The 56478-nt window shown below is 66.4% G+C and carries 59 protein-coding genes, 3 tRNA genes and 1 pseudogene; 4 read left to right on the top strand and 59 right to left on the bottom strand.

From position 1 onward, the window contains the following. The 38 genes from rpsK to rplJ all read right to left on the bottom strand — a co-directional run. The coding region (rpsK, locus tag D472_RS0107695; RefSeq protein WP_033303352.1) for a 30S ribosomal protein S11 at positions 1-383 on the bottom strand (383 nt) is incomplete at its 3' end. A 69-nt stretch (positions 384-452) separates the two neighbouring features. Further along, the gene (gene rpsM / locus D472_RS0107690) at positions 453-833 is read right to left on the bottom strand and encodes a 30S ribosomal protein S13 (RefSeq protein WP_017603904.1); all 381 of its coding nucleotides are present in this window, start codon (positions 831-833) and stop codon (positions 453-455) included. Positions 834-1053: 220 nt separating this feature from the next. Then, complete coding sequence (gene rpmJ / locus D472_RS0107685; RefSeq protein ID WP_026117481.1) at positions 1054-1167, bottom strand: 50S ribosomal protein L36; 114 nt, start codon at positions 1165-1167, stop codon at positions 1054-1056. A 53-nt stretch (positions 1168-1220) separates the two neighbouring features. Then, entirely contained in the window at positions 1221-1442 is a 222-nt protein-coding gene (infA, locus tag D472_RS0107680; protein WP_013156135.1) for a translation initiation factor IF-1, read from the bottom strand. A gap of 287 nt (positions 1443-1729) precedes the next feature. Beyond that, positions 1730-2188, bottom strand: coding sequence for a DUF1707 SHOCT-like domain-containing protein (locus D472_RS0107675; RefSeq protein ID WP_017603902.1), 459 nt, complete (start codon positions 2186-2188; stop codon positions 1730-1732). Between the two features lie 92 nt (positions 2189-2280). Continuing rightward, entirely contained in the window at positions 2281-3105 is an 825-nt protein-coding gene (map, locus tag D472_RS0107670) for a type I methionyl aminopeptidase (RefSeq protein ID WP_017603901.1), read from the bottom strand. Beyond that, positions 3105-3767 carry an adenylate kinase gene (locus D472_RS0107665; RefSeq protein ID WP_017603900.1) on the bottom strand — a complete coding sequence of 221 codons (663 nt, stop codon included), beginning with the start codon at positions 3765-3767 and terminating at the stop codon, positions 3105-3107. Before D472_RS0107665 ends, map begins: the two co-directional genes overlap by 1 nt. Further along, positions 3768-5081 carry a preprotein translocase subunit SecY gene (gene secY / locus D472_RS0107660; RefSeq protein WP_017603899.1) on the bottom strand — a complete coding sequence of 438 codons (1314 nt, stop codon included), beginning with the start codon at positions 5079-5081 and terminating at the stop codon, positions 3768-3770. It lies immediately after the preceding gene. A gap of 284 nt (positions 5082-5365) precedes the next feature. Beyond that, positions 5366-5830 carry a 50S ribosomal protein L15 gene (rplO, locus tag D472_RS0107655; RefSeq protein WP_017603898.1) on the bottom strand — a complete coding sequence of 155 codons (465 nt, stop codon included), beginning with the start codon at positions 5828-5830 and terminating at the stop codon, positions 5366-5368. Then, positions 5827-6012 (bottom strand): 50S ribosomal protein L30, encoded by a 186-nt coding sequence (gene rpmD / locus D472_RS0107650; RefSeq protein ID WP_017603897.1) that lies wholly within the window; start codon positions 6010-6012, stop codon positions 5827-5829. Before rpmD ends, rplO begins: the two co-directional genes overlap by 4 nt. Before the next feature lie 2 nt (positions 6013-6014). After that, on the bottom strand, positions 6015-6617 hold the full coding sequence (gene rpsE, locus D472_RS0107645; RefSeq protein WP_017603896.1) for a 30S ribosomal protein S5: 603 nt from the start codon (positions 6615-6617) through the stop codon (positions 6015-6017). 46 nt (positions 6618-6663) lie between these two features. Then, complete coding sequence (gene rplR, locus D472_RS0107640) at positions 6664-7044, bottom strand: 50S ribosomal protein L18 (RefSeq protein ID WP_017603895.1); 381 nt, start codon at positions 7042-7044, stop codon at positions 6664-6666. A gap of 2 nt (positions 7045-7046) precedes the next feature. After that, a complete protein-coding gene (gene rplF, locus D472_RS0107635) occupies positions 7047-7583 on the bottom strand; it encodes a 50S ribosomal protein L6 (protein ID WP_017603894.1) in 537 nt (178 codons plus the stop codon). Between the two features lie 18 nt (positions 7584-7601). After that, positions 7602-8000 (bottom strand): 30S ribosomal protein S8, encoded by a 399-nt coding sequence (gene rpsH / locus D472_RS0107630; RefSeq protein WP_017603893.1) that lies wholly within the window; start codon positions 7998-8000, stop codon positions 7602-7604. 267 nt (positions 8001-8267) lie between these two features. Beyond that, the gene (locus D472_RS0107625) at positions 8268-8453 is read right to left on the bottom strand and encodes a type Z 30S ribosomal protein S14 (RefSeq protein WP_014912578.1); all 186 of its coding nucleotides are present in this window, start codon (positions 8451-8453) and stop codon (positions 8268-8270) included. A gap of 11 nt (positions 8454-8464) precedes the next feature. Continuing rightward, positions 8465-9040, bottom strand: coding sequence for a 50S ribosomal protein L5 (gene rplE, locus D472_RS0107620; protein ID WP_017603892.1), 576 nt, complete (start codon positions 9038-9040; stop codon positions 8465-8467). Further along, positions 9040-9345: a 50S ribosomal protein L24 gene (gene rplX, locus D472_RS0107615; RefSeq protein WP_017603891.1), complete on the bottom strand. Its 306-nt coding sequence runs from the start codon at positions 9343-9345 to the stop codon at positions 9040-9042. Before rplX ends, rplE begins: the two co-directional genes overlap by 1 nt. 3 nt (positions 9346-9348) lie before the next feature. Then, positions 9349-9717, bottom strand: a complete 369-nt coding sequence (gene rplN, locus D472_RS0107610; RefSeq protein ID WP_017603890.1) for a 50S ribosomal protein L14 — start codon at positions 9715-9717, stop codon at positions 9349-9351. 77 nt (positions 9718-9794) lie between these two features. Continuing rightward, on the bottom strand, positions 9795-10067 hold the full coding sequence (gene rpsQ / locus D472_RS0107605; RefSeq protein WP_014909496.1) for a 30S ribosomal protein S17: 273 nt from the start codon (positions 10065-10067) through the stop codon (positions 9795-9797). Further along, a complete protein-coding gene (rpmC, locus tag D472_RS0107600; RefSeq protein ID WP_017603889.1) occupies positions 10064-10318 on the bottom strand; it encodes a 50S ribosomal protein L29 in 255 nt (84 codons plus the stop codon). The genes rpsQ and rpmC overlap by 4 nt, the downstream gene beginning before the upstream one ends. Further along, positions 10318-10731 carry a 50S ribosomal protein L16 gene (gene rplP / locus D472_RS0107595; protein WP_017603888.1) on the bottom strand — a complete coding sequence of 138 codons (414 nt, stop codon included), beginning with the start codon at positions 10729-10731 and terminating at the stop codon, positions 10318-10320. The genes rpmC and rplP overlap by 1 nt, the downstream gene beginning before the upstream one ends. Before the next feature lie 3 nt (positions 10732-10734). Beyond that, the gene (rpsC, locus tag D472_RS0107590) at positions 10735-11529 is read right to left on the bottom strand and encodes a 30S ribosomal protein S3 (RefSeq protein WP_017603887.1); all 795 of its coding nucleotides are present in this window, start codon (positions 11527-11529) and stop codon (positions 10735-10737) included. Continuing rightward, entirely contained in the window at positions 11529-11897 is a 369-nt protein-coding gene (gene rplV / locus D472_RS0107585; protein WP_017603886.1) for a 50S ribosomal protein L22, read from the bottom strand. The genes rpsC and rplV overlap by 1 nt, the downstream gene beginning before the upstream one ends. Positions 11898-11973: 76 nt before the next feature. Further along, positions 11974-12252: a 30S ribosomal protein S19 gene (rpsS, locus tag D472_RS0107580; protein WP_013156115.1), complete on the bottom strand. Its 279-nt coding sequence runs from the start codon at positions 12250-12252 to the stop codon at positions 11974-11976. 12 nt (positions 12253-12264) lie between these two features. After that, entirely contained in the window at positions 12265-13104 is an 840-nt protein-coding gene (rplB, locus tag D472_RS0107575; RefSeq protein WP_017603885.1) for a 50S ribosomal protein L2, read from the bottom strand. A gap of 56 nt (positions 13105-13160) precedes the next feature. Then, positions 13161-13451: a 50S ribosomal protein L23 gene (gene rplW, locus D472_RS0107570; protein ID WP_017603884.1), complete on the bottom strand. Its 291-nt coding sequence runs from the start codon at positions 13449-13451 to the stop codon at positions 13161-13163. Continuing rightward, positions 13448-14119, bottom strand: a complete 672-nt coding sequence (rplD, locus tag D472_RS0107565; protein WP_017603883.1) for a 50S ribosomal protein L4 — start codon at positions 14117-14119, stop codon at positions 13448-13450. Before rplD ends, rplW begins: the two co-directional genes overlap by 4 nt. Positions 14120-14122: 3 nt before the next feature. Next, positions 14123-14773 (bottom strand): 50S ribosomal protein L3, encoded by a 651-nt coding sequence (rplC, locus tag D472_RS0107560; protein WP_017603882.1) that lies wholly within the window; start codon positions 14771-14773, stop codon positions 14123-14125. A 12-nt stretch (positions 14774-14785) separates the two neighbouring features. After that, positions 14786-15094, bottom strand: coding sequence for a 30S ribosomal protein S10 (gene rpsJ, locus D472_RS0107555; protein ID WP_014908366.1), 309 nt, complete (start codon positions 15092-15094; stop codon positions 14786-14788). A 258-nt stretch (positions 15095-15352) separates the two neighbouring features. Beyond that, the gene (gene tuf, locus D472_RS0107550) at positions 15353-16546 is read right to left on the bottom strand and encodes an elongation factor Tu (protein ID WP_017603881.1); all 1194 of its coding nucleotides are present in this window, start codon (positions 16544-16546) and stop codon (positions 15353-15355) included. An 83-nt stretch (positions 16547-16629) separates the two neighbouring features. Further along, entirely contained in the window at positions 16630-18744 is a 2115-nt protein-coding gene (gene fusA, locus D472_RS0107545; protein WP_033303342.1) for an elongation factor G, read from the bottom strand. A 38-nt stretch (positions 18745-18782) separates the two neighbouring features. Further along, the gene (rpsG, locus tag D472_RS0107540; RefSeq protein ID WP_017603879.1) at positions 18783-19253 is read right to left on the bottom strand and encodes a 30S ribosomal protein S7; all 471 of its coding nucleotides are present in this window, start codon (positions 19251-19253) and stop codon (positions 18783-18785) included. A gap of 2 nt (positions 19254-19255) precedes the next feature. Next, positions 19256-19627 carry a 30S ribosomal protein S12 gene (gene rpsL / locus D472_RS0107535; RefSeq protein WP_014912437.1) on the bottom strand — a complete coding sequence of 124 codons (372 nt, stop codon included), beginning with the start codon at positions 19625-19627 and terminating at the stop codon, positions 19256-19258. 473 nt (positions 19628-20100) lie between these two features. Next, the gene (locus tag D472_RS0107530; protein ID WP_020380403.1) at positions 20101-22425 is read right to left on the bottom strand and encodes a hypothetical protein; all 2325 of its coding nucleotides are present in this window, start codon (positions 22423-22425) and stop codon (positions 20101-20103) included. A 152-nt stretch (positions 22426-22577) separates the two neighbouring features. After that, positions 22578-26456 (bottom strand): DNA-directed RNA polymerase subunit beta', encoded by a 3879-nt coding sequence (locus tag D472_RS0107525; RefSeq protein WP_017603878.1) that lies wholly within the window; start codon positions 26454-26456, stop codon positions 22578-22580. 34 nt (positions 26457-26490) lie between these two features. Then, on the bottom strand, positions 26491-29958 hold the full coding sequence (rpoB, locus tag D472_RS0107520) for a DNA-directed RNA polymerase subunit beta (protein WP_017603877.1): 3468 nt from the start codon (positions 29956-29958) through the stop codon (positions 26491-26493). Positions 29959-30668: 710 nt separating this feature from the next. Then, a complete protein-coding gene (gene rplL, locus D472_RS0107515; protein WP_017603876.1) occupies positions 30669-31058 on the bottom strand; it encodes a 50S ribosomal protein L7/L12 in 390 nt (129 codons plus the stop codon). Between the two features lie 96 nt (positions 31059-31154). Further along, positions 31155-31682 (bottom strand): 50S ribosomal protein L10, encoded by a 528-nt coding sequence (rplJ, locus tag D472_RS0107510; protein WP_017603875.1) that lies wholly within the window; start codon positions 31680-31682, stop codon positions 31155-31157. A 439-nt stretch (positions 31683-32121) separates the two neighbouring features. On the opposite strand from rplJ, the gene D472_RS0107505 reads away from it, so the two are divergent. Beyond that, positions 32122-32961, top strand: coding sequence for a LolA-like protein (locus D472_RS0107505; protein WP_017603874.1), 840 nt, complete (start codon positions 32122-32124; stop codon positions 32959-32961). Between the two features lie 74 nt (positions 32962-33035). Here D472_RS0107505 and D472_RS0107500 read toward each other — a convergent pair whose 3' ends face one another. The 6 genes from D472_RS0107500 to D472_RS0107475 all read right to left on the bottom strand — a co-directional run bounded on the left by D472_RS0107500 (position 33036) and on the right by D472_RS0107475 (position 37378). After that, entirely contained in the window at positions 33036-34211 is a 1176-nt protein-coding gene (locus D472_RS0107500; RefSeq protein WP_152447915.1) for an IS30 family transposase, read from the bottom strand. 303 nt (positions 34212-34514) lie between these two features. Next, positions 34515-35192, bottom strand: a complete 678-nt coding sequence (gene rplA, locus D472_RS0107495; RefSeq protein WP_017603872.1) for a 50S ribosomal protein L1 — start codon at positions 35190-35192, stop codon at positions 34515-34517. A gap of 88 nt (positions 35193-35280) precedes the next feature. Then, a complete protein-coding gene (rplK, locus tag D472_RS0107490; RefSeq protein WP_017603871.1) occupies positions 35281-35709 on the bottom strand; it encodes a 50S ribosomal protein L11 in 429 nt (142 codons plus the stop codon). A 278-nt stretch (positions 35710-35987) separates the two neighbouring features. Continuing rightward, positions 35988-36779 carry a transcription termination/antitermination protein NusG gene (nusG, locus tag D472_RS0107485; protein WP_017603870.1) on the bottom strand — a complete coding sequence of 264 codons (792 nt, stop codon included), beginning with the start codon at positions 36777-36779 and terminating at the stop codon, positions 35988-35990. 176 nt (positions 36780-36955) lie between these two features. Next, a complete protein-coding gene (gene secE / locus D472_RS0107480) occupies positions 36956-37207 on the bottom strand; it encodes a preprotein translocase subunit SecE (protein WP_017603869.1) in 252 nt (83 codons plus the stop codon). Between the two features lie 98 nt (positions 37208-37305). Beyond that, positions 37306-37378: transfer RNA gene (locus D472_RS0107475), tRNA-Trp, on the bottom strand. Positions 37379-37602: 224 nt separating this feature from the next. Between D472_RS0107475 and D472_RS0107470 the strand changes: the two genes are divergently transcribed. Then, the gene (locus tag D472_RS0107470; RefSeq protein ID WP_026117480.1) at positions 37603-38811 is read left to right on the top strand and encodes a pyridoxal phosphate-dependent aminotransferase; all 1209 of its coding nucleotides are present in this window, start codon (positions 37603-37605) and stop codon (positions 38809-38811) included. Between the two features lie 112 nt (positions 38812-38923). Then, the gene (locus D472_RS0107465) at positions 38924-39961 is read left to right on the top strand and encodes an adenosine deaminase (RefSeq protein ID WP_017603867.1); all 1038 of its coding nucleotides are present in this window, start codon (positions 38924-38926) and stop codon (positions 39959-39961) included. Between the two features lie 308 nt (positions 39962-40269). Here D472_RS0107465 and D472_RS0107460 read toward each other — a convergent pair whose 3' ends face one another. After that, entirely contained in the window at positions 40270-41016 is a 747-nt protein-coding gene (locus D472_RS0107460; protein ID WP_017603866.1) for an SDR family NAD(P)-dependent oxidoreductase, read from the bottom strand. A gap of 93 nt (positions 41017-41109) precedes the next feature. On the opposite strand from D472_RS0107460, the gene D472_RS0107455 reads away from it, so the two are divergent. After that, positions 41110-41718 carry a TetR/AcrR family transcriptional regulator gene (locus tag D472_RS0107455; protein ID WP_017603865.1) on the top strand — a complete coding sequence of 203 codons (609 nt, stop codon included), beginning with the start codon at positions 41110-41112 and terminating at the stop codon, positions 41716-41718. 174 nt (positions 41719-41892) lie between these two features. On the opposite strand, the gene D472_RS0107450 is transcribed toward D472_RS0107455, so the two are convergent. From D472_RS0107450 to D472_RS0107385, 14 genes and pseudogenes are all read right to left on the bottom strand, one after another. Next, the gene (locus D472_RS0107450; protein WP_017603864.1) at positions 41893-42459 is read right to left on the bottom strand and encodes a DUF3060 domain-containing protein; all 567 of its coding nucleotides are present in this window, start codon (positions 42457-42459) and stop codon (positions 41893-41895) included. 75 nt (positions 42460-42534) lie between these two features. Next, on the bottom strand, positions 42535-43128 hold the full coding sequence (locus D472_RS0107445) for a TMEM165/GDT1 family protein (protein ID WP_026117479.1): 594 nt from the start codon (positions 43126-43128) through the stop codon (positions 42535-42537). 295 nt (positions 43129-43423) lie between these two features. Next, positions 43424-44494: a UDP-N-acetylmuramate dehydrogenase gene (locus D472_RS0107440; RefSeq protein ID WP_017603862.1), complete on the bottom strand. Its 1071-nt coding sequence runs from the start codon at positions 44492-44494 to the stop codon at positions 43424-43426. A 45-nt stretch (positions 44495-44539) separates the two neighbouring features. Beyond that, entirely contained in the window at positions 44540-44965 is a 426-nt protein-coding gene (locus D472_RS0107435; protein WP_017603861.1) for a MaoC family dehydratase, read from the bottom strand. Positions 44966-44981: 16 nt separating this feature from the next. After that, on the bottom strand, positions 44982-45425 hold the full coding sequence (locus D472_RS0107430) for a MaoC family dehydratase N-terminal domain-containing protein (protein WP_026117478.1): 444 nt from the start codon (positions 45423-45425) through the stop codon (positions 44982-44984). Positions 45426-45582: 157 nt separating this feature from the next. Further along, positions 45583-45747, bottom strand: coding sequence for a 50S ribosomal protein L33 (gene rpmG, locus D472_RS0107425; RefSeq protein ID WP_026117477.1), 165 nt, complete (start codon positions 45745-45747; stop codon positions 45583-45585). 104 nt (positions 45748-45851) lie between these two features. Then, positions 45852-45927, bottom strand: a tRNA-Met gene (locus D472_RS0107420). Between the two features lie 102 nt (positions 45928-46029). After that, positions 46030-46105 (bottom strand) — tRNA-Thr (locus D472_RS0107415). A gap of 250 nt (positions 46106-46355) precedes the next feature. Continuing rightward, a complete protein-coding gene (locus tag D472_RS0107410; RefSeq protein WP_017603859.1) occupies positions 46356-48464 on the bottom strand; it encodes an AAA family ATPase in 2109 nt (702 codons plus the stop codon). 102 nt (positions 48465-48566) lie between these two features. After that, positions 48567-53222: a TIGR02680 family protein gene (locus D472_RS0107405; RefSeq protein ID WP_017603858.1), complete on the bottom strand. Its 4656-nt coding sequence runs from the start codon at positions 53220-53222 to the stop codon at positions 48567-48569. Continuing rightward, positions 53176-54482, bottom strand: a pseudogene (locus D472_RS26640) (TIGR02678 family protein). The gene D472_RS0107405 and the pseudogene D472_RS26640 overlap by 47 nt, the downstream one beginning before the upstream one ends. Positions 54483-54550: 68 nt before the next feature. Then, positions 54551-55327 carry a DUF2397 family protein gene (locus D472_RS0107395; protein ID WP_017603856.1) on the bottom strand — a complete coding sequence of 259 codons (777 nt, stop codon included), beginning with the start codon at positions 55325-55327 and terminating at the stop codon, positions 54551-54553. 163 nt (positions 55328-55490) lie between these two features. Then, positions 55491-56057 (bottom strand): hypothetical protein, encoded by a 567-nt coding sequence (locus D472_RS0107390; RefSeq protein WP_017603855.1) that lies wholly within the window; start codon positions 56055-56057, stop codon positions 55491-55493. A gap of 120 nt (positions 56058-56177) precedes the next feature. Then, a partial coding sequence (locus tag D472_RS0107385; RefSeq protein ID WP_017603854.1) for a hypothetical protein occupies positions 56178-56478 on the bottom strand: 301 nt, incomplete at its 5' end.

Here is a 56478-nt window from a genome sequence, read left to right as displayed (position 1 = left end):
GGGCGCCAGCCGTTGTGCGGAACCGGCGTGACGTCCTGGATGGAGCCCACCTCGAGGCCGGTCGCCTGCAGCGAACGGATGGCGGTCTCGCGACCCGAGCCCGGGCCCTTCACGAAGACGTCGACCTTGCGGACACCGTGCTCCTGGGCACGACGGGCGGCGGCCTCGGCGGCCATCTGAGCGGCGTAGGGGGTGGACTTACGCGACCCCTTGAAACCGACCTGGCCCGAACTGGCCCACGAGACCACCGCACCGGTGGGGTCGGTAATGCTCACGATCGTGTTGTTGAACGTGCTCTTGATGTGAGCATGTCCGTGAACAATGTTCTTCTTTTCCTTGCGGCGCACCTTGCGCGCTGCACCCTGACGGCCCTTAGGCGGCATGAGTGAAACTCCCAGAGATCATCGGTCCGTGTATGTCTTCTCGGACGCGGTTGACAGGTCCGAGGCGGACTACTTCTTGCCGGCCTTCTTCTTGCCGGCCACGGTCTTCTTCTTGCCCTTACGGGTACGGGCGTTGGTCTGCGTGCGCTGACCACGCACCGGGAGACCACGACGGTGCCGGATGCCCTGGTAGCTACCGATCTCCATCTTGCGACGGATGTCGGCCTGGACCTCGCGTCGCAGGTCACCCTCGACCTGGTAGTTGGCGTCGATCCACTCGCGCAGCTTGACCAGGTCCTCTTCGGACAGCTGGTGAACGCGAGTGTTCCCGTCGACACCGGTGTTCTTCAGTGTTTCGAGGGCGCGGGTACGGCCAACCCCGAAAACGTACGTGAGAGCGATCTCCACCCGCTTGTCGCGAGGGAGGTCGACGCCGGCAATACGTGCCATGTGGGCGAAACTCCATCCATGTATTCGCGGAGGTCTGACCCGTTCCATCCTCCCGTCGCCCAATCGACGAGGCCTCGGCCTCCGACCGAGGGTTCTCTCCCACCCCCAACGGGCGGAAGATCGGAACAGGTTTTCGTGGTTTCACAAGCCCGGTCGGAGAGGAAATCCCCTTGTCCGGGCGTTCACGACGCGGAAGTCGCGGCAGGCGGACCTGAGCTGACTAGCCCTGGCGCTGCTTGTGCCGCGGGTCCGAGCAAATGACCATGATCCGGCTGTTACGACGAATCACGCGGCACTTCGCGCAGATCTTCTTCACGCTCGGCTTGACCTTCATGGTGACTCCGAACTCATCCATCACCAGTCTCGGGCCATGCGGCCCCGGACGGGCTACTTGTAGCGGTAAACGATGCGCCCGCGCGTGAGGTCGTACGGGCTCAGCTCCACGACGACACGGTCGTCGGGAAGAATACGGATGTAGTTCATCCGCATCTTGCCGCTGATATGGGCAAGAACCTGGTGCCCGTTGTCGAGCTCTACCTTGAACATAGCGTTGGGTAGGGACTCGACAACGGAACCCTCGATCTCGATGGCGCCGTCTTTCTTTGCCATGTCCTCCACGCCTCGCTCATCGATTTGGTTGATCAGGACAACCCGACGCGACCTGAGTGGTCCCTCGCATGACGCGACGGCCCCGGCGACCACGGACACACCGTGTCGCCGGCGCCGGGACACACTGGAAGTTCAGGCCAACTGCAAGGCTTACGTCGATGTGAAGACGTGCCACAAAGAAGGCAGACTGACCCAACAGCCCGCGTATGGGCAGTGTCAGTCTATCCCCTCTCGGCAAGTACTCCTGACCGCGGGGCTGTATGACATCGTGCGTCTCGCGCGCCCGCCTATCGTTCGCCCTGGTTCTCGACACCACGTTGGGCCACCAAGATCCCGAAGGTCACCACGGCCATCACGACACCCCAGGGACCCAGCACCCACAGGAACCACGGATAAGCGGCACCAGTGGTCAGATAGACGATGAGCCAAATGGCGAAGCACAAGACGTTGACGCCACCATAAAGCCACCACGGCACCATCAGCGCGGGGTCGCGCAAGCGCAGCGGGGGCACCGCCACGCCGGCCTCGACCCGGGCCGCCCGGCCGACATCGGCCAGATCCCGTTCGGGAAGGTCCGAAGTGACCTGAGCGAGCTCGTCCATGGTTTTGGACTTGTACACCCGACCGAGGCGTTCGGTGAACTCCTCGTGATCCAATCGTCCCTGCGCGAAGTGCTCCTGGAGCAACCGCGCGACACGGTCGCGTTCGGAATCGGACGAACGCATCGAGGGCACCGGGTCGGACATCGCGCGTACCTCGCCTCTCCACCCGTGTGTGGTCACCACCCCACCAGCGCCGGCCTGCTCCACCATCGCCGACGGGCGGGGCGGGCCCGCCGTCACCAGGTCGGTTGGACGAACCCCATCTGTGTGATTTTATCGCGATTATCCTCGCGCGCGGTCAGTACCATCGGCCCCTGCGCGGTGATCGCGACGGTGTGTTCGAAATGGGCGGCCCGCCCACCGTCCCGAGTGACCACGGTCCAGCCGTCGTCGAGCTCCACCACGTGGTGTTCACCGATCGTGGTCATCGGTTCGATGGCCAGGCACATACCCTCACGGAGCCGCATACCCTTGCCCCGCTTGCCGTAGTTGAGCACGTGCGGGTCCATGTGCATCTGGGTACCGATGCCGTGGCCGCCGTACTCGCGCACGTTGCCGTAACCACCGTTCTCGGCGATGTGACCGGCGATCGCGTAACCGATGTCGCCCAGACGTCCACCCGGAACCATCGCGGCGATCCCCTGCCACATGGACTCCTCGCAGACCTCCATCATCGCCAGGTCCTCGGTACGGGCCTGGCCCACCGCGAGCGTGACCGCGGAGTCGCCGTGCCAGCCGTCGAGGATGGCCCCGCAGTCGATGGAGATGATGTCCCCGTCGGACAGGACACGGTCGGCGCTCGGAATCCCGTGCACGACCTCTTCGTTCACCGAGGCGCAGATCGAACCGGGAAAACCGTGGTACCCCTTGAACGAAGGGATGGCCCCGGCGTCGCGGATCACCTTCTCGGCGACCGAGTCCAACTCCAGGGTGGACACCCCGGGCCGCACAGCGGCCCGGAGGGCGTCCAGAGCACGGGCCACGACCTGACCCGCCGCCCTCATCTTGGCGATCTGTTCCGGCGTCTTGATCTGCACGTCCGGATCCGCCTTACGAAACATCAGGCCGCCGACCGCTTCTTCTCGTCGATGGCCGCCTTGGCCCGTGCCGTCACCTCGGCCACGGGGCCCGTGGCCGAGATGGTGGCCAGCAGGCCCTCACCGGTGTAGAACTCGACCAGCGGGGCGGTCTGCTCGCGATAGACCTCGAGGCGGTGCCGAATGGTCTCCTCACGGTCATCCTCGCGCTGGTACAGCTCAGCGCCCTCGTTGTCGCACTTGCCCGGCTCCTTGGGAGCGTCGTACTCGACGTGGTAGACCCGGCCGCACTCGGGGCAGGACCGACGACCGGAGAGTCGTCTGACGACCTCCTCCTCGTCGACCTTCAGCTCCAGCACGACGTCCAGGCTCGTGTCCAGGTCGGCGAGTATGGTCCTGAGCGTCTCGGCCTGGGGGACGTTGCGGGGAAACCCGTCGAGCAGGAAACCCTCCACCGCGTCACTCTGGGCCAGACGATCTTTGACCATGGCGTTGGTCACCTCGTCGGGGACGAGGTCACCACGGTCCATGAACTCCTTGGCCTTCTTGCCGAGTTCGGTACCGCCACTGACGTTGGCCCGGAAGATGTCACCGGTGGACACCTTCGGGATCGACAACTCTTCCGCGAGGATCTGGGCCTGGGTGCCTTTGCCGGCCCCAGGCGGCCCCACCAATACTGCGCGCATTTATCGAAGAAAACCTTCGTAGTTCCTCTGCTGGAGGTGACTCTCGATCTGCTTCACCGTGTCCAGCCCGACACCGACCATGATCAGGATGCTCGTCCCGCCGAAGGGGAAGTTCATGTCGGCACCAGTGGCGCCGAGAGCGACCATCGGCAGGAGAGCGATCACACCCAGGTACAGAGAGCCGGGTGTCGTCAGTCGAGTGAGCACGTGATCGAGGTACTCGGCGGTCGGACGCCCTGGTCGGATACCCGGGATGAACCCACCGTACTTCTTCATGTTGTCGGCGACTTCAGTGGGGTTGAAGGTAATCGCCACGTAGAAGAACGCGAAGCCGACGATCATGACGAAGAAGGTCAGCATGTACACGGGGTGAGTGCCGGTGAGGAAGTAGGTCTGGAAGAACTGCGCCACCGGATGGGTGGAGTCCTGACCCAACAGGCCGACGATCAGCTGCGGAAGGTACAGCAGGGAGGAGGCGAAGATCACGGGGATGATGCCCGCCTGGTTGACCTTCAAAGGGATGTAGGTGGAGCTGCCACCGTACATTCGACGGCCCACCATCCGCTTGGCGTACTGCACCGGGATACGGCGCTGAGCCTGCTCCATGAACACCACGGCGGTGATCAGGGCCAGACCGGCGATGCAGATGATGGTGAAGATCCAAACGGAACGCTCCTCGTACAGACCCATGATCGAGGACGGGAAGACCGCGATGACCTGGGTGAAGATGAGCAGCGACATGCCGTTGCCCACACCGCGTTCGGTGATGAGCTCGCCCATCCACATGATGATGGCGGTACCCGCCGTCATCGTGAAGACGATGGTCACCAAGGTGAGGATGTCCTGGTTGGGCATGTAGGAGGAGACCGGAATGGCGTTCTGGAAGAGCGCACCGGTCCGGGCCATGGCCACGATGCTGGTCGCCTGTAGGACCGCCAGCATGAGGGTGAGATAGCGGGTGTACTGAGTGATCTTGCTCTGCCCGGCCTGGCCCTCCTTCTTGAGGGCTTCGAGGCGGGGAATGACCACCGTCAGCAGGTTGATGATGATGCTCGCGGTGATGTACGGCATGACCCCGAGCGCGAACACCGCCAGTTGCAGGAGCGCGCCACCGCTGAAGAGGTTGACCAGCGCGTAGACACCGCTCTGGTCGCTCGCGGTGATGGTCTCCATCTGCTCCCTGATCGCCGCCGAGTCGATACCCGGTGCCGGGATCACGGACCCCAGGCGAAAGAGGGTCAGGATGAACAATGTGAACAGCAGCTTATTGCGCAGGTCGGGCGTGCGGAATGCACGAACGAACGCACCTAGCACGTCTCCTCCTGCGCGGCTTCGGCGGCGGAACGGGTTCCAGACATCGCGGCCGATCCTGAATCGTCGTAGAACGTCAGCAGCGGGCACGTCGCCCGTTGCTCGGAAGTACTCACATTACGTCAAGCTGGGAGCTCAAACAGATGGCACTGTAACAGTCATCACCCAACAACAGGGTTCGTGAGGCATAACGATCAACACTCACAACGCGTGAGGGCGTCCGACCAGCGGATCTTCACGAATCCTGCCGGACGGACGCCCTCTGTGCGCATCTGGGAGTGCGGTCCCTACAGCTCGGTGATGGTGCCACCGGCCGCGGTGATCTTCTCCTTGGCCGATGCGGAGAACGCGTTCACGCTCACCTGCACGGCGACGGAGATCTCACCCGAGCCCAACACCTTGACCGGCTGGTTCTTGCGAACCGCGCCCTTGGCGGCCAAGTCCTCGACGGTGACCTCGCCACCCTCGGGGTAGAGCTCGCTCAGCCTGTCCAGGTTGACGACCTGGTAGGTCGTCTTGAACAGGGCGTTGCTGAAGCCCTTGAGCTTGGGGATCCGGCGGATGAGGGGCATCTGCCCACCCTCGAAGCCGGGACGAACGGTGTTACGAGCCTTGGTGCCCTTGGTACCGCGACCAGCGGTCTTACCCTTGGACGCCTCACCACGGCCCTTACGGACCTTGGCCTTGTTGGCGCCCGGGGCGGGACGCAGGTGGTGGAGCTTGAGCGGCTCGTCGGGGCTGTAGTCGCTCATTCTGCGACCTCCTCGACAGTGACGAGGTGCGAGACGATCGTGATCTGCCCGCGAACCTCAGGGCGGTCCTCACGGACGGTGGACTTACCGATCCGACCCAGGCCCAGCGACTGGAGGGCAGCGCGCTGCTTCTCCTTGCCACCGATCTTGGAGCCGGTCTGCGTGATCTTGATCTTGGCCATGATCAGGCTCCTGCCTTCGCCTCAGCGCGAGCGCGCAGCATGGCGGCCGGGGCGACGTCCTCGATCGGCAGACCACGACGGGCGGCGATCTCCTCGGGCTGGTTGAGGCCCTTCAGAGCCGCCACCGTGGCGTGCACGATGTTCAGCGGGTTGGACGAACCGAGCGACTTGCTCAGGACGTCGTGGATACCGGCGCACTCCAGGACGGCGCGGACCGGACCACCGGCGATCACACCGGTACCCGGGGCCGCCGGACGCAGCAGGACGACACCCGCGGCGTCCTCACCCTGGATCTGGTGCGTGATCGTGCCCTGGATACGGGGGACGCGGAAGAAGTTCTTCTTCGCCTCCTCCACACCCTTGGCGATGGCGGCCGGAACTTCCTTGGCCTTGCCGTAACCGACACCCACCATGCCGTTGCCGTCACCGACGATGACGAGCGCGGTGAAGGAGAAGCGACGGCCGCCCTTGACGACCTTCGCGACCCGGTTGATGGTCACGACCTTCTCGATGTAGGAGACACCCTTGTCTGCGGCGCCGCCGCGGCGATCGTCACGGCGATCACGCCGCTCGCCACCGGCGCCGCGCCGCGGTGCTGCAGCCATCAGTGGTTCCTCTTCTCGTGGTTGTTCTTGGCCAGTACAGAGGTCATCAGAAGTCCAGCCCACCCTCGCGTGCCGCCTCGGCGAGCTTCGCGATGCGGCCGGCGTAGCGGTTACCACCACGGTCGAAGACGACCTTGCTGATACCGGCCTCCTTCGCGCGCTGCGCGACGAGCTCCCCGACCTTGACGGACTTGTCGGACTTGCTGCCCTCGCTGCCACGCAGGTCCGGCTCGACGCTGGAGGCCGCGACCAGGGTGTGACCCTTGGTGTCGTCGATGACCTGCGCGACGATGTGCTTGGAGGAGCGGAAAACGGCCAAGCGGGGACGCTCGGCGGTGCCCACGACCCTCTTGCGCACACGGAAGTGGCGACGCTTGCGAGCGGTGGTGGCCTTCGCGGTGCGCTTGCGGCTCACGGTGATGCCCATGCCTACTTACCAGCCTTTCCGGCCTTGCGGCGGATGTGCTCACCCTGGTACCGCACGCCCTTGGCCTTGTACGGGTCAGGCTTGCGCAGACCGCGGATGTTCGCGGCGACCTGGCCCACCAGCTGCTTGTCGATGCCCTCCACGTGGAGGACGGTCGGCTTCTCGACCCGGAAGGAGATGCCTGCCGGCGGCTCCATCACGACGGGGTGGCTGAAGCCCAGCGAGAACTCCAGATTGGAGCCGCGGGCCTGAACGCGGTAACCCACACCGTGGATTTCCAGGGTCTTGGAGAAGCCCTTGGATACGCCCTCGACCAGGTTGGCGATCAGCGAACGGGTCAGCCCGTGCAGTGATCGGTTCTCCGGTTCGTCGTCGGGGCGAGACACCGTGACGACCCCGTCCTCCACGGAGGCGGTGATCGGCTCGGTGATCGTGTGCTTCAGTTCGCCCTTCGGCCCCTTGACAGTGACGTCTTGCCCGTTGATTGTGACCTCGACGCCCTTGGGGACCGAGAGCGGCAGTCGACCGATACGCGACATGCTTTTCGTCTCTCCCTATTACCAGACGTAAGCGAGGACTTCGCCGCCCACGCCACGCTTCTTGGCCTGCTTGTCAGTCATCAGGCCGCCGGACGTCGAAATGATGGCCACACCGAGGCCACCCAGCACGCGAGGCAGGTTGTCCTTCTTCGCGTACACCCGCAGACCGGGCTTGGAGACACGGCGGATGCCGGCGATGGAACGCTCACGCGTGGGACCGTACTTCAGGTCCAGGACGAGGTTCCGGCCGACGGTGGCCTCCTCGGTCCGCCACCCCTGGATGAAGCCCTCGTGCTGGAGGACCTCGGCGATGTGCGCCTTGATCTTGGAATACGGCATCGTCACGGTGTCGTGGTAAGCCGAATTCGCGTTACGCAGACGCGTCAGCATGTCTGCGATCGGGTCGGTCATCGTCATGGCCGACTGGCCCTTCCTCACCGCGGTTTCCGAGTGCGGGCCTTCCCAGAGCCTGCCTTGAGCGGGGTCTCCCCCACCAAGTACGCAAACGGACCTTCGGCGTGGTCGTGGGCACCGCGGTCCGCTGGGGACTGCCGTGCCCTGGTGAATGAATGTTGCTTTTCGCCACCGCCCCGGAGGGCGGTGGTTCCTACGTCGAGCCACCGAGAGGGTGACGCGCGGCGGGAGCCGACCACGCTGGGAGCGTCTGGTCGGCCCCGCCGGAAACTACCAGCTCGACTTGGTGATACCGGGCAGCTCGCCCCGGTGCGCCATCTCGCGGAAGCAGATACGGCACAGGCCGAACTTCCGGAAGACGGCACGCGGGCGGCCGCACCGCGAGCATCGAGTATACGCCCGAACGCCGAACTTCGGCTTCCGGTTCGCCTTCGCGATCAGGGACTTCTTAGCCATTGTTGAACCCCTCAGGCTTCCTTGAACGGGAAACCGAGCCGCTTGAGCAGGCTGCGGCCCTGGTCGTCGGTCGTGGCGGTGGTGACGACGGTGATGTCCATCCCACGCTGCCGGTCAACCTTGTCTGGGTTCACCTCGTGGAACATGACCTGCTCGGTCAGACCAAAGGTGTAGTTGCCGTTCCCGTCGAACTGCTTCGGGGACAGGCCACGGAAGTCCCGGATCCGGGGCAGGGCCAGCGAGAGCATCCGGTCGAGGAACTCCCACATCCGGTCGCCGCGCAGCGTCACGCTGGCGCCGATCGGCTGTCCTTCACGCAGCTTGAACTGCGCGATGGAGTTCTTGGCCCGGTTGATCTTGGGCTTTTGCCCGGTGATCGCCGACAGGTCGGCGATCGCGCCCTGGATCAGCTTCGCGTCACGAGCCGCCTCGCCCACACCCATGTTCACCACGATCTTGGTCAGACCGGGGACCTGCATGATGTTCTCGATGCCGAACTCGTCCTTGAGGCCCGCGACGATCTCGTTGCGGTACTTCTCCTTGAGCCGCGGCATCGGAGGGGCGGTGATGTCGTTGGTAACCGTCATCAGATGTCCTTACCGGTGCGACGGGAGACGCGAACCTTGGTTCCGTCTTCCTCGAAGCGGTAGCCGACCCGGGTGGCCTTGCCGTCCACGGCGAGCGCAACGTTGCTCACGTGGATCGGGGCCTCCTTGGTGACGACCTCGCCTTGCTCGCCGCCGGCCGGGTTGGCCTTCCTGTGCTTCTTGACCAGGTTGACGCCCTCGACGATGACACGGTCGTCCTTGGGCAGGGTCTTGACGACCTTGCCTGTGGCACCCTTGTCCTTGCCGGCGAGAACGATGACCTCGTCGCCAGATTTGATCTTCATCGCTTAGAGCACCTCCGGCGCCAGCGAAATGATGCGCATGTACTTCTTGTCACGCAGCTCACGGCCGACCGGGCCGAAGATGCGGGTGCCTCGCGGGTCCCCACCGTCCTTGATGAGCACGGCAGCGTTCTCATCGAAGCGGATGTAGGAGCCGTCGGGCCGGCGGCGCTCCTTGGCGGTGCGCACGATAACGGCCTTGACGACGTCGCCCTTCTTGACCCCAGCGCCAGGCAGGGCGTCCTTCACCGTGGCAACGATGGTGTCACCGATCCCGGCGTAGCGCCGACCCGAGCCACCGAGAACACGGATGGTAAGGATCTCCTTGGCACCCGTGTTGTCGGCGACCTTGAGTCGCGACTCCTGCTGAATCACGTCTGCTCCTGATGTGATGCGTGCGGTCCACTGCCGCACNNGGCCGACGAACGTCGTCGGCCGCCGACAGGCCGGGGTTACTTAGCCTTCTCCAGGATCTCCACGACGCGCCAACGCTTCGTCGCGGAGAGCGGCCGGGTCTCCATCATGCGGACCCGGTCACCGACGCCACAGGAGTTCGCCTCGTCGTGCGCCTTGTACTTGGTCGTCCGGCGGATGACCTTGCCGTACAGGGCGTGCTTGACTCGGTCCTCGACCTCGACAACGACGGTCTTGTCCATCTTGTCGCTGACGACGTAGCCCTCGCGCACCTTGCGGTAGTTGCGGGTCGCGGTCTGGTTCTCACTCATTCGGCTGCTTCCTTCGACTCCTGCGCCGACTCACCAGACAGCGGGACGATGCCCAGCTCATGCTCGCGCAGGACCGTGTAGATCCGCGCGATCTCGCGCTTGACCGTCCGAAGACGGCTGTGGTTGTCGAGCTGGCCGGTGGCGGCCTGGAAGCGGAGGTTGAAGAGCTCTTCCTTGGCTTCCTTGAGCTTGGTGACCAGGTCCTCGACGGACTGGTCACGCAGCTCGTGGGCAGTCACGGACTTCGCCATCACTCACCCTCCCGCTTAACGAACTTGCACTTCATCGGGAGCTTGTGCATCGCACGACGCATGGCCTCCTTGGCCACGGCCTCGGGCACGCCCGACAGCTCGAACATCACGCGACCGGGCTTGACCGGCGCGACCCACCACTCGGGTGAACCCTTACCGGAACCCATGCGGACCTCGGCGGGCTTCTTCGTCAGCGGACGGTCCGGGAAGATGTTGATCCACACCTTGCCGCCACGCTTGATGTGACGCGTCATGGCGATACGAGCGGACTCGATCTGCCGGTTCGTCACGTAGGCCGATTCCAGGGCCTGGATGCCGAACTCACCGAAACTGACGGTGGTTCCGCCCTTGGCCTTGCCACGAAGGTCCGGGTGGTGCTGCTTGCGGTACTTGACCTTACGAGGAATAAGCACGGGTCAGCTCCCCTCGGTCTTCGGAGCCTCGGCCGAAGCGCCGGCCTTGGCCTCGGTGTTCTGCTGGCCGCCACCGGCACCGCCACCACGACGGCGACGCTGCGGGCGCTCACGACGCTGGCCGCCACCGGCGGTGCGCTGCGCGGCCTGGGCGGCCTCACGCTCGGCGCGGGTCACAGGGGCGTCGCCCTTGTAGATCCACACCTTGACACCGATGCGACCGAACGTCGTACGGGCCTCGAAGAAGCCGTAGTCGATGTCGGCGCGCAGGGTGTGCAGCGGGACGCGACCCTCACGGTAGAACTCGGAGCGGGACATCTCGGCCCCACCCAAGCGTCCACCGCACTGGATACGGATGCCCTTGGCACCGCTCTTCATCGCGCTCTGCATGGCCTTGCGCATCGCGCGACGGAAGGCCACGCGGCTGCTCAACTGCTCAGCGACGCCCTGGGCGACGAGCTGCGCGTCGATCTCGGGGTTCTTCACCTCGAAGACGTTCAGCTGCACCTGCTTGCCGGTCAGCTTCTCCAGGTCCGTACGGATCCGGTCGGCCTCCACACCGCGGCGGCCGATGACGATGCCCGGCCGGGCGGTGTAGACGTCCACGCGAACACGGTCACGGGTGCGCTCGATCTCGACCTTGGAGATGCCCGCGCGCTCCATGCCACGGGTCAGCATCCGACGGATCGCGACGTCTTCCTTGACATAGTCCTTGTAGGACTTGTCGGCGTACCAGCGACTCTTGAAGTCGGTGGTGATGCCGAGGCGGAACCCGTGCGGGTTGATCTTCTGCCCCACTATCGGGTCCTTTCCTTGCTCTTGGACGAGACGCCCGCGTCCTCAGCGACGACCACGGTGATGTGGCTCGTGCGCTTGGTGACTCGGAAAGCCCGGCCGAAGCCGCGGGGACGAATACGCTTCAGGGTCGGACCTTCGTCCACCCACACGCGTTCGACCACCAGGGTCTCGCGGTCCAGCTTGTCATTGTGCTCAGCGTTGGCGATGGCGCTAGCCAGCACCTTGCCAACGGGCTCACTCGCCGACTGGGGAGCGAACCGGAGCACCGCCTGCGCCTCGTCAGCGGGCAACCCGCGAATAAGGTCCGCCACCCGGCGAGCCTTGCGGGGCGTAACGCGGACGAACCGCGCCTGTGCCCTCGTTCCCATCGCTTTTTCCCTCGCTCACGGAAAATTTCTTCCCCACTCACCGTGGAGAAAATGATTCTTACAACTGCTGCAACCGCTAACGGCGGCTACGGCGGTCTTCCTTGACGTGGCTACGGAAAGTACGCGTGGGAGCGAACTCACCGAGCTTGTGGCCGACCATCGACTCCGACACGAACACCGGAACGTGCTTGCGGCCGTCGTGGACGGCGATCGTGTGACCGATCATCTCCGGGACGATCATGGACCGCCGGGACCACGTCTTGATGACGTTCTTGGTCCCCTTCTCGTTCTGCGATTCCACCTTCTTGATGAGGTGGTCGTCGACGAAGGGACCCTTCTTAAGGCTACGTGGCATCAGACGTGCTCCTTACCGCTTCTTCTTACCGCTACGCCGACGCCGCACGATGAGCTTGTCGCTGGCCTTGTTCTTGGCCCGGGTCCGGCCTTCCTTCTTGCCCCAGGGGCTGACCGGGTGACGACCACCGGAGGTCTTGCCCTCACCACCACCGTGCGGGTGGTCGACCGGGTTCATGACCACACCACGGACGGACGGGCGCTTGCCCTTCCACCGCGAGCGGCCGGCCTTGCCCCAACTGATGTTGGACTGCTCGGCGTTGCCGACCTGGCCGATCGTGGCACGGCAGGAGATCTCCACCATGCGCATCTCGCCGGAGGGCATACGCAGCGTGGCGTAGTTGCCCTCCTTGGCCAGGAGCTGGATCTGGGATCCGGCGGAACGGCCCAGCTTGGCGCCACCACCAGGCTTCAGCTCGACCGCGTGCACGAACGTACCCGTGGGGATGTTGCGCAGCGGGAGGCAGTTGCCCGGCTTGATGTCGGACTGGGGGCCGTTCTCGACCTTGTCGCCCTGCTTGAGGCCGGCGGGCGCCAGGATGTAGCGCTTCTCCCCGTCCACGTAGTGGAGCAGAGCGATACGAGCGGTGCGGTTGGGGTCGTACTCGATGTGAGCGACCTTGGCCGGCACGCCGTCCTTGTCGTGACGACGGAAGTCGATCACGCGGTAGGCACGCTTGTGACCGCCACCCTGGTGACGAGCGGTGATCCGGCCGTGGCCGTTGCGACCGCCCTTGGAGTGGAGTGGACGAACCAGGGACTTCTCCGGCTCCGAGCGCGTGATCTCGACGAAGTCGCTCACGCTGGAGCCGCGACGACCCGGCGTCGTCGGCTTGTACTTACGAATGCCCATCTTCTTCGCGCATTCCTTTACGTGTTACTTGGTGTGTAGCGGTCAGACCCGGAAGATCACTGACCGAAGATGTCGATACGGTCACCCTCTGCGAGGCTGACGATCGCGCGCTTGGTGTCAGGACGCTTCCCGTAACCGAAGCGGGTGCGCTTGCGCTTGCCCTTCCGGTTGATCGTGTTCACGCCGGTGACCTTCACTTCGAAGATCTTCTCGATCGCGATCTTGATCTGGGTCTTGTTGGCGTCCGGGCGAACGATGAACGTGTACTTGTTCTCGTCCATGAGCCCGTAGCTCTTCTCGGAGATCACCGGCTCGATGATGATGTCCCGGTGGTCGGCGATCCTCACTGGTCGTCCTCCTCGGACTCAGCGGTCTTCGAGGCACCGGTCGCGTGGGCCAGGAACTCGGCGTAACCCGCCTCGGTGAAGACCACGTCGTCCGAGTACAGGACGTCGTAGGTGTTCACCTGGTCCGCGTCGAGGATGTGGACCTCTTCGAGGTTGCGCAGGGCGCGCCGGTTGTGCTCGTCCTCACGAGCCAGGACGACGAGAACCTTGTCGGACTCGGTGACCTGGCGCAGCGCCTTCAGAGCGGTCTGGGTGAGCTTACTGCCGGTGTCCTCGGCCACGAAGTGGCTGATGACGTGGATACGGCCGTGGTTGGCTCGGTCGGAGAGGGCGCCACGCAGAGCGGCGGCCTTCATCTTCTTCGGGGTCCGCTGCGAGTAGTCACGCGGCTGGGGGCCGTGAACGACGCCACCACCGGTGTACTGCGGAGCGCGGATCGAGCCCTGACGGGCGCGACCGGTGCCCTTCTGGCGGTAGGGCTTGCGACCACCACCGCGGACCTCGCCGCGGGTCTTGGTGGCGTGGGTGCCCTGGCGGCCGGCGGCCAGCTGACCGTTCACGACCTGGTGGATCAGCGGAATGCTGACCTGCTGGGCGAAGACGCTCTCGGGAAGCTCGACGCTGCCCTTGGAGCCGCCCTCGGGGTTCTTGACCTCGATCTGGGCCATGACTTACTTGTCCCCCTTCACAGCGGTGCGGACGAGCACCAGACCGCCGTTGGGACCGGGCACGGCACCCTTCACGAGGATGAGGCCCTTCTCCGCGTCCACGGAGTGAACGGTCAGGTTCTGGACGGTCTTGCGCACGTTGCCCATGCGTCCGGCCATCCGCATGCCCTTGAAAACGCGGCCGGGCGTGGCGCAGCCGCCGATGGCGCCGGGCGCGCGGTGGGTGCGGTGCGTACCGTGTGAGGCGGAGAGACCGGCGAAACCGTGCCTCTTCATCACACCGGCGAAGCCCTTACCCTTGCTCTTGCCCGTGACGTCGACCTTCTGGCCGATCTCGAACGTGGCCGCGTCGACCTCCTGGCCGAGCGTGTACTCGGAGGCGTCGGAGGTGCGAACCTCCACGTAGTGACGGCGCGGGGTCAGCTCGTGCTTGCGCAGGTAGTCGCCCAGGGGCTTGTTGACCTTGCGCGGGTTGATCTGACCGTAGCCGAGCTGGATGGCGGAGTAACCATCGGTGTCCGGAGTCCGGATGCGACTCACGACACACGGACCGGCCTTCAGGACGGTAACGGGCACCATCTGGCCCGACTCGTCGAAGACCTGGGTCATGCCGAGCTTTTCGCCCAGAACTCCCTTGATCTGCTTGGTAGCCATGTCTGTGCGTCCTTACAGCTTGATCTCGATGTCAACGCCGGCCGGAAGATCGAGTCGCATGAGCGAGTCGACCGTCTTCGGGGTCGGGTCGATGATGTCGATCAGCCGCTTGTGAGTGCGCATCTCGAAGTGCTCGCGCGAGTCCTTGTACTTGTGCGGCGATCGGATGACGCAGTAAACGTTCTTCTCCGTCGGCAGCGGCACCGGGCCCGCGACCTGTGCGCCAGTTCGCGTCACGGTCTCAACGATCTTCTTCGCCGAGCTGTCGATGACCTCGTGGTCATAGGCCTTTAGCCGAATGCGGATCTTTTGTCCCGCCATGTGGCCTGTTCGTCCTTCGCTTCAGTGTCCGTAACGGTGAGCAGTTCCGGTCACAGACGCCCAGGCCCGTCGGCGAATCCGCCGGCGTCTTGGCCTTGAGCCCCTATTCCCTTGAGAAACCGCAACAGGGCTTGCCCCTGCGGTGCGTCACCGTCACAGAGCCCGATGACGTCTTGTCAGTGTGGTGGGTGGGCCGCGCGAGGGCGGCCCACCCACCACGCTGGGACGGCTCCGTGAGGAACCACCCCAGCGTGTGTACTACTTGAGGATCTTGGTGACGCGACCCGCGCCCACGGTCCGGCCACCCTCACGGATGGCGAACTTCAGGCCCTCTTCCATGGCGACCGGCTGGATGAGCTGGACGGTCATCTCGGTGTTGTCACCGGGCATGACCATCTCGGTGCCCTCCGGCAGCGTCACGACGCCGGTGACGTCGGTGGTGCGGAAGTAGAACTGCGGACGGTAGTTGTTGAAGAACGGCGTGTGGCGGCCACCCTCGTCCTTGGACAGGATGACGACCTGGCCTTCGAACTCGGTGTGCGGGGTGGTGGTGCCGGGCTTGATCACGACCTGGCCGCGCTCGACGTCCTCGCGCTTGGTGCCGCGCAGGAGCAGACCGACGTTGTCACCGGCCTGGCCCTGGTCGAGCAGCTTGCGGAACATCTCCACACCGGTGACGGTGGTGGTCTGCTTCTCTTCCTTGATGCCGACGATGTCGACGGTCTCGTTCACGTTGACGATACCGCGCTCGATGCGGCCGGTGACGACGGTGCCGCGACCGGTGATCGAGAAGACGTCCTCGATCGGCATCAGGAACGGCTTGTCGGTGTCACGCTCGGGCTCCGGAACGAAGGAGTCCACGGTGGACATGAGCTCCAGGACGGACTTGCCCCAGGTCTCGTCGCCCTCCAGGGCCTTCAGAGCCGAAACCTTGGTGACGGGAGTGTCGTCACCGGGGAACTCGTACTCGCTGAGCAGCTCGCGGACCTCGAGCTCGACGAGCTCGAAGATCTCGTCGTCGTCGACCATGTCGGCCTTGTTCAGGGCGACGACGATGGCCGGAACGCCGACCTGGCGGGCCAGGAGGACGTGCTCCTTGGTCTGCGGCATCGGGCCGTCGGTGGCGGCCACGACCAGGATCGCACCGTCCATCTGGGCCGCACCCGTGATCATGTTCTTCACGTAGTCGGCGTGACCGGGGCAGTCGACGTGAGCGTAGTGACGCTGCTCGGTCTCGTACTCCACGTGGGAGGCCGCGATGGTGATACCGCGCTCGCGCTCCTCAGGAGCGTTGTCGATCTCGTCGAACGGGGTGAACGGGTTCAGCTCCGGGTACGCGTCGTGCAGCACCTTGCTGATGGCAGCGGTCAGCGTGGTCTTGCCGTGGTCAATGTGACCGATGGTGCCGATGTTGACGTGCGGCTTGGTCCGCTCGAACTTTTCCTTCGCCACTGGAAATCTCCTAGACGTACAGATCTATCTGACTGTGGTCCAACCCCGCGGGTACGGGGAACAGCCGGGTTACGTGTTCGCGACTATTCGCCGCGAACCTTCGCCACAATTTCTTGGGCGACAGCGGACGGAACCTCCGCGTAGGAGTCGAACACCATCGAGTAGTTGGCTCGACCCTGCGTACGGCTGCGCAGATCACCCACGTAGCCGAACATTTCCGAGAGGGGTACCAGGGCCCTGACGAGGCGGACACCGGAACGCTCGTCCATGGACTGGATCTGTCCACGGCGGGAGTTCAGGTCACCGACCACGTCGCCCATGTAGTCCTCGGGCGTGGTGACCTCCACGGCCATGACCGGCTCCAGCAGAGTCGGCTTCGCCAGCCTGACGGCCTCCTTGAAGGCCATCGAACCGGCGGTCTTGAAGGCCATCTCCGAAGAGTCGACCTCGTGGTACTGACCGTCCGTCAGCGTCACCTTGATGCCGACGAGCGGGTAGTGCGCGAGCACACCCAGCTCCGCGGCCTCCTGGCAACCGGCGTCGACCGAGGGGATGTACTCCCGCGGGATGCGGCCACCGGTGACGGCGTTGACGAACTCGTAGCCCGAAGCGGTCCCGTCCTCGGACTCCAGCGGCTCCAGGTCGATCTTGACCTTGGCGAACTGACCCGAACCACCGGTCTGCTTCTTGTGGGTGTAGACGTGCCCGTCGACCTTCTTGCGAATGGTCTCACGGTAGGCCACCTGGGGCTTACCGATGTTGGCCTCGACCTTGAACTCGTCACGCATGCGGTGGACCAGCACCTCCAGGTGCAGCTCACCCATACCGGAGATCACGGTCTGACCGGTCTGCTCGTCCGTGGCCACCTGGAAGGAGGGGTCCTCGTCGGCCAGGCGCTGGATCGCGATGCCCAGCTTCTCCTGGTCGCTCTTGGTCTTGGGCTCGATGGCCACCTCGATGACCGGAGCCGGGAAGGTCATGGACTCCAGGATGATGGGCGACGAGGGGTCGCACAGCGTCTCACCGGTGGTGGTGTCCTTCAGACCCATGACGGCGACGATGTCACCGGCACCCGCCTCGGCGATCTCCTCACGCTTGTTGGAGTGCATGCGGTAGACCTTGCCGATGCGCTCCTTGCGGCCCTTGACGCTGTTCTGCACCTGGCTACCGCTGACGAGGACACCGGAGTAGACACGCACGTAGGAAAGCTTGCCCAGGTGCGGGTCGCTGGCGATCTTGAAGACCAGGGCGGAGAAGGGCTCGTCCACGCTCGGCTTGCGCTCGAGTTTGGTCTCCTCGGTCTCGTCCTTGGGGTCGTGGCCCTCGATGGCCTCGACGTCCAACGGGGAGGGGAGGTAAGCGGTGACCGCGTCGAGCAGGGGCTGGACGCCCTTGTTCTTGAAGGCGGTGCCGCAGACGACGGGCACGGCGGTGCCGGCGATGGTGGCGCGACGAATCGCGGCCACCAGCTGCTCCTCGGTGGGCTCTTGGCCCTCGAGGTACATCTCCATGATCTCGTCGTCGGCCTCGGCCAGCGTCTCGATGAAGGTCTCACGGGCCTCGCGAGCGGCCTCGACGTGGGTGTCGGGGATGTCGACGGTGTCGTACATCTCACCCAGCGGAGTGTCGTCGCTCCAGACGTAGGCCTTCATCTTGACGAGGTCGATGACGCCCTTGAACTCGCTCTCGGCGCCGATGTTCAACTGGATCGGCATGGCGTTCGCGCCGAGGCGCTCCCGGAACATGTCGACGCAGCGCTGGAACTCGGCACCGATCTTGTCCATCTTGTTGACGAAGCAGATACGGGGCACGCCGTACCGGTCGGCCTGACGCCAGACCTGCTCCGACTGGGGCTCGACACCTTCCTTGGCGTCGAAGACGGCGACAGCACCGTCCAGGACACGCAGGGACCGTTCGACCTCGACCGTGAAGTCGACGTGGCCGGGTGTGTCGATGATGTTGATGGTGTTGTCGTTCCACTGGGCGGTGATCGCAGCCGAGGTAATGGTGATACCCCGCTCCTGCTCTTCCTTCATCCAGTCCATCGTCGAGGCGCCGTCGTGCGTCTCGCCGAGTTTGTGGTTGACACCCGTGTAGTAGAGGATCCGCTCGGTCGTCGTGGTCTTGCCCGCGTCGATGTGGGCCATGATGCCGATGTTGCGGACCTTGGCCAGGTCAAGCAAAGTCGTCTTAGCCATGAGGCTCGTCGTCCTTCGGTCTGTTCGATCCAGCCGCTTTACCAGCGGTAATGGGCGAAGGCCTTGTTCGACTCGGCCATCTTGTGCGTGTCCTCACGCTTCTTGACAGCCGCTCCGAGGCCATTGCTGGCATCGACCAACTCGTTCATGAGTCGCTCGGTCATCGTCTTCTCACGGCGCTGACGCGAGTAGGAGACCAGCCAGCGCAGGGCCAGCGTGGTGGACCGGGAGGCGCGAACCTCGACCGGCACCTGGTAGGTCGCGCCACCGACGCGGCGGCTGCGGACCTCGAGCGCGGGCTTGACGTTGTCCAGGGCGCGCTTCAGGATGACGAGCGGGTCCTGGCCGGTCTTCTCGCGAGCACCCTCGAGGGCGTCGTAGACGACGCTCTGGGCGATGGAGCGCTTGCCGTCCAGCAGCACCTTGTTGATCAGTGCGGTGACGAGCGGCGAGGCGTAAACCGGGTCGTTGATGAGCGGGCGCTTCGGCGCCGGGCCCTTGCGCGGCATGCTTACTTCTCCTTCTTGGCACCGTAGTGGCTACGGGCCTGCTTGCGGCCCCGGACACCCTGGGTGTCGAGCGAACCGCGGACAATTCGGTAGCGGACACCCGGCAGGTCCTTCACACGACCGCCACGGACCAGCACGATGCTGTGCTCCTGGAGGTTGTGACCAATGCCGGGGATGTAGGCCGTGACCTCGATGCCGCTGCTCAGCTTGACGCGAGCGACCTTACGCAGAGCGGAGTTCGGCTTCTTGGGCGTAGTGGTGTAAACACGAGTGCACACACCACGACGCTGCGGACTCCCCTTCAGCGCCGGGGTCTTGTTCTTTGCGACCTTGTCCTGTCGGCCCTTACGGACCAGCTGCTGGATGGTGGGCACCGCGTCTCCGTCTTCCTCGTGACCTACGCCGGTTCTCGTAGCCGATATCGCTATTGACCTGCTGAATTTCCCGAACCTCCCCGACCCACGCAGTCGGGCGTGTCGGCATCGTTCCCAAGCACGGCGAACGGATACACACCCGACCTTCAAGGCCGATTCACAGGAGGGAGTTCACATGCGCCGCGCGCCTTGCATCCGTCCTGTTCAGGACTGGGGCGCCGCACACACACGTGCGACCCGTCGACTCACGGGCACAATCACACAGGCTACCGCTACCAGACCAGACGGTCAAAACGATGTGCGCTATGGCGAGAACGAACGGAACCGGTTCTCACGTAGCCGTGGGTCACCCTCAGTCTACGCGCTCTCCGACTCGTTTCGTCCCAGGTTTCCCCTGAAATTCGGCTGAAGCGACGCCGCATGCGGACGGCCGCTCCCAGAGCACCCATTATTCCCTGGAAGCGGCCGTGTGACTACAGAACGAGCCAGACCGCGATTGAGATCACCGTCACCACGATGCCGATCACGGCGAACACCGTGCCCGTGGTGATGAGTCCGAGCCCGTCGAGCGTGCCTCGCGACTCCCGGATCGCCTTCTTGGCCTTGGGTCCGGTGACGAACAACGCGACGAGCGCGGTGATCACGCCAAGGAGCGGAATCAACGAGGCCACACCCAGCCAGAGGGTCCGAACGGCCCCGGGCTCGGTGTCGGCCAGGAAGTCGATGCTGTCGTAACCGGGGTAGGCGTCCCCGGCCTCGCCGCCCAAAGGACGGTCGTCGAAACCCGGAAAGTCCTCGGAGATCCGGTCCCGACGGCGCTTGACCGGTCGGGGCCCTTCACTCATCCCGTAGTCGGCCGGTGTGAACCCGTCGTCGTACTCCGATTCGTCGGTGTCTTCCGCGGGCCCGACCTCCTCGGAGTCCCGCAGGTCCTCGGACCAGGCTTGAGAGGGCCGCCGCTCGTGCCGACCGTAGGTGGGTTCCGACCCCAGGTCGGAGGGGAGCCCCGCAGCGACCGCACCGGCCGCGGAACGGTCGTCATGGTCTTCGGGCTCCAGACCACGGTCGCCATGTCCCGGCTCCTCGTAACCCTGATCGGCGTAGCCCGGTTCGTCGTAGTCCTGGCCGGCGTGGCCCTGACCGACATAGCCTCGTTCGCCGTAGCCCTGACCGGTTCGGACCGGATCGTCGTAGTCCCGTTCGTCGTACGCCGGTTCGTCGTAGCCCTGGTCGGCCCGATCCCGAAATTGTGGATCACGCTCGTCGGCGTGCCGCCCATCGTGGCCGTAGTCGTCCAGTCCGCGCCCGTCGTAACCGAGTTCGTCACGCGGAGCGGCAGCGTACTCCTCACCCCCGTACCCCGCGGTCCGGTCTCGGAAGGTGGAAGCGTCGAACATCTGGGTGGCACCATCGGCGCCCCGGCTCCAGGAGGGTTCCTCAGGCGCGTGGGGCCCGTCCGACCGGAGCGGATCCGAACCCGAATGGAAGGTCTCCTCCCGTTCCTCGGTCTCCTTCGCCTTGGCCCGGGACTGCATGTTCGCGATCGCGGCCAGCGGGTCGTCCGAGGTCGCCACGGCGGCGGAGAGCTCCCCGGTGTCGGGCCCACTGTCCCGTTCCGCCTCCGGCGAGGTCGATTCCCGACGACGGAGTTCGGCGTCCCGAACCACCTCGGGCAGGCGCGGGTCGTTCCGGTCGAAGGCCCAGGTGTTACCGCTTTCGCCTCCCAAGGTCCCGTCCTCCATGGGCCGGTCGGACAAGGGAGAGGGCTGAGCGGAAGAAACCGGTGACGGAGCGGAGAGCTCGTCAGGGGACTCGGTGGACCACTCCCTCGACCGCGGGGAGAGTTCGTCGTCGTACCGGTCATCGAGGTAGGAGGGGGACGGATCCGTCCACCGGGTGCCATCGGGTTCGGCCCAGGGCTCGGAATCCTTGGCGTCGAAACCGCCGCCGGTGGGCACGGAGCCGGCGTCCCACGCCTGCGGATCGGTCCAGGAGTCGGACTTCGGTGTTCTGGGAACCTCCTGATCGGGAGGTTCGGCCGCCCAGGAGTCGTGGCCCCTGTTCGTCCAGGAATCGTGGGCGGGCACGGAGTCGGTTCCCTCCGAGCCTTCTGGAGGCAGGGGAACCTGCGCGCTCGCCGCGATGCCCGGATAACCACCTGTCGAGGCCGATGCGTCCTCGCTCGTTTCGGGCTCCCTGGACGAAGGCCCATCGCTCTCCCACCCGAGCCCGGTCTCGGGTACGGACGCTGATACCGGCTCGGACCTTTGCTCGGGTTCCGGCTCGGCTCGCCGATCCCACAACGGCTCGGCCGTCTCACGAGGTTCCTCGGGCTTCTCCCACGCCGGAGCGGCCTGGTGCGAAGCCCCCCACTCGGGGGCCACCGGAGGCGCCTGGGCAGGCTTTTCCCAGGAGGAGGGCTCGCTCCCTGGGATACGACTGATCGGACGGTAGGCGTCCTCGCTCGCACCCGGGTAGGAAAGACCGAGCGGTCCCTGGGGGTCCGCGGCCGGGGTCGGCGGCGCGGGAGGGGTCACAGGTGTGGGCGGTACACCCAACGCATCCGGATAGGGCTCGACCAGGGCCGGGCGTGACGCGCTCAGCCCCGCGTATCCACCACTGTCCGGAAAAACGGCGGCGGTCTCCTCCGACGCCTCGTCTTCGGACTCCTCCCGATCCTCCATGGGGTCCTGGTACTCGGACTGTGTGCGGAAACGGTTCTCACTCGGCTTGAACCAGGAATCCGCGTCCCCTCCGGACGACCGGCGCCCCGGTTGTTCGCCCCCGTTATCAGTCACTTGCCTGTTCTCCCGCCGGCGCGCCGTGGCGCCCTCTCCCCGTCAACACAACGGTGTGTCGACCGACAACGACAAAACGGCGGCGGAGCCACCCCCTGATACCGGGGGTGGCGGACCGCCGCCGTCAACTCAGCCAACGTTCAGGTCGGCGCTCATCGGTTGTAGGGACCGAAGTCGTACTCCTCCAGCGGCACGGCCTCGCCCGAGCCCTGACCGAAGGTGTACTCGCTCGGCTCCTCGTAGCCGGAGACCGAGTACATCGAGGCCTTGGCCTCCTCGGTCGGCTCGACCCGAACATTGCGGTACTGCGGAATACCCGTACCGGCCGGGATGAGCTTACCGATGATGACGTTCTCCTTGAGGCCGAGCAACGGGTCGCTCTTGCCATGGATCGCGTTCTCGGTGAGCACCCGGGTGGTCTCCTGGAAGGAGGCCGCGGACAGCCAGGACTCCGTGGCCAGCGAGGCCTTGGTGATTCCCAGCAGGACCGGACGTCCGGCCGCGGGCTGGCCGCCTTCGGACACCACACGCCGGTTGATGCGCTCGAACTTGGGACGCTCGACCATTTCACCGGGCAGCAGCTCGGTGTCACCGGACTCCAGGATGTTCACTCGCTTGAGCATCTGGCGAACGATGATCTCGATGTGCTTGTCGTGAATGGACACACCCTGCGACTTGTACACCTCCTGGACTTCCGACACCAGGTGCTGCTGCACCGCGCGCGGGCCCTGGATGCGAAGCACCTCGTGCGGGTTGATCGCGCCCTGGATGAGCTGCTGACCGACCTTGACGTGGTCGTCGTCGTTCACCAGGAGCTGGGCACGCATCGGGACCGGGTAGGCGATCTCGTCGGTGCCGTCGTCCGGGATGACGACGATCTTGCGGCTCTTCTCGGTGTCGTCGATCCGGATCCGCCCCTCCATCTCGGAGATCGGAGCCACACCCTTGGGGATGCGGGCCTCGAAGAGCTCCTGGACACGGGGCAGACCGTGGGTGATGTCCTGACCGGCCGAACCACCCATGTGGAAGGTACGCATGGTCAGCTGGGTACCGGGCTCACCGATGGACTGGGCCGCGATGATACCGATCGCCTCACCGACGTCCACCGGCTTACCGGTCGCCATGGAGCGGCCGTAGCAGGTGCTGCAGACACCGATCTTCGCCTCGCAGGTCAGCGACGAGCGGATGCGCACACGGAGGATGCCGGCGGCGACCAACTTGTCGATGTTCTGCTCGGAGGTGTCGGACAGGGCGGGAAGCACGACGTTGCCGTCGGCGTCCACCACGTCCTCGGCGATGGTCCGGCCGAAACCGGTGTTCTCGACGTTGTGCTTGCGCACCACGACGCCATCGATGTTCTTTTCGCCGATCTCGTGCCAGAGCGCACGGTCGGTGCCGCAGTCGACCTCGCGAACGATGACGTCCTGGGCCACGTCCACCAGACGACGGGTCAGGTAACCCGAGTCGGCGGTACGCAGGGCGGTGTCCGCCAGACCCTTGCGCTGACCGTGCGTGGAGATGAAGTATTCCAGCACGGACAGGCCCTCGCGGTAGGAGGACTTGATCGGACGCGGGATGGTCTCACCCTTGGTGTTGGAGACTAGACCACGGATACCGGCGATCTGGCGCACCTGCATCGGGTTACCACGCGCACCGGACTGGACCATCATCCACACCGGGTTGTCGGCGGGGAAGTTGTCCTCCATGTTCTTGGCGACCTCGGCGGTGGCCTGGGTCCACACCTCGGTGAGCTCCTGACGGCGCTCGTCGTCGGTGATCAGACCACGGTCGTACTCGCGCTGGATCTTGTCGGCCTTGCGGTCGTAGCGGCCGAGGATCTCCTCCTTTTGCGGAGGCGCGACGACGTCCTCGATGCCGATGGTCAGACCGGACCGGGTGGCCCAGCGGTAACCGGCGTCCTTGAGGGCGTCCAGGGTCGTGGCGACCTGGATCTTCGGGTAGTTCTCGGCCAGGTCGTTGACCAGGGCCGAGACCTGCTTCTTGCCCACCTGGAAGTTGACGTACGGGTAGTCGACCGGAGTGGCCTCGTTGAAGAGGTACCGACCCAGGGTGGTCTCCAGCACGTACGGCTCGCCGGGCTGCCAATCCTCCGGCGGTGTCCAGTCCTTGGGCGCGGGAGCCCCGTCCTCGATCCGCAGGCGGATCTTGGCCCGCAGGTCCAGGTGACCCAGGTCGTAGGCCATGATGGCCTCCGCCGGGGAACGGAACGCGCGCCCCTCGCCCGTGGCTCCGGCCCGCTCCGTCGTCAGGTAGTACAGGCCGATGATCATGTCCTGGGTGGGCATGGTCACGGGCTTGCCGTCGGACGGCTTGAGGATGTTGTTGGTGGCCAGCATCAGCAACCGCGCCTCGGCCTGGGCCTCGGCGGACAGCGGCAGGTGCACGGCCATCTGGTCACCGTCGAAGTCCGCGTTGAACGCGGTGCACACGAGCGGGTGGATCTGGATGGCCTTGCCCTCGACCAGCTGCGGCTCGAAGGCCTGGATGCCCAGGCGGTGCAGCGTCGGGGCCCGGTTGAGCAGAACTGGGTGCTCGGTGATGACCTCTTCGAGGACGTCCCACACGACCGGACGGGACCGCTCGACCATCCGCTTGGCGCTCTTGATGTTCTGCGCGTGGTTCAGGTCGACCAGGCGCTTCATCACGAACGGCTTGAACAGCTCCAGGGCCATCTGCTTGGGCAGACCACACTGGTGCAACTTCAACTGCGGACCGACGACGATGACCGAACGGCCGGAGTAGTCGACACGCTTACCGAGCAGGTTCTGCCGGAAACGACCCTGCTTGCCCTTGAGCATGTCCGACAGCGACTTGAGCGGACGGTTACCGGGACCGGTGACCGGGCGTCCACGACGGCCGTTGTCGAACAGCGCGTCGACGGCCTCCTGGAGCATCCGCTTCTCGTTGTTGACGATGATCTCGGGCGCGCCCAGGTCCAGAAGCCGCTTGAGGCGGTTGTTCCGGTTGATGACACGGCGGTACAGGTCGTTCAGGTCGGAGGTCGCGAAGCGGCCACCGTCCAGCTGCACCATCGGACGCAGGTCCGGCGGGATGACCGGGATGCAGTCCAGCACCATGCCCATGGGGCTGTTGGTGGTGTTGAGGAACGCCGAGACGACCTTGAGCCGCTTCAGGGCACGAGCCTTCTTCTGGCCCTTGCCGGTACGGATGGTCTCGCGGAGCTTCTCGGCCTCCTCGTCCAGCTCGAAGTTGGAGAGGCGGTCCTGGATGGCCTGAGCGCCCATGCCACCACGGAAGTACTTCCCGAAGCGGTCCCGCATCTCGCGGTAGAGCATCTCGTCGCCCTCGAGGTCCTGGACCTTGAGGTTCTTGAATCGGTTCCAGACCTCGTCGAGACGGTCGATCTCGCGCTGGGCACGGTCGCGCAGCTGGCGCATCTCGCGCTCGGCGCCCTCGCGCACCTTGCGACGCGCGTCGCCCTTGGCACCCTGCTCCTCGAGCTCGGCCAGGTCGGTCTCGAGCTTGCGGTGACGCTCCTCCAGGGTGGAGTCGCGACGCTGCTCCAGGTGCTGCTTCTCGACCGAGATCCGGGCTTCGAGCGACTGTAGGTCCCGCTCGCGAGCCTCGGTGTCCACCCACGTGACCATGTAGGCGGCGAAGTAGATGATCTTCTCGAGATCCTTCGGTGCCAGGTCCAGCAGGTAGCCCAGGCGGGAGGGCACGCCCTTGAAGTACCAGATGTGCGTAACGGGTGCGGCCAGCTCGATGTGGCCCATCCGCTCACGACGCACCTTGGCACGGGTCACCTCGACGCCGCAGCGCTCACAGATGATGCCCTTGAAACGGACACGCTTGTACTTACCGCAGTAGCACTCCCAGTCCCGGGTCGGGCCGAAGATCTTCTCGCAGAAGAGTCCGTCCTTTTCCGGCTTGAGGGTCCGGTAGTTGATGGTTTCGGGCTTCTTGACCTCGCCGTGCGACCACTGGCGGATGTCGTCGGCCGTAGCGAGACCGATGCGCAGCTCGTCGAAGAAGTTGACGTCGAGCACTTAATTCGTCCCCTGCTCTCGAAGAATGCGGAAGTTAGACCTCTTCGACACTGCTCGGCTCACGCCGACCCAGGTCGATTCCCAGTTCTTCCGCCGCGCGGAAGACGTCCTCGTCACTGTCCCGCATCTCGATGGACATACCGTCACTGGACAGCACCTCCACGTTCAGACAGAGCGACTGCATCTCCTTGATGAGCACCTTGAAGGACTCAGGGATGCCCGGCTCGGGGATGTTCTCGCCCTTGACGATGGCCTCGTAGACCTTGACACGGCCCACCACGTCGTCGGACTTGATGGTGAGCAGTTCCTGAAGCGCGTAGGCGGCGCCGTAGGCCTCCAGCGCCCAGACCTCCATCTCACCGAAACGCTGACCACCGAACTGTGCCTTACCACCCAGCGGCTGCTGCGTGATCATGGAGTACGGGCCGGTGGAGCGCGCGTGGATCTTGTCGTCCACGAGGTGGTGAAGCTTCAGGATGTACTTGTAACCGACGGCGATCGGCTCGGCGAAGGGTTCACCGGTGCGACCGTCGAACAGACGCGCCTTGCCGTCGGCGTCGATGAGACGGTTACCGTCCTGGTTGGGACGGACCGATCGGATCAGACCGCTGAGCTCGGGGCCCTCCAGGCCGTCGAAGACCGGCGTGGCCACCTTCGAGTTCGGCTCGGCCTCGGCCGCTCCGATGGCGTGGAGCGACTTCTCCCATTCCTCCTCCATCCCCTCGACCACCCAGCCGTTCTTGGCCAGCCAGCCCAGGTGGACTTCGAGCACCTGACCGACGTTCATGCGGCCGGGCACACCGAGCGGGTTGAGGATGATGTCGACCGGGGTGCCGTCCTCCAGGAAGGGCATGTCCTCCTGGGGCAGGATCTTGGCGATGACACCCTTGTTGCCGTGACGACCGGCGAGCTTGTCACCGTCGGTGATCTTACGCTTCTGGGCCACGTAGACGCGGACCATCTCGTTGACACCGGGGGCGAGCTCGTCGCCGTCCTCGCGGCTGAAGACGCGGACGCCGATGACCTTACCGGTCTCACCGTGCGGAACCTTCAGGGAGGTGTCGCGGACCTCGCGCGCCTTCTCACCGAAGATGGCGCGCAACAGGCGCTCCTCCGGAGTCAGCTCGGTCTCACCCTTGGGCGTGACCTTACCGACGAGGATGTCGCCGTCGACCACCTCGGCGCCGATCCGGATGATGCCCCGGTCGTCGAGGTCGGCCAGGACCTCTTCACTGACGTTGGGGATCTCGCGGGTGATCTCCTCCGGGCCCAGCTTGGTGTCGCGGGCGTCGACCTCGTGCTCCTCGATGTGGATCGAGGAGAGGACGTCGTCCTGCACCAGACGCTGGGAGAGGATGATCGCGTCCTCGTAGTTGTGACCTTCCCAGGACATGTACGCCACGAGGAGGTTCTTGCCCAGCGACATCTCACCCTGGTCCGTGGAGGGACCGTCGGCCAGGACCTGCTTGGCCTCCACTCGCTGGCCCTCGTGGACGATGGGGCGCTGGTTGAAGCAGGTGCCCTGGTTGGAGCGCTGGAACTTGCCCATCCGGTACGTCTTGCGCGTGCCGTCGTCGGCCATCACGGTGACGTAGTCGGCGGTGATGTCCTCGACCACACCGGCCTTCTCCGCGAGGATGACCTCACCGGCGTCGGTGGCGGCGCGGTACTCCATGCCGGTACCCACGAAGGGCGCCTCGGCCCGCAGCAGCGGCACGGCCTGGCGCTGCATGTTGGAACCCATGAGCGCGCGGTTGGCGTCGTCGTGCTCCAGGAACGGGATCATGGCGGTGGCCACCGACACCATCTGGCGCGGCGACACGTCCATGTAGTCGACTTCCTCGGTGCCGACCTGCTCGAACTCCCCGCCCTTACGACGGACGAGCACACCGGATTCGGCGAAGGAACCGTCCGCGTTCAAAGGCGTGTTCGCCTGCGCGATGACGTAACGGTCCTCCTCGTCCGCGGTGAGGTAGTCGACCTGCTCGCTGATCTTGCCGTCGATGACCTTGCGGTACGGGGTCTCCACGAATCCGAAGGAGTTCACCCGACCGTAGGCGGCCAGCGAACCGATCAGACCGATGTTGGGACCTTCGGGGGTCTCGATCGGGCACATGCGGCCGTAGTGGGACGGGTGGACGTCTCGGACCTCGAAGCCCGCACGCTCACGGGACAGACCACCCGGTCCCAGCGCCGAGAGGCGACGCTTGTGGGTCAGGCCCGCGAGCGGGTTCGTCTGGTCCATGAACTGGGACAGCTGCGAGGTGCCGAAGAACTCCTTGATGGAGGCCACGACGGGGCGGATGTTGATCAGGGTCTGCGGCGTGATCGCCTCGACGTCCTGGGTCGTCATCCGCTCGCGGACCACGCGCTCCATGCGGGCCAGCCCCAGGCGAACCTGGTTCTGGATGAGTTCGCCGACGGTGCGCAGGCGGCGGTTGCCGAAGTGGTCGATGTCGTCGGTCTCGATCGGACGGAGACCGAGCACGGTCTCCTTCTCGACCTCACCCGCGTGCAGGCGAACGAGGTAGTCGATCGTGGCGACGATGTCCTCTTCGGTGAGGGTGCCCTGGGTGTAGTCGGTGTCCAGACCCAACTTCTTGTTGATCTTGTACCGACCGACCTTGGCCAGGTCGTAACGCTTGGGGTTGAAGTACAGGTTCTCCAGCAGCGCCTGGGCCGACTCCTTCGTGGGCGGCTCTCCCGGACGCAGCTTGCGGTAGATGTCCAGCAGCGCGTCGTCGGTACCCGCGGTCGGGTCCTTCTCCAGGGTGTTGCGGATCGACTCGTACTGGCCGAAACGCTCCAGGATCTGGTCGGTGGTCCATCCCAGCGCCTTGAGCAGGACGGTGACGCCCTGCTTGCGCTTACGGTCGATACGGACACCGACGAAGTCGCGCTTGTCGACCTCGAACTCGAGCCAGGCACCGCGGGACGGGATGACCTTGCAGCCGAACAGGTCCTTGTCAGAGGTCTTGTCCACGGACGTGTCGAAGTAGACACCCGGAGACCGGACCAGCTGGGACACGACGACGCGCTCGGTACCGTTGATGATGAAGGTGCCCTTGGCGGTCATGAGCGGGAAGTCGCCCATGAAAACCGTCTGGCTCTTGATCTCACCGGTGTCGTTGTTGATGAACTCCGCCGTGACGAACATCGGGGCGGAGAAGGTCATGTCCTTGTCCTTGCACTCCTCTTCGGAGTACTTGGGCGGCTCGAACCGGTGGTCGCGGAACGAAAGGGACATCGTGCCCGAGAAGTCCTCGATCGGGCTGATCTCCTCGAAGATCTCTTCGAGACCGGACTGCTCCGGAACGTCCTTGCGGCCGGCGTTGCGGGCCGTCTCGACCCGCGTCTTCCACGCGTCGTTGCCCAGCAGCCAGTCGAACGACTCGGTCTGCAGGGCCAGAAGGTTGGGAACCTCGAGAGGCTCCTGAATACGGGCGAAGGAAACGCGGTGCGGACCAAGGGCGTCAGCGGAGGCGTTGCGCGAGGCTGCCAACAGGGGTCCTTCCGAAGGCTTGTGGCGGTTGAAGCGCGCACGCCAGACGATCCGTCACGAGAAGGACCGCCGCAACATGGTTGAGACGGTCACATCGAGCGGGAGCGGGCTTTGTCAGGATCCGGATTAACAAACGGAAAATGACGAAAAGCCGTTCACCGACACAGGGATCACCAAAGGGCAGCGCAAAAGAGCAGTGTAGCCGAACACCACACCGCTGTCCACTCACGGTCCACAGCGCCTCTCACGACACCGGCAGGATCACCTGTACAGGGCGATCCGTCAAGCCCGGCCACCGACGAACGACACCACGCACATCCCCGGGGGAAGGCCCTGGGCCTCAGGGTGAAACAGCGCGCCTGCCCTGGCCCCATGGGGGATGTGAGCCAACGGACATCCGAAGGATTCCCCCACCCAAGAGGGGTAAACACTCTTCAACGGACCCGTCAGGTTTCCCGGGACGGGAGATTATCGCGTTCGAGGGACGGTTCGCACACGCGGCCCCCTCCAGCGGCTCGGATCCGCCCCGAAACCCGCAACAGCTTCGCACATCCCACACCGGGGGCCAGGAGGGACACGGCGTTTCTCCGATACGGGGGGCATCGGCTCACGTAGTGGTCCGCCCTGGACACGGAAAAGCGGCCACTCCCCCGAACCGGGAGGAGTGGCCGCTTCGCGCAGACCAGCGGGCCGCTGAGGCCCGCGCGGGACTACTTGAGGGTGACGGTGGCGCCGGCGCCCTCGAGGGCGGCCTTGGCCTTGTCAGCGGCTTCCTTGTCGACGCCCTCGAGCACGGGCTTGGGAGCGTTGTCGACCAGGTCCTTGGCTTCCTTCAGGCCCAGGCTCGTGAGGCCACGGACCTCCTTGATGACCTGGATCTTCTTGTCACCGGCGGACTCGAGGACGACGTCGAACTCGGACTGCTCCTCGGCGTCACCGGCGTCCCCGCCGGCGGCACCCGGAGCGGCGACGGCCACGGCGGCCGGAGCGGCGGCGGTGACGTCGAACTTGTCCTCGAACAGCTTCACGAACTCGGACAGCTCAAGGAGGGTCATCTCCTCGAACGCGGCAAGCAGGTCCTCGTTGCTGAGCTTCGCCATGATGCGATCTCTCTTTCTCTGATGACACGCGCGCCAACGGCACAGCGTGCGAGCCAATGGCCGGGCGCGATCGGCACCCGCCGTGGTTCAAAGGGTTTAAGCGGCTTCCTCGTTGCGCTTGTCCGCCAGAGCCTGTGCCAGTCGCACAGTCTTGGAGGGCAGCGCCTGGAAGACGGCGGCGGCCTGGCCCTGCTTGGCCTTGAGCGCACCGGCCAGCTTCGAGAGGAGAACCTCTCGGGACTCCAGATCGGCCAGCTTGGTGACGTCCTCGGCGCTCATCGACTTACCGTCGATGATGCCGCCCTTGATCACCAGGGGCGAGTTCGCCTTCGCGAAGTCACGCAGACCCTTGGCGGCCTCGACAACGTCCCCATGGACGAAGGCGATGGCGGAGGGGCCTTCGAGCAGATCGGTGATCTGCTCGTCGACGCCGGCCTCCTTGACCGCGATCTTGGTCAGCGTGTTCTTGACGATGCGAAAACGCGCTGTCTGACCGAGGCTGCGGCGCAGTTCAGTGACCTGCGCGACAGTGAGCCCCCGGTATTCGGTCAGCACGGCGCCGTTCGACTCGCGAAGCTCGTTCGCGAGTTCGGCGACCGCGGCTGCCTTGTCCGGCCTCGCCATGGGACTCCTTCCAACAGTGAACGCTGGTTGACTCCCAAGGATTTCCACGATCGGCGTCAGCACGAGAAAAAGCCCCGAGCGCAAGGCGCACGGGGCACGTCCGCGTTCTCGGTAGGCGTGCACGGCACACGGTTCCGGAACGGGAAAGCTCTGGTGACACCTGCGCGGGCGCCCATCGTGAACGGGTCCTTAGGTCACCCGAGCGGGTGACGACCAGCGGTCTTCGGCAAGTACCAATCCTAACGGATGAAGAGAGTGCTCGCGCATCGATCCGATACGGGCGAACGTGACCGCCGCCACTCTCGTCACCTTTGGGTGAGAATCTCGCACCCATCGGGAAACCCACACCCGAAATGTCCGGCGTGACTGCCAATATGAGGTTCACCGGGCGCCCCCGCTCCCTGCCGCCCCCTTCCCCCATAACGAAAGTGATTTCCTCATGACCCGAACCCCGGCCATGCTCGCCGCCGGAGCCTTCTCCCTCGCCCTGATGCTCACGGCCTGTGGCGACGACACCCCCGATGAGGAGACCACCGTCTCCGCCGAAGAGCAGGAGGAGGAAGGCACCAGCACCCTCCAGGACCTTTTGGCCGGACTGGTGGACAACACCACCGAGATCACCAACTACACCCTCGACATCGAGATGACGATGCCCGACCCCGAGATGGGCGACATCGAGATGGGTCTTCTCTACGAGGTGATGGACGCCCCGGAGGCCATGCAGGCCACCATGTCCATGCCCTTCCTGGGTGAAATGATGTTCGAGTTGATGTCCATGGGCGGCGAGTTGCCGGAGGGCGTGACCGCCGAGGACCTGGGGACCCATGTCGTCATCATCCAGGAAGGCTCGGATCCGCTGGTCGCCGACCAGCACGGCCTCCAGGGAGACGCCCCCTGGATTCGCGGGGACGCATCCGACATGGAACAGAACCCGACCGACACCTTCGACCTCGAGTCCCTGCCCGACCTCGTCGCCGCCTTCGCCGAGATCGACCAGATCGAGGAGAGCGGCACCGAAGAGGTCAACGGAGTCGAGACCACGGTCATCCAGGGCAGCATGAGCGAAGAGGACATCGACGCCCTCGACGCCGAACACAAGCTCGCGGTCCTCGAACTCATCGGATCGGTCAGCGGCACCCTGGACGTCTCCCTGTGGGTCGCCGATGACGGTTTCCCCATGCGTATCGACTTCTCTGACGACGAGGCCGCCATCACGATGGAGTTCTCCGAGATCGGCACGACCTCCTTCGAGATGCCGTCCGATGACCAGATCGGCTGATCCGGTCCCCTAAGGACACGAAACGGCCCCCGCCCGAGGGGCGGATTCAACTGGTCGTCGCAACACCTCGTTGATCAGACGATCCTAGCCAGACGCTCGGCTGGGGTTTCCCAGCCGAGCGTCTGGCGTGGCCGACCGTTGAGTTTGTGCGCGACATGCTCCAGATCCAGCGGACCATGAGCGGACAAGTCCGTGCCCTTGGGGAAGTACTGGCGCAGCAGACCGTTCGTGTTCTCGTTCGATCCGCGCTGCCAGGGGGAGGCCGGATCGCAGAAGAACACCGGCACCCCCGTAGCGACGCTGAACGCCTTGTGCGAGGCCATCTCGCTGCCCTGGTCCCAGGTCAACGATCCGCGCAGATGCTCGGGCAGCGACCCGATCAGCTCGCTCAGCACACCCCCGACGGCTTCGGTGGTGTGCTCCCCGGGCAGGTGTCCCAGCAGCACGTACCGGGTGGAGCGCTCGACCAGGGTGATGATCGCGGACTTGTTGTACGCACCCGTGATCAAATCGCCTTCCCAGTGCCCCGGGACGGCACGGTCTTCGATCTCGGCGGGGCGCTCGCTGATCATCACCATCGGATCGGTGAACCGGCTCTGCCGTCGTTCAGGTGAGCGGCGGGGCTTGCGTCGGATGCGGCCGGTGCGCAGCGCGGCGGCGACCTCGCGCTTGAGTCCGCCGCGGGCTTGGACGTAGAGCGCCTGGTAGATCGTCTCGTGGCTCACGCGCATGTCCTCGTCGTCGGGGTGGTCGGTGCGAATCCGTTGACTGATCTGCTCCGGTGACCACTGCTCCCGCAAGCCCATGGCGACGTAGTCGCGCAACCGGCCTGGAGCGGCGAGCTTGGCGGGCTTGGGACGCGCCCTGCGGGCGGTTGCCTCGCGTTGGGCCGCATAAGCGCCGTAGGAGCCGTCCGTGTTCCGGTGGTGATCGAGCTCGCGCTTGATCGTCGAGGCGGGGCGCCCCAGTTCGCGGCCGATCGCCCGCAAGCTCCACCCTGCCCGGTCCAGGTCAGCGATCTTCTCCCGGTCCGCGAGGGTCAAAAAACGCGGATCGATCTGCTTTTCGAGCACGGCTACGGTGGGTGCGGGACTGGCCATGGACTCCATGGTGGTCTGTCCGGTGGAGTAGTCCACACGGCGGCCGTCGGGGTAGAGCCTGGAGTTGCCGGACTTGCAGACCCCGTGGTCCCAGTCCCGGGCGGTGCGCTCGTTCACCCCTACCTGCTGCGCGGCCTCTCGCCGGGACAGTCCCTGTGAGCGCAGCCGGTGGAACTGTGCCTTCCCTGGGTGCGGGAGCCGTTTGGAGCCCAGCCCGGCCTTCCTGGCCCAGGAGAACGCGGTGTTCCTGTTCACTCCGAGACGGCGTGCGGCCTCTGTGACGTTACCGACCTCTGCCATCAGTTCCAGGAACCTCGCCCGCAGGCGGGCCAGTTCCTGCTTCGAAAACGACACGGTGGTCGCAACCTCCTGAAAGTCAGGGTGTTGCGACCACCGCTAGAACCCAAGAGGTTCCGGGGGCCGTTTCGTCTTCACGCAAGGGCCTTGAAGGTCTTAGGCGTCGAGCGGGATGCTCGGGCCCATCGTGGTGGAGACCACGGCCTTCTTGATGTAGCGGCCCTTGGCGGCGGACGGCTTGAGGCGGTTCACCTCGTCGATCGCGGCCTGGTAGTTCTCCATCAGCTTGGACTCGTCGAACGAGGCCTTGCCGATGATGAAGTGCAGGTTCCCGTGGCGGTCCACCCGGAACTCGATCTTGCCGCCCTTGATGTCGGTCACGGCCTTGGCCACGTCCGGGGTGACGGTACCCGTCTTCGGGTTGGGCATGAGGCCACGGGGGCCGAGCACGCGGCCCAGACGACCGACCTTGCCCATGAGGTCCGGGGTGGCCACCACCGAGTCGAAGTCGAGGAAGCCGTTCTGGACCTTTTCCACCAGGTCGTCGTCACCGACGATGTCGGCGCCGGCGGCCCGCGCCTGCTCGGCACGCTCACCGGTCGCGAAGACCAGGACCCGAGCGGTCTTGCCGGTGCCGTTCGGCAGGTTCACGGTGCCGCGGACCATCTGGTCGGCCTTGCGCGGGTCGACGCCCAGACGCAGGGCGACCTCGACGGTCGCGTCGAACTTGACGTTGGTGGTCTCCTTGGCCAGCTTCAAAGCCTCGGCGGGGCTGTAGAGCCGGTCACGGTCCACCAGGTTGCTGGCTTTGCGGTGGTTCTTGCTGCGCTTCACGCTGTTCTCCTACGGGAACGTGTGGTCCTTGGGCCAGCGCCTGGCCCTGCCACTGTGGTTCTTGCCGTCGAGCGACCCCTCGCGGGAGCTACTTGACCTCGATGCCCATGGAGCGGGCGGTACCGGTGACGATCTTGGTGGCGGCCTCGATGTCGTCGGTGTTGAGGTCGGGCAGCTTGGTCTGCGCGATCTCACGGACCTGGTCGGCGGTGATGGAGCCGATGTTGCTGCGACCGGGCTCACCGGCGGCCTTGTCCACGCCGGCGGCCTTCAGGATCAGCTTGGGCGCCGGAGGCGTCTTGGTGACGAAGCTGAAGGATCGGTCCTCGTAGATGGAGATCTCTACGGGGATGACGTTGCCGCGCTGGCCTTCCGTAGCAGCGTTGTACTGCTTGCAGAAGTCCATGATGTTGACGCCGTGCGGACCGAGAGCGGTACCGACGGGCGGCGCCGGGGTCGCCTGACCGGCGGGCAGCTGCACCTTGACGAGTGCGGCGAGTTTCTTCTTCGGAGGCATATCGGGTCCTTTGCCTGATCTGCGTTGTGTGCGGGCCCCTGCCTCCCTGACGACACGTCCGGGTCACGATGGACCACGAACGCACCGCTGCCGAAGGAGGCTTGTTCCCCACGCCGAGGGCGTGGGGCCCGTCGGGACCGGACGGGCCGGGCGCGTGTCGCCGGGGTGGGCCCCGGGGATGACACACGACGGTGGGTCCATCCCGATCGGGATGGACCCACCAAGTCTACGTCGCCTGGACAGTGATCCGGGCGGGATGTGGGGTGAACCCCACGACGTCAGATCTTGGCGACCTGGTTGAAGGAGAGTTCCACCGGCGTTTCCCGACCGAAGATCGACACGAGCACCTTGAGCTTTTGGGTGTCGCCGTTGATCTCGCTGACCGTGGCGGGCAGCGTCGCGAACGGGCCCTCCATGACGGTGACGGACTCGCCGATCTCATAGGCGACGTCGGAGCGGGGTTCGGCACCGCCCGCGGCCGCGGCCTGCGGGCTCTGCTCCGGCTCCTCCTCCGGCTCGGGGGCCAGCAGCTTGGCGACCTCGGTGAGGCTGAGCGGGGCCGGCTTGTTGGACAGACCCACGAAACCGGTGACGCCCGGGGTGTTGCGGATCGCCGACCAGGACTCGTCGGTCAGGTCCATGCGGACGAGCACGTAGCCGGGCAGGACCTTCTCGGTGACCTGCTGGCGCTTGCCGCTCTTGACCTCGGTGACCTCGTGCTCGGGCACCTCGACCTGGAAGATGTACTCCTCCATGTTGAGGGACTGGGTACGGCTCTCGACGTTGGCCTTGACGCGCTTCTCGTAGCCCGCGTAGGTGTGCACGACGTACCATTCGCCGGGCAAGAGGACCAGCTCGTTCTTGAACTCCTCGACGGGGTCCAGACGGGGTTCCTCGGGAGCGGCCTCTTCAGCGCTGTCGTCGGCCGATCCGGCCTCCTCGGCGAGGTCGGCACCATCGGCGTCGACCGCCGACTCCGCCGGCTCGCCCGCCAGGCCGGTCTCTTCCGCCGACGACTGATCCGGCTCCTCTTCGGGGAAGTCGTCAGAGGTCAGTGGGGACTCGGACACGGCTGCTCTTTCTCTCGTCGGATTCGCTATGCGTGCGACGCACACCGAACAAGGCCGTGCGTCGAACCCAGTTCTGCCAGCTTACGGTCTCTTCGGGCGAGACGGGACCAACGCGCGGATGAGAAAGGGCCTTGCGCGACGGATCCGCGGGGCCGCCGACCAACGCCCGGACGGCGTCAGACGCTGGGGCGACCGAAGGTGCTGTAGAGCCAGGTGACGGCCTCACCGAAGGCGAAGTCCAGAAGGGAGACGTAGGCCAGGACGATCAGCACGAACACCAAGACGACGATGGTGTAGGTGACCAGTTCCTTGCGCGTGGGCCAGCGAACCTTGCGCAGCTCGCCGACGACCTGCTTGGTGAACGTCACCGGACCGGTACGACGCGTGGGCTCCTTGCCTGGCTTGGCGTCGGCGTCAGTCTGAGTCACCTGGGGTCCTTAGGGTCGCGGGCTGCTTGATTCCCCGTAGTTCCGTTGCCCTCGCGGTGGGGTGGCGATTCATCGCCACCCCACCGCGTGTGGACTTGCAGGGCAGGAGGGACTCGAACCCCCAACCGCCGGTTTTGGAGACCGGTGCTCTGCCAATTGAGCCACTGCCCTTTAGCGGAAACTGCGTTCCCCACCATAGCCGGTCCTGAGAGCCGTCGCACACCCACACAGGGTGACGCCTCGGTAACGAACCGGCCGGCACGATTCATTCTACGCCCACCCTCGGGCCTCGTCCAAACCGTTTTCGGCTGATCGAGGCCGGAGGTGACCTTCCTCGCTCAGGGAAGTGACCTTCCCTCCGACGCCGGGAAGGCGCACATGACACCATGGGATCCATGACTGACCGACCCCGTGTCTCTGCACGTATCAGCGCCATCTCCGAATCCGCCACCCTCGCGGTGGACGCCAAGGCCAAGGCCATGAAGGCGGAGGGCCGACCCGTCATCGGATTCGGCGCGGGGGAACCGGACTTCCCGACCCCCGACTACATCGTGGAGGCGGCGGTGGCCGCCGCCCGCGAACCTCGTTTCCACCGTTACACCCCGGCCGGCGGCCTTCCCGAGCTGAAGAAGGCCATCGCCGAAAAGACCAGGCGTGACTCCGGTTACGAGGTCGACGCCTCGCAGATCCTGGTGACCAACGGGGGCAAGCAGGCCATCTACGAGGCCTTCGCCGCCATGCTGGACCCGGGTGACGAGGTCATCGTCATCGCCCCTTACTGGACCACCTACCCCGAGTCCATCAAGCTCGCGGGGGGCGTCCCCGTGTTCGTGGTCACCGACGAGAGCACGGGCTACCTCGCCTCCGTCGAGCAGTTGGAGGCCGCGCGCACCGAGCGCACCAAGGTCCTGGTCTTCGTCTCCCCATCGAACCCGACCGGCGCCGTGTATCCGCGTGAGCAGGTGCGCGCCATCGGGCGGTGGGCGAACGAGCACGGCCTCTGGGTGCTGACCGACGAGATCTACGAACACCTGGTCTACGGTGACGCGGAGTTCGCCTCCCTGCCCGTCGAGGTGCCCGAGATCGCCGACCGCACGGTGATCGTCAACGGTGTGGCCAAGACCTACGCCATGACCGGTTGGCGTGTGGGATGGATCATCGGTCCCAAGGACATCGTCAAGGCCGCGAGCAACCTGCAATCGCACGCCACCTCCAACGTCGCGAACGTGTCGCAGGCCGCCGCCGTGGCCGCCGTCTCCGGTGACCTGGCCGCGGTCGACGAGATGAAGAAGGCCTTCGACCGCCGCCGGCAGACCATCGTGCGCATGCTCAACGAGATCGACGGCGTGGTCTGCCCCGAGCCCGAGGGCGCGTTCTACGCCTATCCGTCGGTCAAGGGCGTACTCGGCAAGAAGATTCGCGGCAAGACCCCGCAGACCTCCACCGAGCTGGCCGAACTCATCCTGGAGGAGGCCGAGGTCGCCGTGGTCCCGGGCGAGGCCTTCGGCACCCCTGGCTACCTGCGCCTGTCCTACGCCCTCAGCGATGAGGACCTCACCGAGGGCGTGACCCGCGTTCAGAACCTGCTGGCCGAGGCCGAATAGACCTCCCGGCACACGTGGGAGCGCCCCGGTCCAGGGCGCTCCCACGTGTGTGATGGGCCTCGGTCCCTCGTTCTCGATGCGAAGGACGTGGTTCATACGGCAGGCTTACGTCATGGAGACACCGACCAGCGCCCGCCGGTTGGACCGGCTGCCCAAGGCCCACTTGCACCTGCACTTCACGGGGTCGATGCGCCACGAGACCCTCGTGGAGTTGGCCCGGACGCGGGGAGTACACCTGCCTCAGGCCCTGGCCGCGGAGTGGCCGCCCAAGCTGCGCGCCACGGACGAACGTGGCTGGTTCCGCTTCCAGCGCCTGTACGACATCGCCCGCTCGGTCCTGAAGGAACCCGAGGACATGTACCGGCTACTGCTGGAAGCGGCCGAGGACGAGGGAGCCGCCGGGTCGGGCTGGTTGGAGATCCAGGTCGATCCGAGCGGCTACGCGTCCCGTTTCGATGGGCTGACCGCGACCCTGGAACTGATCCTGGACGCCGCACGCGCCGCCGAACGGGCCACCGGTGTGGGCGTCGGGATCATGGTGGCGGCCAACCGAATCCGGCACCCCTTGGACGCACGGGCCCTGGCTCGCCTGGCCCGTCAATACGTCGACAGGGGCGTGGTGTCGTTCGGGCTCAACAACGACGAACGGCGGGGCCGGGCACGAGAGTTCGAGGCGGCCTTTCGCATCGCCAAGCGCGCGGGCCTGCTCTCGGCTCCGCACGGCGGTGAGTTGGACGGGCCGCGCAGTGTGCGTGAGTGCCTGGACGAACTGGGCGCCGATCGGATCGGGCACGGGGTGCGGGCGATCGAGGATCCGTACCTGGTGGAGCGGATCGCCACCCAAGGAGTGACCTTGGAGGTGTGTCCGACCTCCAACGTGGGTCTGGGCGTGGTGGAGAAGGTGGACCACCTGCCGCTGCGCAAATTGTTCGACGCGGGTGCACCCATCGCTCTGGGCACGGACGACCCGTTGCTGTTCGGGCCGCGCCTGGTGGAGCAGTACCGGATCGCCCGCGAGGTCTTCGGCTTCACCGACGCCGAACTCGCCGAACTCGCCCGCATGTCCATCCGCGCTTCGGGCGCTCCGGAGGCGCTCAAGAAGGAGTTGCTCGCGGGGGTGGACACCTGGCTGTCCACCCCTCCCGATTAGAAGGCGCCAGGGCCGGGTCCGCCGCCCCGCCCCACGGACACACGTGGGGTGGGGCGGCGGAGGGATCTGGCCCATGATCATGGGCGAGTGCGGAGCAGCGAAGGTTCGAAACGCTTCTCTCCACCGAGGAACAGGAATCCTTCTCCGCGCTTAGTCGGGTGGGACGCCGCAACGACCGTTGCCGGGACCACCGTCTCGGCTCCGCCGAGATCGTGACCGGTCACGATCGCCATACGTGCGTCCCGACCACCGAGCTCACCCGCACCGATGGTGCCCGGGCCCCTTGGTGTCCTTCCCCCGAACATGGGTCAGATCTGATTCAGCCCCCCGTCGACGTACAGGCTCGAACCGGTGACGAAGCTGCTCTGCTCGGAGGCGAGGAAGGCCACGGCCGCCGCGATCTCCTCCGGACGCCCGAGTCGGCCCAGCGGTACGTGGGCGGCCAGGTGCCGTTTGAGGCCGCCGGCCTGCTCGGGGTCGGGAGCCAGGCCTGACAGGCCAGGGGTGTCGGTCGGACCGGGCGTGATGGTGTTGACCCGGATGCCGCGTTCCTTGAGTTCGTTGGCCCAAGTCCGGGAGAAGGATCGGGTGGCGGCCTTGGTCGCCGCGTACACACCGAACGCCTCGGCACCGCCGTCCACGTTGGTGGAGCCATTGAGGATGATGGAGGCGCCTTCGTTGAGCAGTGGCAACGCCTTTTGAACGGTGAACACCGTGCCCCGGACGTTGATGCCGAAGAGGGTGTCGAAGTGTTCTTCCGTGATCTGCGTGAGGGGCGCGAACTCGGCGACGGAGGCGTTCGCGAACAGCACGTCCAGGCCTTGTCCCCGGTCACGGACCGTCTCGTAGAGGCGGTCCAGGTCGGCCGGATTCGCGATGTCACCGGCCACCGCCGTGGCCGACCCGATCACTTCGACGGCCTCATCGAGGTCGGCCTTGCGCCGGCCCGTGATGAACACGTGCGCGCCCTCGGCCGCCAGCCGCACGGCGCTCGCCAGGCCGATTCCGCTGCTGCCACCGGTGACGAGAGCGGTCCTGCCTTCAAGTAATCCCATGTGAGGGCTCCCATCTAGTTCTGTATCGATCGATACAGAACTAGGAGCGTAGCACTTCTGCATGGATCGATGCGGAAGGGATAGGGTGGTGGGATGGCTACCAAGCAGAGCGGAGCGATCGGCCGCCCCCGAGGGTTCGACACCGACCAGGCCCTCGAACGCGCCATGTTGGTCTTTTGGGAACTCGGCTACGAGGGCGCCGGCCTGGCCACCTTGACCGAAGCGATGGGTATATCCACCACCAGCATGTACGCGGCCTTCGGCAACAAGGAAGAACTGTTCCGCAAGGCGTTGGAGCGCTACACCGAAGGCCCGAGCGCCTACCTGACTCGGGCCTTGGAGGAACCGACCGCCTTCGGCGTGGCCACCGCGATCCTGGAGGGGGCGGTCCGCGCCACCACTGGCCCGACCCATCCTCACGGGTGCATGGGTGTCCAGGCCGCCTTGGCCGTCGGTGCCTCCGGACGCGGCCCCCGCGACCTTCTCATCGCCTGGCGCAACGATGGCCACTTCCGGGTGCGAGAGCGGTTCCAACGAGCCGTCGACGACGGTGACCTGCCTCCACAAGCCGATCCTGACCTCTTGGCCCGCTACGTCGCCACCTTGACGTTCGGTATCGCCGTACAAGCCGCGAGTGGTGTCGACCGCGATGAACTCCAAGCGATGGCCGACACCGCGCTGCGCGTCTGGCCACCGGCCTGAGGACCGCACGACGTTCGTCGCCGCGTTTCAGCCGACCTTCCGTGACCGGTGCCGCTTCCAACGCCCGTAGGCCATCGTCTGCGAGGAGTTCGGGCTCACCGGCTCCGGACACGAGAACGGCCCTGCCCCGGTCATCGGTGGCAGGGCCGGCGCCATTCGTCGAAGCGAGGCCGGTCAGCCCTGTTCGATGGTGTTGTCGGTACCGTCGTCCTGGATGTCCGGGACGTCCTCGGTGTAGGTGACGGTGTTGGTGGAACCCTCGACTTCCACTTCTTCGACGCTGGTGGTCTCGACGGTGTTGTTGTCACCTTCGATGTCGAGTTCCCGAACGCTCTCGATGGTGACCTCGTTGTCGGAGCCCTCGATATCGAGGCCCCGGGTCTGGTCGGCGGTCACCGTGGCGCCGTCTGCGGTGATCTCGATGTCCCAGCAGTCACCGGTGATGGTGACCTCGGCGGCGGCCTCGACGTAGATCTCACCGCCACCGTCGCAGGTGATGTCGATGGCGCCTTCGTCGCTCACCCGGTGTTCGTCCTCACCGGAGACGGTCATCTCGTCGCCGCCCTCACCACCCTCGTCCTGGGTGGGGCTCTCGGCGTCCGGCGCGGCGTCCATCGGGGCGGTCTCGGCCGGGGACTCCATGGGGTCGGGTGTCTGCCCCGCACCGTTTCCACAGGCCGAGAGCGCCAGGACGAACGCACTCGTGATCGCCAGAGCACTCAGGGTTTCCTTGCCGTTCATCACACTTCTCCAGAACCGGTTCGGCTACGCAGGGAATCACCACCCTAACCCTTGGTAACCACGGGTCGTGGGAGGTCAGGCCAGGAGTCCCCACACACCCTGCCCGAGCATGGCCGCGCCCGCGACGAAGAACAGCACACAGGCACCGATCCGGATCGCCCTCTCCGGGAGCTTCTTGCCCAGGACCGCACCAAGGACGATGGCGATGGCATCGGCGGCGACCATGCCGAGGGTGGAACCGATCCACACGGGCAACCAGTGGTGCTGGGTGCCGACCGTGATGGTGGCGAGCATGGTCTTGTCTCCGAGTTCGGCGACGAGGAAGACCACGAACACGGTCATGAAACCGGATCGGATCCGGCGGGAGGCCGCCCTGGCTTCGTCCTTGTCGGTCATCTCGTCGCCGTGCAGAGTCCATAGACCAAAGCACAGGAAGGCCAGACCCGCGATGAGGGTGAGCCAGTCGGTGGGGACGGCGGCGCCGAGGACTTCGGCGATGAAGACGCTGCCCAGGTGGACCACGGCGGTCGCGGCGGTGATACCGAGGATGACCGTCAGAGCCCGATAACGGGTCGCCAAGGACATCGCGACGAGCTGGGTCTTGTCGCCCATTTCCGCGATGAAGATGGCCAGGGAACTCACCCCGAGACCGACGAGAAAAGCTGACATACTGCTCCCACTGTCCGTGGTGGGCAGAAGGAGGCGGAGAACACCCCTTCAACCCGGCCGCATCTACCGGGTCAAAGGTCTCGTCCGCCCGCTCGAACTGGGCTCATGCAGCCGGGACGGGTGTCCAGTATGTCGACCGCACGCATTGGGGACTACTCCCCTTCGACGGCAACGACATTATCAGTGAATATTTTTTGCGGCAATTCATCGGGGCATCGAATTGCTTTATCAGGCAAGGCGAAAAGGCGAGTTAGACGCACCTAACTCATTTCTTTGCCGTTTTTCGCCGTCATGGTCAGAGCCCGACTCCGACCATGACGGGTTCGTTGACCAGGCGCACTCCGAAGGCCTTCTCGACCCCGGCACGCACCTCGCGGGCCAGATCCAACAGGTCGGCGGTGGTGGCTCCGCCCGGATTGGTCAGGGCAAGGGTGTGTTTGCCGGAGATCCGTGCGGGCCCGCCCCCGTACCCCTTGGTGAATCCGGCCCGGTCGATCAGCCAGGCGGCGGAGAGCTTCACGTTGCCAGCCTCGTCGGGGTGACCGGGAATCTCGGCGTCCGGCCCCAGGCGTTCAACGGCGCGTGCACGAAAGTCCGCGTACTCCCGGGGCGACAGAATCGGGTTGGTGAAGAACGAACCCGCGCTGCGGGTGTCCGGGTCGGAGGCATCGATGACCATGCCCTTGCCCCGGCGCAACCTCAGGACGACCTCACGGGCCTGCGCCAAAGGCACTCGTTTCCCCGCGTCCACGCCCATGGCGCGGGCCACCTCGGCGTAGCGGACGGGCCGGCTCAACGGCCCACGTCGCATCTCGAAGACCACTTCGCACACCACGTAGCGGTCGTGCCCCTTGAAGGCGCTGTCCCGGTAGGTGAATCCGCAGTCGGCGTTGGACATGGTGACCAACTCTCCGGTGGCGCGGTCCAAGACCAGCACCTCCCGAATGGTCTGGCTGACGTCTTGCCCGTAGGCGCCGACGTTCTGGATGGGGGTGGAGCCCACCCGGCCGGGGATGCCGGAGAGGAACTCGATGCCGTTGAGTCCTTCCTCGACGGTCCGCGCGACCAGGGGATCCCACTCCACGCCCGCGTCCACCCGCAGCAGGACGACCTCCTCGCCGGTCTTCGGGTCGGCCCCGGCCTCGGTGGAGGTGACGCCCTTGGAGTCCACCAGGATCACGGTTCCGGGGAACCCGTCGTCGGCCACCACCAGGTTGCTGCCGCCACCGAGCACGAGGACACGCTCGCCGGTGCGGTCGGCTTCGGTGACGAGCCGGACCAGCTCATCGGTGCTGTGAGCGGTCAAAAAGGCCTTGGCGGGGCCGCCCAGACCGAGCGTGGTGTGGTCGGCGAGCATGGTGGACACGGGTACCTCTTCGTTCTCGTGTGGCCGCTGTGGACTGCGCGCACGTCAAGGGAGACGGACGACGGCGGTGGCCTTGACCAAGACCTTGGCCCCGCCGGAACGGGCGGTCAACAGGACGGTGACCGTGCCGTCCTCGTTCTTGGACTTGACCTTGCCCCCGACGGTGATCTCGGCGCCCTCGTCGTCGTCGGGAACGACCACCGGGGCGGAGAAGCGCACCGCGTAGTCGACGATGCTTCCGGGGTCGCCGGTCCAGTCGGTGATGACCCGACCGGCCTCGGCCATGGTGAACATGCCATGCGCGATCACGTCGGGCAGACCAACGGACTTGGCGAAGCGTTCGTTCCAGTGGATGGGGTTGAAGTCACCGGAGGCGCCCGCGTAGCGGACCAGGTCCGAACGGCGGACCGGGAAGGTCCGTTCCGGCAACCGCGCACCGACCTCGACGGCCTTGTAATCGAGCCTGCTCATGGTCTGTCCCCGCTTCCTAGGATCCCCGGACGACGAGCATCATGCCCGCCGTCACCACGTGCTGTCCGTCGGCCGCCTCGGCCACCGTCTCCAAGGTGAGGAGCTCGTTTCCACCCAGCGCCTTGATGTCGGTGATGCGGGTGAGAGTGGTGAGGACGTCGCCGGCGTGCAGGGGGCGGCTGTAGTGGAAACTCTGGTCCCCGTGGACGACCCGGGAGAAGTCGACCCCCAGCTCGGGGTCTGCGATGGCCAGGGCGGAGCCGGCCATGCCCAGGATCACCGGGAAGGTGGGCGGAGCGATGACGTCGGGATACCCCATGGCCTTGGCGGAGGCCTGATCGAGATAGACCGGATTGAGGTCGTTGATGGCCTCGGCGAATTCGCGGATCTTTCCGCGTGTCACCTCATAGGTCTCGGGGGCGGGATACTCCCGGCCGAGGTAGTCAGGGTTGATCGCCACGCTCTGCCTCTCGGGTGTGGAAACGTCGAGGCCGGCCCGCCGTCGTGGCGGCACGACCTCCTTCAACGGCAAGCAGCCCGGTGAGCGTTTGGCTCACCGGGCTGGATTCTACGAGAAGCCGGCCACTCCCTGCTCGGGACGACGGACCTTCCGGGACCTAGCGGGTCTCGCGGTGGTCGTTGTGCTTGCGGCAGTTCGGGCAGAACTTCTTGATCGTCAGACGGTCGGGAGTGTTCCGACGGTTCTTGCGCGTGATGTAGTTCCGGTGATTGCACTCCTGGCAGGCCAGGGTGATCTTCGGCCTCACGTCTGTGGCAGCCACTTCGGAGTGCCTTTCTCGCTGGAGACATTACCTGGGCGCAGTTGAACACTGCTGGATACCCACGACGACCCCTGAGCGTCTTGTTCCCTCAGGGGCCAGCGGGTTGGTAGCGGGGGCCGGACTTGAACCGACGACACAGCGATTATGAGCCGCTTGCTCTACCGACTGAGCTACCCCGCCCCGGATCAGACCGAAGAAAATCCTACACGGGATTTCTCGCGATCAAGGCCGGCGAAGCTCCACCGGCCACCCACCTGAGTGGACCGGAACCTCATCAAGTGGTGGAGCCCCTTTACGGAATCGAACCGTAGACCTTCTCCTTACCATGGAGACGCTCTGCCGACTGAGCTAAAGGGGCGCGCTGTGGGACTTTCTCTCGTCCGCCCCGGGGGTGTTCCCCCTTGCGCTGGTCATAACTATACAGGGATCGAGGGGTGCTCTGCCAAATCGAACGTCCCCTCCCCTCCCCTCCACCTCGCGCGGCGCCGCCCTTTGGACACGAAACCGCCGCTCAGGGCGGGATCCTCGGCCTTCACGCACCTTCCGGGAGTCGTGGGAAACGGCCGGAATGTGACGCCACGCACCCTCCCATCGGCCCCCGGAAGCCTTCAGCCCTCGTTCTCGGCGAGCCAGACGTTGGACATGGCGTCACGGTTGATGGTGCGGATGTCCGCGGGCAGCCCCAGGCGACGCAGCGCGTCCGAGAGGCGGGTGTCGTGGGTGAACACGATGAGCTGACGATGCCGTCCCACCTCGGCGAGCACGGAGGCCAGCCCTTCGACGGTCTCGGTGTCCATCGCTTGGACCGGGTCGTCCAGGAGCAGGAAGCCGAACGGATTACCGTTCACGAGGGTGCGTGGCAGGCAGATGGACAAAGCCAAGGCCTGGAACTCCCCCTGACTGAGCAGTCCGGGCGCACTGGTCTGGTCCTCCACCCCGTCCACTGCCACGTCCACCTCGACCCGCCTGCGGGCGCCACGGCCGATGAGCCGCATGCCCTGCAGGTCGATGTGACGTTCCTGACGCAACCGGAACCACACCTGTTCGGCTTGGGAGGCCACCGGACCCAACCGTTCGGCCCGTACCGAGCGCGCGTACTCCGTGAGCCACTCGAGGGCGGACTCCACGACCGAGAGCGTCTCACTGGCCTCGATGGCGCCCTGGGCGTCGTCGAGCCACTCGGAGAGCCCTTCGGCGAGCTCGGCCCACCCGTTGGTGGGGTCCTCCAGGCGTTCGGCGGCGTCACGGCGCGCACTGATGGCGGCGGCGCGGAGTCTGCGTCCCACCGTCTCGACGTGCTCGGCCAGCTCCGCGAGGTCCTCGATGTCGGCACCGGACTCCCACAGGGCCCACACCTGGCCGAGTTCGCTCTCCGGCGGCAGCCAGGACGGCATCGGGGAAAGCAGGAAGCGCGCCTGATCACGCGCGGTCTCAGCACGTTCGTAGGCGGCGGAGGCGGTGGCGGCCTGAGGTCGTAGTGCCCGCAAGTGGGCGTTGGCCCGACGCACCCAGTCCGGACCGAGAACGCCCGTGGTGGAACAGGTGGGACAGGTGGTCTCGGTCGGGTGGCGTTTGTGGTGTTCCAAGGCCTGTTCGAGGAGGCGGATGACGCCGTGGGCGTGGTCGCCCTTGCTCCCGGCAGCCATGGCCAGTTCCATCGCGGCGCCGCGCAGTTCGTTGACGACGTCACCGATCAGGACGCGCTCGGGAACGGCCAGACGCCGCAGTCGACGCAGGACCACGTGTTGGGCCGGATCGCTCGGGCCGTCGTCCGCGGCGATCCGACGCAGGAACTCCAGGTCCATGTTGGGCGAGGAGAGGACGTGGACGGCTTGCGCGGCCCTCGGATCGTTCGAGGCACCGAGGGCGTCCATGAGGGGGCGAAGACGCCGAGAAGGCCTGTCACGACGACGGACCAGGCCATCACAGACCTTGGCCAGACGACGTTCGGCCTCGGCGAGCCCGGTGAGGCCGAGCAACGCGGTGAGGGTGTCGTAGAGTTCGGCGGCGCGACCGGTGACGGTGCGACCGAGTTCGTCGTAGGACAGGAAGGGTCGGTAGCGGACGAGATTCTCGCCCCAGTCCAGGGTTCGCAGGGGGGAGACCTCGCCATTGGGGTGAACGACCTCTCCTCGGGCGGAGCGGACGCTCTCTCCGACCCAACGCCGGCTGATCCGGGTGGGTCCGCCATCACCCGCGATGTGGATGTCGACGCTGGCCTCGGTGCGCTCGTCGTAGTGCAGGTTGCGCCAGCCATCGCGCCACCCGGTGGGCATGGCGTCCCAGCGGGGGTTTCGGCCGGTCAGCGCGGCCTCCGCCGCCTCGGCGAAACTGGACTTTCCGGAGCCGTTGCGGCCGACGATGACGGTGAGACCCGGACCCGCGGGGAAGGTGAGCTCCGCGGGACGACCGATGCCGCGGAAGCCCTGTACCCGAATGCCGGTGAGGTAGGCACGGCGCACGTGTGCGTGCGATGGGTCACCACCGTGGCCCTCGATGACGGGTTCGGGAACGTGCTCGCCCTTCAAGAGGGCGTCCAGGGCTTCCTCTCCCCAAAGCGCGGCGTGGATCCAACCTCGAACCCGCGAGGGTTGCCCGGAGCGCGCCAGAGCCTTCAAGAGGGCCCTTGTGGTGGGGTCGTCGGTCTCGGGAACGGCTTGTCGACCGTCCCGTCCTCCGTTCGCGTCCGTCTCGGGTACCCGAGTCACCTTCGCCACCCCGCTCCGTTCTCGAACCTGCATCAGCAGACTAGGACAGGCGGGGAGGAGAGGTGTTGGTGATGCGTGTAACGCCCGCCCCGGTCGGCTCCCAGGAGTCGATCAGACTCCGACCAGTTTCCTCCGACTACCGTCCCAGGTGAAGTGCAGGGTCGCGATACCCGGCACGTTCGGGTCACGCAGACATTCATAGATGTTGAGACTCGGCACGCTCGCGAAGCAACCCCAGACCCGCTCGGAGGTCAGCACGAAGTCGAGGTCGAGTTCGACCAGCAGACCGAGCAGTCGACCGTGTGTGGGTTCGTCGACCTTGGCGAAGGCGTCGTCCAGCAGGATCAGGCGAGGCGCCCAGGGCGCGCGGAGGGCCAAGGCGTCGAAGTGGGCGGCGGCCGCGGCGAACAGCACCAGGTAGGCGACCACGCGTTGTTCACCCTGACTCAGGGCGGTGCGGTGGCCCAGACGGCGCTCGTCCCCGGCGGTGTCGGTGACGTAGACGGTGAACGTGAACCAGGAGCGGTAGTCCAGGGCCGCGCGCAACTGGGCGCCACCGGTGGCGGTCGGGTCCAAACGGCGGATCGCCTCGATGCAACGGCGCAGTGCGTCGCGCAACCGGGTGGTCTGTACCCGAGAGCGCTCCATCGGCGGGGTGGCGAGCAGCGGCACGACGGCCTCGATGTCGGCCCCCGCGTCGGGTGCCAGGCTCCAGTCCAAACGCACGCCGAGTCCGGCGGAGGTGGTGACGTCCTTGAGGACGTCGTTCATGGTGGCTATGAGGGCGCGGGCCTCGTCGATCTGGCGGGAGAGGTGTCCGGCGAGTTCGCCGAGCAGGTGGCGCTCGAAGGCCTCCTCCTCGGCGACGGCCACGCTCTCCTCCGCCCGGGCGACGGACTCGGCCACGTGTTCCGCGTAGGCGCTGACGTCGTGGGTGCCCTCCTCGTCGTGGACGGTGAGGCGTTTGATCCCCCGGGGCTCGGTGAGTTCGGTGCGGGTCTGGACCCAACCGACGGAAGCGAGCAGGCGCTGGAGGTCCTCACGACTGCCGAGGATGGCGCTGTCGTCGACGTCGGTGACCTCGGTCTGGGCCGCCAGCCCCTCCTCCAGCTGTTCGACGAAGGCCGCGAGGAGGTCCAGGCGTTCGTCGGGACCGGTGGGTTCGACGTCGGGGTCGGTGTCCAAGGCGGCCAGGTAGCGGGCCAGGGGGCCGTTCTCCTCGGCGCAGTCCTCCAGGCCGGCGGCACGCAACAGGACGGTGTCGGGGACGATCTCCCGTGCTTGCCCGGGGGCCGAGGCGGCGAGGTCGCCCACGGTGGTAACCGCTGCGATCAGTCCCTCCCCCGTGGTGAGGGCACGACGGACCTGCTCGGCGCGTTCGACGGTGGCGGCCTTGAGTCGGGCCTCGGCGCTGACGCGTTCGTCACGGGCCGCCTGGGCGCGGCGTTCGAGTTCGGGGAGACGTTCGGCGGCTTCCTGGGCTCGGGCGCGGACCTGGTCCCTGGCTGCCTCGATCTGCTCCGTGGGGACCCCGCGGGCGCGGTCACCGAGTTCGAACTGGCGACGCACGGTGATCATGTCGTCGATCGCGGCGGCTCGGGCGTCTTCGGCGAGGAGCCGGGCCTGCCGGGTACGGTTCCAGGCCCCGACGTGACGTTCGTGGTCCATGAGTCGCCAGGCCAGGACGTCGAGGTCGCGCAGGGCCGAAGCGATGAGCACGCGTAGGTGGTCCAGGGCGCGCAGGACGCTGTCGAGTTCGGCCCGGGTGGTGGGGAGGGGCCCCTCCTCCGAGCGGGTCCGGGGGGCGGAGTCCGAGGTGGTCGGTGTCCGTGCCGAACCCGCGGTTTCGGCCAGCCGGGCACGCAGGGCGAGGAGCTCGGTGCGAGCGGCCTCCGCGGCGGAACCTGCCGTGTCGTGGGCGCGGCGGGCGACGGCCACGTCGGAACGGGCCACGTCGAGGGTGGCCCAAGCCCGTACGAGCGGTGCCGGATCGGGCAGGTCCCGGGACACCGCCAGGAGCTCGGTGTAGGAGCGTTCGAGCGCCCAGCGGCGCTCCCCCGCCTCGGCGAGCAGGGCCTCGGCGATGGCCATGCGACGTTCGGTGTTGGCGGACTGGCGATCACGGGCGCGTTTGCGAGCGGCCTCACCGATGTATTCCGGTTCGCTCTTGTGGTGGGCCCCGGAGAGCACGCCCAGGCGCCACCCTCCGCTGAGGGACATGGAGCTGACGGTGGCCACGGAACTGTCGCGACGGTGTTTGGCCTCGCCGTCCTCGGCCTCGGCCGGTGTTTCCGAGTGCAGGGCGATGGAGGCGAGCAGCGCGCGCAGGCCATCGTGCTGGACGCCCCGGTCGGGTACGGCGACGGGTACGAGGACGTCCAAGAGTGTGCGGCCCTTGGCGGGGCGGGCCGGGGTGACCACGAGGTCGCGAGTGGTGGGGTCGTACAGCGTTCCGTCCGCACGGATCCATCCGGAGAGGATTCCGGCGGCCTCCAGCGCGGCCTCCAGCCCGGCCTGTTCACGGGTACTGAGCCCATCGGCGAAGTCGACGGCGAGGTGGAAGGGGACCCCGTCCGCATCGGAGCGCGGGTGGGTGGCCCAGGCGGGGCGTTCGGGAGCGCTGTCGGCGTTCTTGGCCTTACGGGCGGCGAGCTCGGCCAGCTCGTCGGAGAGCTGGCCCTCCTCGTTGACCGCCACGTCGCGACGTGCCCGAAGTTCCTCCAGGAGTGGGTCGACGGCGGTGTGGGCGAGGCGGGCGACGGTGGCGGGAACGCCGGGGTCCAGCACACGCAGGGCGTCGGAGATGGGCAGTTCGACGCTGCTCTCCACGTCGTGGATGGCCTCACCCAGGGCGTGGGCGTGGCTGGAGTCGCGTAGGCGTGCGGCCCAGGCACGGACCCCGTCGGCGTAGACGGAGCTCTGTTCGCGCAGGGCGGCGATGGCGTCCTGTTCTCGTGTGTGGGCGTGCTCAAGGGTGGCCTGGGCGCTCTCGGCCTCGCTGGTGAGGGCCACGAGTCGACGGTCGGCCGTGGCCTCGGCGGTGGTGAGTCCGATGAGGTGGGCGGCGAGGTCGGCACGCTCCACCGCGGCGTTCGCGGCGGTGGTGAGTCGATCGTGCAGCCTACCGAGGTTCTCGCGTAGGTCGGCGAGGTCGAGGCCATCGACGGGTTCGCGTTCCACGGCCTGTTCGAGCCCTTGGAGGTCCACCCTGGTCGTGCTCTCCCGAGGAGCGTGGACGGTGACGCGGGTCTCGGGGACCCGCCCCAGCGCCTCCGGGTCGATGCCGGCGGCCGTGACGGCGCGGGTGGCCTCGACGTGGGTCTGGCGCAGGACCTCCAGGGCGCGTTCGATGGCGGTGGTGTCCTCGCCCAGGCGCTCGATCGCGTGGTCCTCGGTGGTGGCGGCGTGCTCGGCGGCGGCCCAGGCGGCCTCCGCGGCACGGATGTAGGCGCCCACGGCGGCGTCGTAGGCTCGGCGTTCGTTGGTCGTGGCGGTGGCGGCTCCCCCTTGGACGCCGACCAGGGTGCCCTCGTCGGCCGCGGCGGTGTCGCGGGTGCGACGAACCTGATCGCGCTCCTCGGCGATGCTGCTCTCGGCGGTGATGAGTTCGTCGAGTTCGGCGCGCAGGCGGTCGGTCTCCCCTACCCGACGGTCCCTGGCGTCGAGCTGCTCCCGGACCTCGGCGGCGCGGGCGCGCAGGGTGTGCACCAGGTAGCCGTGGTAGTCGGTGAGGAACTCGGCGACACCGGCGCCCGCCTCGGTGAGGGCGTTCTTCTCGGTGCGGGCCTGTTCGAGGTCGGCGATGTTGCGGGCCACCTCGTCCAGGACGGTCTCGTCCATGGGCGGCAGTGCCTCAGAGAGCACGCTGACGAGTTCGCCCGCCTCCAGGCGGTCGCCGATGGTGGGGCGGCGCAGCCGGTAGAGCAAGTGGATGAGGTTGCGGTAGCGGACGGAGTCGTCGATGCCGAACAGACTCCACATGACCCGTGCGCGATAGGAGACGGCGCTGGTGAAGCAGTTGTCGGGTCCGAGTTCCGCGCGTAGGCGGTCCACCGGTTTGGGCCGACCGTCGACGACCAGTTCCAGGTCGTGCCCGACTCGGCGCTCGGTGACGAAGTAGACGCAGCGGGGGTCGGAGTCGCCCACGGCCATGATCGCCGCCCCCAGAGTGAGGTGGCGGGGTGGGGGATCCTCGGATCCGGGTTCCTGCGTCTTCTCCGACTGGGCGGCGAGCAGGGCGGAGGCGGAACCGGGGTTGGGACCGGTACCGGAACGGGCCGCGGCGTCCAGGCCGCGGTCGCCACGGCCGGTGGTGAACTCCACCCATAGGTATCCCAGGCGCGTGACGGGTCCGGAGGGATCGTTCGGCTCCTGGGCCTGGGGGGACTCCTCGCCAGAGGCCTCCTCGGTCTCCTCGGAGGAGGCGTCCTCGAGGCCACCGAGTAGGTCGGGCCCGGTCTCCTCCTCGGCCGGAGCGGGCGTGGCACGGGGGTCGTCGGCCATGAGCCAGCGCAGGCTGGTGCGGTTGGTGCCGGTGGTGTCCAGGCGTCGAACGTCCCCGTCCAGGAGGAAGGGGAGCAGCATCTCCAAGGCCTTGGACTTGCCGGCGCCGTTGCGGCCACGTAGCAGCAACCGTCCCTCGGCGAACTCCAGGACCTGGTCGTCGTACTGCCAGACGTTCCGGATGCCCGCACGTTCGAGACGGTAGCGGGGGGCGGGGTCAGTCGGAGCCATCACGGGGGCCTCGTTGGTCTCCTGTGTCACCACTGGTCGCGCTCACCTTCTCGTTCGCCACCGCTCGCAGCACGGACGTCACTCGGTCGAGGTCGCCTCGGGGATCGGTCCGGGGCGCGGCCTCGGCTTCCAGGTCGGAGCCGGCCTCGGTCCGGGTGGAACCACGCGGTCGCGTGGGGTCCGTCCGGCCGTCTTCGTCATTGTCCTGGATACGGGGGACGCGATGGTCCACTTCGGAACCGAAACGGGCCGCGGCGGCGGCCAGTCGCCATGCTCCGGGGCCGCCACGGAGCAGTCCCGTTCGGGTGAGGAGTTCCAGGACCAAGGCGAAGAGACGTTCGGGTTCGGGGATCTCCGGGCCCGCGGCACGCGCCCATTCCGCACGAATCGGGGCTTCGGCCCCTCCCAGGGCCTCCAAGGCGACCTCCAATTCCTGGTCGGGGACGGGGACCGAGGTGGTGGGACGGCCCGGGTTCAGCAGGCCCGAAAGGTGCCGGATCAGGGCCAGCGCGGTGTGTCCGACGGGGTCGTCGGAGGGAAAGCGCGGACGTACGTCGTTCTCGTCGGACATGATGAGCGCCACACCCTCCGCCCGGACCTCGGTGTNNCCCCCCCCCGCCACTGATGGGCGGCCAGGCGGTCGCGTTGACGATCGGAAAGGTCCTCACGGTGGACGACGGCGGTCTCGGCGAGCCTCCGGCGCAGAGCGATCTCCGCGGCCTGGTCGCTTTCGGGATCGGGGTCGGCCGCCTCGGTGAGGAAGGTGTCGACGGTGTCACCGGCCTTGGGCAGGTGAGCGGCGACCGCGCGTAGGACCTCGGTCCGGGGAGCCAGCTCGGCGTCGACCGAAGCGTCCGCCTGGTGCGCGCGAACACCGCCGGCGGTCTCGGTGAGCGCACCGAGTTCGACCAGGCAGAGCAGGGCCGCGCAGTAGGGGCGGCGTTCGCCGAGACCGCGTTCGGGGTCGACGTCGATCCCCGCCTCGTGGGCGATCTGGCGCACCTGGACGGCCAGGGAACGCACGGTGACGGGCTCGGTGCGTTCGACCAGTACCGCCAGGGTCAAGGCGAGGTAGGTGAGGGCACGCGGGGTGAGCCGGGAACCGTCCGCACGGGTGAAGGGTCGGGTCACTTCCTCGACCAGACCACGCTTGACCAGCCGGGCGTGGTCGTCGGCCACGGTCAGACGGTAACCGAGCACCCGCTGGAAACGCTGAATCAGCCACTCGGCGTGCGCCCGGATCAGGGAGAACTCGGCGGGATGGCGTTCGCGGGTGAGCAGCGGCCGGGCCATGAGCGCGCGTGCGGCGGCCTGCCGCTCACCGATGAGGGCCGCGTCCTCGGTGTAGGCGTTCATTCCCATCACCCCCACCTCCGTGTCCAGGGTGTTTCCTCGATGACCTCGATGGGACCGGTGGTCTCGACGTCCGACTCCGGTCCGGGGAGGTTATCGGTGTCGGCCGGTTCCTCGACAGGGGCGTCTGGAACGGGGGTGTCCAGGGTGTGTTGTTCGTAGGGGGTGACGCACAGGCGCAACCCTTCCAGACTCAGTTCACCACCCTCCCCCCGAACCGTGGTCTGGGCACCGGGCGCGGCGATGACGTGCAGACGCAGCCCGAACTCCAGGTCACCGGCGGAGGTGGGCCGGCGAGAGGCGTCACCGGAGCCCAGGGCCGCGGTGAGGAGTTCCATGAGGACCTCCATGCCGGCCCCGGACAGGTCCAGGCGGGCGCGGTCGCCCGTGGGTTCGATGAGCAGTTCGCGCACCTGATCGGCGCCCGCGCGACGCCAGTGCGCGGACGATTCGGCCGCGTCTCTCAATCGTGCCTGCTGGGCACGGTGGTCGCGGACCGGTTCGGGCGGGCGCGCCCCAGGGCGCTCGATGACGGTACTGCGGTCGGCTTCGCCCTGCCACCAACTGGTGGTCGCCGCGACGCCATCGTCGACGCTCCCCTGAAGGTGTTGCGCGGGATGAAGGGCGAAGACCGCGGTGGCCAAGACGTCGGCCCGGTCGGGTTCGGCCGTCTCCAACCAGGTGGCCAGTCGTAGCAGTGCGGCACGGCCGTGCCGCGGCACCGGCCGGCCATCGGTGCCTTGTTCGTCTTTCGCGCGGTCGTCCGCCCACTGGTTGAGTCCCACAACTCAGCAGACTAGAGACCTCTCGGGCCCGCCACGCCCGGTTCGGTGGTCTCCACGTCCCGCTGAACTCCCCCTCGACCCGCCCTGAGCAGGTATTTTGCACCTTCTAAGTCCCTTTGTAAGGATTCTGCGAAGGCAGGGGGAGTCGAATCCCACCCTCTACTCAGTCCTGCCCGGTGGGGACGCCGAGCCTTCCCCCTTCGACCTGCTCGAGGGCGTCGCGCTGTTCCTCGGGCATGTCGTCGTACTCGGTGATCGTGAAGGTGGAGAAGTAGAGGGCGCCGTTCGCCTCGACCGGATCACCGAGTTCGACCTCGATGTCGTAGGGGTCGTCCTGACATCCCTGGTCCATGCACCAGGTCCCCAGGACCACGCCCCCACCACGAGCCCGCTCCCGGCTCCATTCCTTCCACTCCATCGCGCTGAAGGTCGTGGAATGACCGATCACGTACTCCTGGGGGCGTTGATCGTCGAACCCGTTCTCGTCCCCGTGATAGTTGAGGACCCGGACCTCACCGTCTTCGCCCCCGGTCGAACCATCGATGTGGTCATCACCCTCGACAGCACCGTCATCACGACCATCGCCGCCGTCGCGATCCGTCCGGTCCTGCGGGACCTCCTGTTCGGTCCTGTCCATGCTCGGGCGCTCGCCCTCACCTGGAACGTCCTGGTCACCGCAGGCGGAGGTCGCCAGCGCGAGGGCCGCCCCCACCAACAACACGCGCTTCATCTCATCTCCTCGGTCGTACCCATCGTGTCGACGGACGCGACGAGGCCCCCCGACGTACGCCGAGGGGCCTCACAACCGCTCTGTTCCCTTACCGGGGCCTCGGCCCCGTCTGGTCACCGGCTAGTGGTAGCCGTGCCCCTTGTCCTTCTTCTTGCCACGGTCGTGGTCAACGTCCACGTTGGTGCTGACGGGACCGTTGACGCAGTCACCGGTGGTCTGCGGCGACAGGATCGGCACGTTGGCGCCGACCAGGCCGACGGCCAGTTCGGTGTTGCACAGCTGTACCGGAACCAGCTGCAGGTTCTGGTTGAACTGCTGGTCCCCACCGTGCGAGGCGGAGGCCGGAGCGGCGGCGAGCATGGCGCCCAGAGCGACACCGGCGATGGCGGTGGCAGCGGTGAACTTACGCAGCATCTGCGGT

Source organism: Nocardiopsis alkaliphila YIM 80379 (genome assembly GCF_000341005.1).
Lineage (GTDB): Bacteria > Actinomycetota > Actinomycetes > Streptosporangiales > Streptosporangiaceae > Nocardiopsis > Nocardiopsis alkaliphila.
This window is presented reverse-complemented; position numbering and strand designations above follow the sequence as displayed.

Bases quoted from the DNA above. Each gene is read 5' to 3' on its own strand.
- rpsM (WP_017603904.1), bottom strand. From the start codon at position 833: ATGGCACGTATTGCCGGCGTCGACCTCCCTCGCGACAAGCGGGTGGAG.
- rpmJ (WP_026117481.1), bottom strand. From the start codon at position 1,167: ATGAAGGTCAAGCCGAGCGTGAAGAAGATCTGCGCGAAGTGCCGCGTG.
- infA (WP_013156135.1), bottom strand. From the start codon at position 1,442: ATGGCAAAGAAAGACGGCGCCATCGAGATCGAGGGTTCCGTTGTCGAG.
- D472_RS0107675 (WP_017603902.1), bottom strand. From the start codon at position 2,188: ATGTCCGACCCGGTGCCCTCGATGCGTTCGTCCGATTCCGAACGCGAC.
- map (WP_017603901.1), bottom strand. From the start codon at position 3,105: ATGTTTCGTAAGGCGGATCCGGACGTGCAGATCAAGACGCCGGAACAG.
- D472_RS0107665 (WP_017603900.1), bottom strand. From the start codon at position 3,767: ATGCGCGCAGTATTGGTGGGGCCGCCTGGGGCCGGCAAAGGCACCCAG.
- rplO (WP_017603898.1), bottom strand. From the start codon at position 5,830: ATGAGCGACTACAGCCCCGACGAGCCGCTCAAGCTCCACCACCTGCGT.
- rpmD (WP_017603897.1), bottom strand. From the start codon at position 6,012: ATGGCCAAGATCAAGATCACGCAGACCGGCTCCAAGATCGGTGGCAAG.
- rpsE (WP_017603896.1), bottom strand. From the start codon at position 6,617: ATGGCTGCAGCACCGCGGCGCGGCGCCGGTGGCGAGCGGCGTGATCGC.
- rplR (WP_017603895.1), bottom strand. From the start codon at position 7,044: ATGGGCATCACCGTGAGCCGCAAGCGCACCGCGAAGGCCACCACCGCT.
- rplF (WP_017603894.1), bottom strand. From the start codon at position 7,583: ATGTCGCGTATCGGTCGACTGCCGCTCTCGGTCCCCAAGGGCGTCGAG.
- rpsH (WP_017603893.1), bottom strand. From the start codon at position 8,000: ATGACGATGACCGACCCGATCGCAGACATGCTGACGCGTCTGCGTAAC.
- D472_RS0107625 (WP_014912578.1), bottom strand. From the start codon at position 8,453: ATGGCTAAGAAGTCCCTGATCGCGAAGGCGAACCGGAAGCCGAAGTTC.
- rplE (WP_017603892.1), bottom strand. From the start codon at position 9,040: ATGACGGTTACCAACGACATCACCGCCCCTCCGATGCCGCGGCTCAAG.
- rplX (WP_017603891.1), bottom strand. From the start codon at position 9,345: ATGAAGATCAAATCTGGCGACGAGGTCATCGTTCTCGCCGGCAAGGAC.
- rpsQ (WP_014909496.1), bottom strand. From the start codon at position 10,067: ATGAGTGAGAACCAGACCGCGACCCGCAACTACCGCAAGGTGCGCGAG.
- rpmC (WP_017603889.1), bottom strand. From the start codon at position 10,318: ATGGCGAAGTCCGTGACTGCCCACGAGCTGCGTGACCAGTCCGTCGAG.
- rplV (WP_017603886.1), bottom strand. From the start codon at position 11,897: ATGGGAACGAGGGCACAGGCGCGGTTCGTCCGCGTTACGCCCCGCAAG.
- rpsS (WP_013156115.1), bottom strand. From the start codon at position 12,252: ATGCCACGTAGCCTTAAGAAGGGTCCCTTCGTCGACGACCACCTCATC.
- rplB (WP_017603885.1), bottom strand. From the start codon at position 13,104: ATGGGCATTCGTAAGTACAAGCCGACGACGCCGGGTCGTCGCGGCTCC.
- rplD (WP_017603883.1), bottom strand. From the start codon at position 14,119: ATGGCCCAGATCGAGGTCAAGAACCCCGAGGGCGGCTCCAAGGGCAGC.
- rplC (WP_017603882.1), bottom strand. From the start codon at position 14,773: ATGGCTACCAAGCAGATCAAGGGAGTTCTGGGCGAAAAGCTCGGCATG.
- rpsJ (WP_014908366.1), bottom strand. From the start codon at position 15,094: ATGGCGGGACAAAAGATCCGCATTCGGCTAAAGGCCTATGACCACGAG.
- fusA (WP_033303342.1), bottom strand. From the start codon at position 18,744: ATGGCTAAGACGACTTTGCTTGACCTGGCCAAGGTCCGCAACATCGGC.
- rpsG (WP_017603879.1), bottom strand. From the start codon at position 19,253: ATGCCGCGCAAGGGCCCGGCGCCGAAGCGCCCGCTCATCAACGACCCG.
- rplL (WP_017603876.1), bottom strand. From the start codon at position 31,058: ATGGCGAAGCTCAGCAACGAGGACCTGCTTGCCGCGTTCGAGGAGATG.
- rplJ (WP_017603875.1), bottom strand. From the start codon at position 31,682: ATGGCGAGGCCGGACAAGGCAGCCGCGGTCGCCGAACTCGCGAACGAG.
- D472_RS0107505 (WP_017603874.1), top strand. From the start codon at position 32,122: ATGACCCGAACCCCGGCCATGCTCGCCGCCGGAGCCTTCTCCCTCGCC.
- rplK (WP_017603871.1), bottom strand. From the start codon at position 35,709: ATGCCTCCGAAGAAGAAACTCGCCGCACTCGTCAAGGTGCAGCTGCCC.
- D472_RS0107470 (WP_026117480.1), top strand. From the start codon at position 37,603: ATGACTGACCGACCCCGTGTCTCTGCACGTATCAGCGCCATCTCCGAA.
- D472_RS0107465 (WP_017603867.1), top strand. From the start codon at position 38,924: ATGGAGACACCGACCAGCGCCCGCCGGTTGGACCGGCTGCCCAAGGCC.
- D472_RS0107460 (WP_017603866.1), bottom strand. From the start codon at position 41,016: ATGGGATTACTTGAAGGCAGGACCGCTCTCGTCACCGGTGGCAGCAGC.
- D472_RS0107455 (WP_017603865.1), top strand. From the start codon at position 41,110: ATGGCTACCAAGCAGAGCGGAGCGATCGGCCGCCCCCGAGGGTTCGAC.
- D472_RS0107450 (WP_017603864.1), bottom strand. From the start codon at position 42,459: ATGAACGGCAAGGAAACCCTGAGTGCTCTGGCGATCACGAGTGCGTTC.
- D472_RS0107445 (WP_026117479.1), bottom strand. From the start codon at position 43,128: ATGTCAGCTTTTCTCGTCGGTCTCGGGGTGAGTTCCCTGGCCATCTTC.
- D472_RS0107435 (WP_017603861.1), bottom strand. From the start codon at position 44,965: ATGAGCAGGCTCGATTACAAGGCCGTCGAGGTCGGTGCGCGGTTGCCG.
- D472_RS0107390 (WP_017603855.1), bottom strand. From the start codon at position 56,057: ATGAAGCGCGTGTTGTTGGTGGGGGCGGCCCTCGCGCTGGCGACCTCC.